General features: G+C 59.7%; 53 protein-coding genes (2 of these 53 only partly in view). 36 read left to right on the top strand and 17 right to left on the bottom strand.

What is annotated here, in order from left to right; translation table 11 throughout:
- From KW848_RS20425 to KW848_RS20400, 6 genes are all read left to right on the top strand, one after another.
- A protein-coding gene (locus KW848_RS20425) for a LysE family translocator (protein WP_192409490.1) crosses the window boundary here: on the top strand, positions 1-83 show its final stretch. Its footprint begins 538 nt before the window's first position; only the last 83 of its 621 coding nucleotides appear in the window; its start codon lies off the left edge, out of view; its stop codon occupies positions 81-83.
- A gap of 172 nt (positions 84-255) precedes the next feature.
- The gene (locus KW848_RS20420) at positions 256-1,296 is read left to right on the top strand and encodes a DMT family transporter (protein ID WP_218537882.1); all 1,041 of its coding nucleotides are present in this window, start codon (positions 256-258) and stop codon (positions 1,294-1,296) included.
- Between the two features lie 80 nt (positions 1,297-1,376).
- Entirely contained in the window at positions 1,377-2,459 is a 1,083-nt protein-coding gene (locus tag KW848_RS20415) for a bifunctional transcriptional activator/DNA repair enzyme AdaA (protein ID WP_218537881.1), read from the top strand.
- Positions 2,460-2,501: 42 nt separating this feature from the next.
- A complete protein-coding gene (locus KW848_RS20410) occupies positions 2,502-3,305 on the top strand; it encodes an isocitrate lyase/phosphoenolpyruvate mutase family protein (RefSeq protein WP_218537880.1) in 804 nt (267 codons plus the stop codon).
- A 4-nt stretch (positions 3,306-3,309) separates the two neighbouring features.
- On the top strand, positions 3,310-3,927 hold the full coding sequence (locus KW848_RS20405; RefSeq protein WP_218537879.1) for a DNA-3-methyladenine glycosylase: 618 nt from the start codon (positions 3,310-3,312) through the stop codon (positions 3,925-3,927).
- A 246-nt stretch (positions 3,928-4,173) separates the two neighbouring features.
- Positions 4,174-4,662, top strand: coding sequence for a GFA family protein (locus KW848_RS20400; RefSeq protein ID WP_192409498.1), 489 nt, complete (start codon positions 4,174-4,176; stop codon positions 4,660-4,662).
- A gap of 209 nt (positions 4,663-4,871) precedes the next feature.
- Here the strand turns inward: KW848_RS20400 and KW848_RS20395 are convergent, their stop codons facing one another.
- On the bottom strand, positions 4,872-5,480 hold the full coding sequence (locus KW848_RS20395; protein WP_046032069.1) for a tRNA-(ms[2]io[6]A)-hydroxylase: 609 nt from the start codon (positions 5,478-5,480) through the stop codon (positions 4,872-4,874).
- 160 nt (positions 5,481-5,640) lie between these two features.
- Here KW848_RS20395 and KW848_RS20390 point away from each other — a divergent pair, with 160 nt between their 5' ends.
- Positions 5,641-6,504: a universal stress protein gene (locus tag KW848_RS20390; RefSeq protein ID WP_192409499.1), complete on the top strand. Its 864-nt coding sequence runs from the start codon at positions 5,641-5,643 to the stop codon at positions 6,502-6,504.
- 112 nt (positions 6,505-6,616) lie between these two features.
- On the opposite strand, the gene KW848_RS20385 is transcribed toward KW848_RS20390, so the two are convergent.
- The gene (locus KW848_RS20385; RefSeq protein WP_008149863.1) at positions 6,617-7,087 is read right to left on the bottom strand and encodes a DUF1289 domain-containing protein; all 471 of its coding nucleotides are present in this window, start codon (positions 7,085-7,087) and stop codon (positions 6,617-6,619) included.
- A 408-nt stretch (positions 7,088-7,495) separates the two neighbouring features.
- Here KW848_RS20385 and acnB point away from each other — a divergent pair, with 408 nt between their 5' ends.
- The gene (gene acnB, locus KW848_RS20380) at positions 7,496-10,105 is read left to right on the top strand and encodes a bifunctional aconitate hydratase 2/2-methylisocitrate dehydratase (protein WP_218537910.1); all 2,610 of its coding nucleotides are present in this window, start codon (positions 7,496-7,498) and stop codon (positions 10,103-10,105) included.
- A gap of 180 nt (positions 10,106-10,285) precedes the next feature.
- On the opposite strand, the gene KW848_RS20375 is transcribed toward acnB, so the two are convergent.
- Both KW848_RS20375 and KW848_RS20370 read right to left on the bottom strand, forming a co-directional pair.
- Positions 10,286-11,947 carry a SulP family inorganic anion transporter gene (locus tag KW848_RS20375; RefSeq protein WP_218537878.1) on the bottom strand — a complete coding sequence of 554 codons (1,662 nt, stop codon included), beginning with the start codon at positions 11,945-11,947 and terminating at the stop codon, positions 10,286-10,288.
- A gap of 337 nt (positions 11,948-12,284) precedes the next feature.
- Positions 12,285-13,565 (bottom strand): serine/threonine transporter, encoded by a 1,281-nt coding sequence (locus KW848_RS20370; protein ID WP_218537877.1) that lies wholly within the window; start codon positions 13,563-13,565, stop codon positions 12,285-12,287.
- 270 nt (positions 13,566-13,835) lie between these two features.
- On the opposite strand from KW848_RS20370, the gene KW848_RS20365 reads away from it, so the two are divergent.
- The 3 genes from KW848_RS20365 (at position 13,836) to KW848_RS20355 (ending at position 16,026) form a co-directional block, all read left to right on the top strand.
- Positions 13,836-14,219, top strand: a complete 384-nt coding sequence (locus KW848_RS20365) for a tautomerase family protein (protein ID WP_111452275.1) — start codon at positions 13,836-13,838, stop codon at positions 14,217-14,219.
- Between the two features lie 31 nt (positions 14,220-14,250).
- Positions 14,251-14,868, top strand: a complete 618-nt coding sequence (locus tag KW848_RS20360) for a TetR/AcrR family transcriptional regulator (protein WP_218537876.1) — start codon at positions 14,251-14,253, stop codon at positions 14,866-14,868.
- Positions 14,869-15,057: 189 nt separating this feature from the next.
- Positions 15,058-16,026, top strand: a complete 969-nt coding sequence (locus KW848_RS20355; RefSeq protein ID WP_111452272.1) for a 2-hydroxyacid dehydrogenase — start codon at positions 15,058-15,060, stop codon at positions 16,024-16,026.
- On the opposite strand, the gene tssA is transcribed toward KW848_RS20355, so the two are convergent.
- The 5 genes from tssA to KW848_RS20330 are packed head-to-tail and all read right to left on the bottom strand — an operon-like array spanning position 16,027 to position 23,550.
- Complete coding sequence (gene tssA, locus KW848_RS20350; RefSeq protein ID WP_218537875.1) at positions 16,027-17,115, bottom strand: type VI secretion system protein TssA; 1,089 nt, start codon at positions 17,113-17,115, stop codon at positions 16,027-16,029.
- Positions 17,112-20,930: a type VI secretion protein IcmF/TssM N-terminal domain-containing protein gene (locus KW848_RS20345; RefSeq protein WP_218537874.1), complete on the bottom strand. Its 3,819-nt coding sequence runs from the start codon at positions 20,928-20,930 to the stop codon at positions 17,112-17,114. Before KW848_RS20345 ends, tssA begins: the two co-directional genes overlap by 4 nt.
- The gene (locus KW848_RS20340) at positions 20,927-21,694 is read right to left on the bottom strand and encodes a DotU family type IV/VI secretion system protein (protein WP_218537873.1); all 768 of its coding nucleotides are present in this window, start codon (positions 21,692-21,694) and stop codon (positions 20,927-20,929) included. Before KW848_RS20340 ends, KW848_RS20345 begins: the two co-directional genes overlap by 4 nt.
- Before the next feature lie 18 nt (positions 21,695-21,712).
- A complete protein-coding gene (gene tssK / locus KW848_RS20335; protein ID WP_218537872.1) occupies positions 21,713-23,044 on the bottom strand; it encodes a type VI secretion system baseplate subunit TssK in 1,332 nt (443 codons plus the stop codon).
- Positions 23,045-23,100: 56 nt separating this feature from the next.
- Entirely contained in the window at positions 23,101-23,550 is a 450-nt protein-coding gene (locus KW848_RS20330) for a type VI secretion protein (protein ID WP_218537871.1), read from the bottom strand.
- Between the two features lie 225 nt (positions 23,551-23,775).
- On the opposite strand from KW848_RS20330, the gene tssB reads away from it, so the two are divergent.
- The 13 genes from tssB (at position 23,776) to KW848_RS20265 (ending at position 37,202) form a co-directional block, all read left to right on the top strand.
- Positions 23,776-24,324, top strand: coding sequence for a type VI secretion system contractile sheath small subunit (tssB, locus tag KW848_RS20325; RefSeq protein ID WP_008149836.1), 549 nt, complete (start codon positions 23,776-23,778; stop codon positions 24,322-24,324).
- Positions 24,325-24,352: 28 nt separating this feature from the next.
- On the top strand, positions 24,353-25,834 hold the full coding sequence (gene tssC, locus KW848_RS20320; RefSeq protein WP_218537870.1) for a type VI secretion system contractile sheath large subunit: 1,482 nt from the start codon (positions 24,353-24,355) through the stop codon (positions 25,832-25,834).
- Between the two features lie 77 nt (positions 25,835-25,911).
- Positions 25,912-26,409: an Hcp family type VI secretion system effector gene (locus KW848_RS20315; RefSeq protein WP_111452265.1), complete on the top strand. Its 498-nt coding sequence runs from the start codon at positions 25,912-25,914 to the stop codon at positions 26,407-26,409.
- A 15-nt stretch (positions 26,410-26,424) separates the two neighbouring features.
- Positions 26,425-26,868 carry a type VI secretion system baseplate subunit TssE gene (gene tssE, locus KW848_RS20310; protein WP_192409507.1) on the top strand — a complete coding sequence of 148 codons (444 nt, stop codon included), beginning with the start codon at positions 26,425-26,427 and terminating at the stop codon, positions 26,866-26,868.
- The gene (tssF, locus tag KW848_RS20305) at positions 26,852-28,645 is read left to right on the top strand and encodes a type VI secretion system baseplate subunit TssF (RefSeq protein WP_218537869.1); all 1,794 of its coding nucleotides are present in this window, start codon (positions 26,852-26,854) and stop codon (positions 28,643-28,645) included. Before tssE ends, tssF begins: the two co-directional genes overlap by 17 nt.
- Complete coding sequence (tssG, locus tag KW848_RS20300; protein ID WP_218537868.1) at positions 28,609-29,634, top strand: type VI secretion system baseplate subunit TssG; 1,026 nt, start codon at positions 28,609-28,611, stop codon at positions 29,632-29,634. The genes tssF and tssG overlap by 37 nt, the downstream gene beginning before the upstream one ends.
- A gap of 2 nt (positions 29,635-29,636) precedes the next feature.
- A complete protein-coding gene (gene tssH / locus KW848_RS20295) occupies positions 29,637-32,180 on the top strand; it encodes a type VI secretion system ATPase TssH (protein WP_192409510.1) in 2,544 nt (847 codons plus the stop codon).
- A 41-nt stretch (positions 32,181-32,221) separates the two neighbouring features.
- Positions 32,222-32,653 carry a hypothetical protein gene (locus tag KW848_RS20290; protein WP_218537867.1) on the top strand — a complete coding sequence of 144 codons (432 nt, stop codon included), beginning with the start codon at positions 32,222-32,224 and terminating at the stop codon, positions 32,651-32,653.
- A 69-nt stretch (positions 32,654-32,722) separates the two neighbouring features.
- Positions 32,723-33,253, top strand: a complete 531-nt coding sequence (locus KW848_RS20285; RefSeq protein WP_111452259.1) for a hypothetical protein — start codon at positions 32,723-32,725, stop codon at positions 33,251-33,253.
- A gap of 49 nt (positions 33,254-33,302) precedes the next feature.
- A complete protein-coding gene (locus KW848_RS20280) occupies positions 33,303-33,920 on the top strand; it encodes a hypothetical protein (RefSeq protein ID WP_111452258.1) in 618 nt (205 codons plus the stop codon).
- Between the two features lie 102 nt (positions 33,921-34,022).
- On the top strand, positions 34,023-34,604 hold the full coding sequence (locus KW848_RS20275) for a hypothetical protein (RefSeq protein ID WP_111452257.1): 582 nt from the start codon (positions 34,023-34,025) through the stop codon (positions 34,602-34,604).
- Positions 34,605-34,637: 33 nt separating this feature from the next.
- Positions 34,638-36,647, top strand: a complete 2,010-nt coding sequence (gene tssI / locus KW848_RS20270) for a type VI secretion system tip protein VgrG (protein WP_218537866.1) — start codon at positions 34,638-34,640, stop codon at positions 36,645-36,647.
- Positions 36,648-36,659: 12 nt separating this feature from the next.
- On the top strand, positions 36,660-37,202 hold the full coding sequence (locus KW848_RS20265) for a toxin-antitoxin system YwqK family antitoxin (RefSeq protein ID WP_218537865.1): 543 nt from the start codon (positions 36,660-36,662) through the stop codon (positions 37,200-37,202).
- A gap of 198 nt (positions 37,203-37,400) precedes the next feature.
- On the opposite strand, the gene KW848_RS20260 is transcribed toward KW848_RS20265, so the two are convergent.
- On the bottom strand, positions 37,401-37,796 hold the full coding sequence (locus KW848_RS20260; protein WP_111452254.1) for a DUF4280 domain-containing protein: 396 nt from the start codon (positions 37,794-37,796) through the stop codon (positions 37,401-37,403).
- Between the two features lie 188 nt (positions 37,797-37,984).
- Here KW848_RS20260 and KW848_RS20255 point away from each other — a divergent pair, with 188 nt between their 5' ends.
- The 3 genes from KW848_RS20255 to KW848_RS20245 all read left to right on the top strand — a co-directional run bounded on the left by KW848_RS20255 (position 37,985) and on the right by KW848_RS20245 (position 41,150).
- Positions 37,985-39,052, top strand: coding sequence for a phosphotransferase family protein (locus KW848_RS20255; RefSeq protein ID WP_218537864.1), 1,068 nt, complete (start codon positions 37,985-37,987; stop codon positions 39,050-39,052).
- Between the two features lie 33 nt (positions 39,053-39,085).
- A complete protein-coding gene (locus KW848_RS20250; protein ID WP_008149805.1) occupies positions 39,086-39,853 on the top strand; it encodes an SDR family oxidoreductase in 768 nt (255 codons plus the stop codon).
- A 181-nt stretch (positions 39,854-40,034) separates the two neighbouring features.
- On the top strand, positions 40,035-41,150 hold the full coding sequence (locus KW848_RS20245; protein WP_218537863.1) for a Gfo/Idh/MocA family protein: 1,116 nt from the start codon (positions 40,035-40,037) through the stop codon (positions 41,148-41,150).
- 413 nt (positions 41,151-41,563) lie between these two features.
- Here KW848_RS20245 and KW848_RS20240 read toward each other — a convergent pair whose 3' ends face one another.
- Positions 41,564-41,812, bottom strand: a complete 249-nt coding sequence (locus KW848_RS20240) for a DUF1652 domain-containing protein (RefSeq protein ID WP_218537862.1) — start codon at positions 41,810-41,812, stop codon at positions 41,564-41,566.
- Between the two features lie 128 nt (positions 41,813-41,940).
- On the bottom strand, positions 41,941-43,437 hold the full coding sequence (locus tag KW848_RS20235; protein ID WP_111452250.1) for a helix-turn-helix transcriptional regulator: 1,497 nt from the start codon (positions 43,435-43,437) through the stop codon (positions 41,941-41,943).
- 302 nt (positions 43,438-43,739) lie between these two features.
- Here KW848_RS20235 and KW848_RS20230 point away from each other — a divergent pair, with 302 nt between their 5' ends.
- A complete protein-coding gene (locus KW848_RS20230; protein WP_111452249.1) occupies positions 43,740-44,198 on the top strand; it encodes a hemerythrin domain-containing protein in 459 nt (152 codons plus the stop codon).
- Between the two features lie 69 nt (positions 44,199-44,267).
- Here the strand turns inward: KW848_RS20230 and sigJ are convergent, their stop codons facing one another.
- Positions 44,268-45,161, bottom strand: a complete 894-nt coding sequence (gene sigJ, locus KW848_RS20225; protein ID WP_218537861.1) for an RNA polymerase sigma factor SigJ — start codon at positions 45,159-45,161, stop codon at positions 44,268-44,270.
- Positions 45,162-45,165: 4 nt separating this feature from the next.
- A complete protein-coding gene (locus KW848_RS20220) occupies positions 45,166-45,600 on the bottom strand; it encodes a carboxymuconolactone decarboxylase family protein (RefSeq protein ID WP_111452247.1) in 435 nt (144 codons plus the stop codon).
- A 172-nt stretch (positions 45,601-45,772) separates the two neighbouring features.
- Here KW848_RS20220 and KW848_RS20215 point away from each other — a divergent pair, with 172 nt between their 5' ends.
- Entirely contained in the window at positions 45,773-46,207 is a 435-nt protein-coding gene (locus KW848_RS20215; protein ID WP_111452246.1) for a YeeE/YedE family protein, read from the top strand.
- Positions 46,208-46,209: 2 nt separating this feature from the next.
- Positions 46,210-46,623 (top strand): DUF6691 family protein, encoded by a 414-nt coding sequence (locus KW848_RS20210; RefSeq protein WP_111452245.1) that lies wholly within the window; start codon positions 46,210-46,212, stop codon positions 46,621-46,623.
- 79 nt (positions 46,624-46,702) lie between these two features.
- Here the strand turns inward: KW848_RS20210 and KW848_RS20205 are convergent, their stop codons facing one another.
- Together KW848_RS20205 and KW848_RS20200 are read right to left on the bottom strand one after the other, a co-directional pair.
- Entirely contained in the window at positions 46,703-47,986 is a 1,284-nt protein-coding gene (locus KW848_RS20205) for a Zn-dependent hydrolase (RefSeq protein WP_111452244.1), read from the bottom strand.
- Positions 47,987-48,152: 166 nt separating this feature from the next.
- The gene (locus KW848_RS20200) at positions 48,153-49,637 is read right to left on the bottom strand and encodes an NCS1 family nucleobase:cation symporter-1 (protein ID WP_218537860.1); all 1,485 of its coding nucleotides are present in this window, start codon (positions 49,635-49,637) and stop codon (positions 48,153-48,155) included.
- A 552-nt stretch (positions 49,638-50,189) separates the two neighbouring features.
- On the opposite strand from KW848_RS20200, the gene hydA reads away from it, so the two are divergent.
- From hydA to preA, 3 genes are all read left to right on the top strand, one after another.
- Positions 50,190-51,629, top strand: coding sequence for a dihydropyrimidinase (gene hydA / locus KW848_RS20195; RefSeq protein WP_111452241.1), 1,440 nt, complete (start codon positions 50,190-50,192; stop codon positions 51,627-51,629).
- Positions 51,630-51,783: 154 nt separating this feature from the next.
- Positions 51,784-53,151 (top strand): NAD(P)-dependent oxidoreductase, encoded by a 1,368-nt coding sequence (locus tag KW848_RS20190; RefSeq protein ID WP_192409525.1) that lies wholly within the window; start codon positions 51,784-51,786, stop codon positions 53,149-53,151.
- Positions 53,152-54,426, top strand: a complete 1,275-nt coding sequence (preA, locus tag KW848_RS20185) for an NAD-dependent dihydropyrimidine dehydrogenase subunit PreA (RefSeq protein ID WP_218537859.1) — start codon at positions 53,152-53,154, stop codon at positions 54,424-54,426.
- Positions 54,427-54,525: 99 nt separating this feature from the next.
- On the opposite strand, the gene KW848_RS20180 is transcribed toward preA, so the two are convergent.
- Positions 54,526-55,146, bottom strand: a complete 621-nt coding sequence (locus KW848_RS20180) for a TetR/AcrR family transcriptional regulator (protein WP_008149783.1) — start codon at positions 55,144-55,146, stop codon at positions 54,526-54,528.
- 140 nt (positions 55,147-55,286) lie between these two features.
- On the opposite strand from KW848_RS20180, the gene copC reads away from it, so the two are divergent.
- From copC to KW848_RS20165, 3 genes are all read left to right on the top strand, one after another.
- Positions 55,287-55,652 (top strand): copper homeostasis periplasmic binding protein CopC, encoded by a 366-nt coding sequence (gene copC / locus KW848_RS20175; protein ID WP_111452237.1) that lies wholly within the window; start codon positions 55,287-55,289, stop codon positions 55,650-55,652.
- Positions 55,653-55,655: 3 nt separating this feature from the next.
- Positions 55,656-56,516 (top strand): copper homeostasis membrane protein CopD, encoded by an 861-nt coding sequence (gene copD / locus KW848_RS20170; RefSeq protein ID WP_218537858.1) that lies wholly within the window; start codon positions 55,656-55,658, stop codon positions 56,514-56,516.
- A gap of 248 nt (positions 56,517-56,764) precedes the next feature.
- Positions 56,765-57,671, top strand: partial view of an OprD family porin gene (locus KW848_RS20165; RefSeq protein WP_218537857.1) — the 5' portion only. The gene runs 392 nt beyond the window's last position; the window shows 907 of its 1,299 coding nt (coding positions 1-907); the start codon lies at positions 56,765-56,767; its stop codon lies off the right edge, out of view.

Genomic DNA, 57,671 nt, shown 5'->3' with positions numbered 1-57,671 from the left:
GGGGCAAGCGGATGTTCAATCGTTGCTGCGCGGGATTGTTGTCAGCGGCGGCTTCGGTGTTGCTGATGGCGCGCCGTGCCTGAACTCTATCTATAAACTGTGGGAGCGAGCCTGCTCGCGATAGCGGTCTGTCAGTCAACATCATTATTGAATGTAAAGCTGCTATCGCGAGCAGGCTCGCTCCCACAGTAGAATGCTGTTGGCCACGAAATTTGTGCAGTACTTGCCCACTCCCCAACTCACCACAGGCCCTCAATGAACCTGAACATCGTCTACGCCCTTGGCGCTGCCGCGCTTTTTGGCGCGAGTACGCCATTGGCCAAGTTGCTGGGCCTGAACCTTTCGCCGATCCTGCTGGCCGGCTTGTTGTACCTGGGCAGCGGCCTGGGCCTGACAATCGTCAGGCTTTTGCGTGACCGAGGCTGGCAGCCCAGCGGGTTGAAATCGTCGGAGTGGCCATGGCTGATCGGTGCCATCGCTTTTGGCGGCGTGCTCGGGCCGGTGGCGCTGATGTTCGGTTTGACCCTGACCTCCGGCGCCACGGCCTCGCTGATGCTCAACCTCGAATCGGTATTGACCGCCGTGCTGGCCTGGGTGGTATTCAAGGAGAACGCTGACCGACGCATCGTCGCCGGAATGCTGGCAATCGTCGCCGGTGGCTTGCTGCTGGCCTGGCCCCAGAACCCGGCGCAATCACAGGGCTGGATCGGACCGTTGGCGGTAGCGCTGGCCTGCGTGTGCTGGGCGATCGATAACAACCTGACGCGCAAGGTATCGGCTTCGGATGCGCTGTTTATTGCCGGCATCAAGGGGTTGGTCGCCGGGGTGGTGAACTGTTCTCTGGCGCTGCTGCTCGGCGCAAAACTGCCGCACATGACGGTGCTGGGGCCTACGTTGATCGTGGGTTTCCTGGGGTATGGCATCAGCCTGGTGTTGTTCGTTCTGGCACTCCGGGGCCTGGGCACTGCGCGCACTGGCGCCTACTTTTCCACGGCACCTTTCCTCGGCGCGGCAATCGCCATCCTGCTGCTGAACGAACCCGTCACGCTGACATTTTGGGCCGCTTCGCTGTTGATGGGCCTTGGGGTATGGATTCACCTCAAGGAAAGTCATGCCCATGAGCATCAACATGAGGCGCTCAAGCATGCTCATCGCCACGTGCATGACGAGCATCATCAACATGAACATTCATTCCAGTGGGACGGGACCGAACCCCACAGTCACGAACATCAACACACGCCGCTGCGCCACAGTCATCCACATTTTCCGGACATCCATCACCGACATAAGCATTAGGCAGCCCTCATGACGAATGGCCGGAATTCTCTGTCGATTTTCCGGTGGAGGCGCTGGGCGACGCGGCTTATGCTCGGCCCATGAACCTACAAAACGCTTTGCTTCCGCCCCACGCCGAGATGGTTCGCGCCATGCTCGAACGAGACACCGCCTACGAGGGGGTGTTCTTTACCGCGGTCAAAACCACCGGCATCTTCTGTCGCCCCAGTTGCACGGCGCGCAAGCCGAAACCGGAGAACGTCGAGTTCTTCGCCCATGCCGATGAGTGCATGTCCGCGGGCTATCGCGCCTGTCTGCGCTGCAAACCACTGGACGCGGCGGCCATCGCCCCAGACTGGGTGCAGCGGCTGCTCAAATCGGTGGATGCCGACCTCGAGCAGCGCTGGACCGATGCGCAGCTGCTGGCCGAAGGCATCGAACCGCTGAAACTGCGCCGCTGGTTCAAGCAGCATTTCGGCATGACCTTTCACGCCTGGCTGCGCACCCGACGCCTCGGCATGGCGTTGGGCGGGATCAAACAGGGCGACTCCATCGACAACGCGGCGTTCGACTCGGGCTACGAGTCCCTGAGCGGGTTTCGCGATGCGTTTCAAAAGTCCTTCAACATCACACCCGGCCGCGCCGCCAACAGCGAGCCGCTGCTGTTCACTCGCCTGACCACACCACTGGGGCCGATGATCGCCATGGCCGAACGACGCGGGCTGGTCCTGCTGGAGTTTCTTGATCGGCCAGCGCTGACCAAGGAAGTGGAAGCATTGCAGAATCGATACGGCTATGCCGTCGCGCCAGGACATAACGCGCATTTGCAGCAGATTGAAGCCGAACTGACGCAGTATTTCGCCGGCAAACTCACTGACTTCAAGGTTCCACTACACTTGCCTGGCAGCGATTTCGCCCGACAGGTCTGGGCCGAACTGGCGAAGATCCCGTACGGCCAGACCAGCACTTACGGCGCCATTGCGGCGCTATTGGGCAAACCCGGCGCCAGTCGCGCCGTGGGCCTGGCCAACGGACATAACCGTCTCTCGATTGTCGTGCCCTGTCACCGGGTGATCGGCACCGACGGCTCGTTGACCGGCTATGGTGGAGGACAACCGCGCAAGGCGTTCTTGCTCAGGTTGGAAAAAGCGGCGGTGCAGATCACGCAACCACTCGCATTCTGATCATTTGCAGGTTTCTCAAAAAGTCATAAGGAAGGACATTCGATGGACACGCCATTTCACCAACTGCACCACGACGGCTTGCTGATCCTCACCAATGTCGCCGATGCCGCCGGGGCGCGCATCGTGGAACAGTTGGGCTGTAAAGCCGTCGCCACCAGCAGCGCGGCAGTCGCCTGGGCTCACGGTTATCCGGACGGCAACGCCCTGCCCCTTGAGCGCCTGGTATCGACGGTCGAGTCCATCGCCCGGGTGATTTCGGTGCCGTTGACCGTGGATATCGAGGCCGGCTATTCCGATGACCTGACGCGGGTGGCCCAAGTGATTGATGCCGTCATCGCGGCCGGCGCGGTGGGGATCAACATCGAGGACGGTGCTTCCCCGCCCGAGCTGTTGGTGCGCAAGATCGAAGTCGCTCGTCAGGTGGCCGAACGTCGCGGCGTGAAGCTGTTTATCAATGCCCGCACCGATGTGTACCTCAAGAGTCTGGTGCCCGCCGAAGATCGCGTGGCCGAGACGCTCAAGCGCGCCGCGTTGTATCAGGCGGCCGGTGCCGATGGTTTGTTCGCGGCTGGCGTCACGGCTGAGTACGAGATCGCTGCGCTGTGCCAAGGCACTCCGTTGCCGTTGAACGTCCTCGGGCTCCCCGGCTTGCCATCGCCTGAAGAGCTGAAAGCCCTCGGCGTACGCCGTTTGAGTGCAGGCTCGCGCATTGCTGAGTTTCTGTATGGCGCCATGGGCGCACTGGCCAAGAGCTTTCTGGAAACAGGGACACTCGACAGCCGTGACCTGAAGGCCCTCACCTATGGTGAAGTGAACGCCCTGTTGGCGCCGTCCGGGAAAGCTTGAGCCCATGCCCGACGCCTATCTGCCCGCCACTGAGTTTCTATCGTCCATCGATGAGGACTGGCGTCGCCACATCGCCGCCGTCGGCCCTTGCCTGCATCAGCCCCATGCGGCTCGCGATCCTTATGAGTCGCTGGTGCGGGCGATTGCCTACCAGCAACTGCATGCGAAGGCCGGGGATGCGATTGTCGGTCGATTGATCGCGTTGTTTGGGACGGGTACGTTCCCGAGGCCTGAACAAGTTGTCGCGACCGGGTTCGATCAACTACGCAGTTGCGGGTTTTCCGCCAGCAAGATCGCGACCATTCAGGGCATTGCCCAAGCGGCGCTGGACGGTGTGGTGCCGGATTACGCCACAGCACTGGCCATGGAGGATGAGGCGCTGATCGAGCGGTTGATTACCTTGCGTGGGGTTGGGCGCTGGACGGTTGAGATGTTGCTGATCTACAGCCTGGAACGGCCGGATATTTTGCCCGCCGATGATTTTGGGGTGCGTGAGGGGTATCGGCGGCTCAAGGGGCTGGAGGTGCAGCCGACGCGCAAGCAGATGATTGAGATCGGGTTGGCGTGGAGTCCTTATCGGACGGTGGCTGCCTGGTATTTGTGGCGGATGACCGGCAAGTAGACCGCGTTATCGTTCTTCGCGAGCAAGCCCGCTCCCACAGGGGAATGCATTTCAAATGTGGGAGCGAGCCTGCTCGCGATGGGGCCTGCACAGCCACCGCATATCCGACGCCATCACACTCACTTATGGGCAATGACTTCCCCCAAACCCGACGCAGGTTACCCGGCGATGCGATTCTCGTACCGGTGGAGGGGCGCTGAAGGTCTAGGCTGTCTTGGGTAAGTTCCAGACCTGTCGGAGGTTCCCATGCAGCTCGAAGGTTCCTGCCATTGCGGCGCGGTGTCGTTCAGTTTGACCAGCGCCCACCCCTACCCGTATCAGCGTTGTTATTGTTCGATCTGTCGCAAGACTCAGGGCGGTGGCGGCTACGCGATCAACTTGGGTGGCGATGCCGACAGCCTTAAGGTACGCGGTCGCAAGCACATCGCGATTTATCACGCACGACTCAAGGACGAAGGTGATAAACGCGCCCACAGCAGCACCGCCGAGCGGCATTTCTGTTCGCTGTGCGGTTCAGGCTTGTGGCTGTTCAGCCCCGAATGGCCGGAGCTGATTCACCCGTTTGCCTCTGCCATCGACACCCCACTGCCGGTGCCACCGGAGCACACGCACTTGATGCTCGGTTCCAAGGCACCGTGGGTGGAAGTCGAGGCGCATCCTGGGGATCAGCAGTTCGACGTCTATCCCGAAGAATCCATCGCCGAGTGGCATGAGCGCCTGGGTTTGAGCCGCTAAGCCGGTTCACAGTCGTTGACATTTCGACGGTGCTGGCCGTGCAGTATCTGGCCAACAATGCGGCGGACAGCGGCGGATGAAGGCTTCACTGGCTGGGCAGGTGGTGTACACCTTTTGACGTTGCGGTATTGCTGATGGCCTCTTCGCGGGCAAGCCCACTCCCACAGGGGTTTGTGCCGGTCGCATAATTTGAGTACGACTCGAAAGCGTCAGGCGGCCGCTGGCACACCGCTGTGGAAACGAAACTCCACATCCGGTGACTCGATCAGCTCTTGCTCGGCGGCGCGGACCTTGTCGATCACCTGGGCGATGTCCTTGGCGTCACCGTACTGGTAGGCCAGTTTCAGGTAACCCTGGAAATGCCGGGCCTCGCTCTTCAGCAGGCCGAAATAGAACTTGCCCAGCTCTTCGTCCAGATGCGGCACCAGCGCTTCAAAACGCTCGCAGCTACGGGCTTCGATAAAGGCGCCGACCACCAGGGTGTCCACCAGTTTGACCGGCTCGTGGCTGCGCACCACTTTGCGCAGTCCCGAGGCGTAGCGCCCGGCGGACAGCTGACGCAGTTCGATCTTGCGCTTTTTCATCAGGCGCATGACCTGTTCGTGGTGCACCAGCTCTTCCCGGGCCAGACGCGACATCAGGTTGATCAGATCGACGTGAGAGTGGTACTTGGCGATCAGGCTCAACGCGGTACTGGCGGCCTTGAATTCACAGTTTTTGTGATCGATCAGCAGGGTTTCCTGATCAGCCAGCGCGGCCTGAACCCAGCCATCGGGGGTGCGGCAGCCGAGGAACTCGTGAATTTCGGGAAGGATCATGGGGCTCACGGATAAGAGGTTCAACATCGAAGGGCGCCGATTATACCGGCCTGCCGGCAGACCACCAGTCGCGACCGTTGATATACATCAAGTCCCGAATGGCCAGCCAGCAACTATAGTTGTCCAACGCAGTATTTTTTACTTCATGGAGATCCCGATCATGCAAGCCATTCGCAGCATTCTGGTGGTCCTCGAACCCGAACACTCGGAAAGCCTGGCGCTCAAACGGGCCAAGCTGATTGCCGGCGTGACCCAGGCTCATCTGCATCTGCTGGTCTGCGACCGCAAGCATGACCACAGCGGCATGTTGGGCGTGCTCAAGGCCGCGCTGATCGAGGACGGCTACAGCGTCACCACCGAGCAGGCCTGGAACGAAAGCCTGCACGAAACCATTGTCGATGTGCAGCAAGCTGAAGGCTGTGGACTGGTGATCAAGCAGCATTACCCCGACAGTCCGCTGAAAAAAGCCCTGCTGACCCCGGCGGACTGGAAACTGCTGCGTTACTGCCCGACGCCGGTGCTGCTGGTCAAAACCTCGAAACCGTGGACTGGCGGGGTCATACTGGCGGCAATCGATGTCGGTAATACCGATGCCGAACACCGCACCTTGCACGCTTGCATCGTCGATCACGGTTACGACATCGCCAGCCTGGCCAAGGCCCATTTGCATGTGGTCAGCGCCCATCCGTCACCGATGCTGTCGGCGGCCGACCCAACTCTGCAACTCAGCGAAACCATCGAGGCGCGCTATCGCGAACAGTGCAAATCGTTTCAGGCCGAGTTCGACATTGATGACGAGCACCTGCATATCGAGGAAGGTCCGGCGGATGTGTTGATTCCATTCATGGCCCACAAACTGCAGGCGGCGGTGACGGTAATCGGTACCGTGGCTCGGTCCGGGTTGTCAGGGGCGTTGATCGGGAACACGGCGGAGGTGGTGCTGGATGCGGTGGAAAGCGATGTGCTGGTGCTGAAGCCGGATACGATCATGGATCATCTGGAGGAGATCGTTACGCAACATTGAGATTTGCGGCGTCGGATAGATAGCCTTCGCGAGCAAGCCCGCTCCCACAGGGGGTTTTGTGAACGCCACAGATTTAATGTGGGAGCGGGCTTGCTCGCGAAGCTCTTAAGAATCAGCCGCCGAACGCGTCTTTGAGAAAACCCGGCGCAATGTAGCGCTGGTAATGCGCCTCGGAGAGCAAAAAGAACTCCCGATCAATGGCATCCCGCAGTTCCGGCAGGTTCCAGTCGCGAAACTCCGGCATCAGCACCATCCCGTAGGCTTCCAGGTTGTTGATGACCCGCGCGCCCCGGGCGATCAACTGGTACGCCCAGCAATATTCCGACTGATGCGGCACAAAGCGGATCTTGCGCTGCTCCAGCTGCAGGCGCAGGCGCTGGGGATCGAAAACTTCAAGCTTGCTGGCCATCACCTGGGACAGCAGCAGCTCAAGACGCAGCCACACCGCGCGTTTTTCCTCCTCGTTGTAACCATTCCAGTTGATCACTTCATGGTGGAAACGCTTGCAGCCACGGCACACCAAATCACCGTAAACAGTGGAGCAGAGGCCGACGCAGGGGGTCTTGATGGTCTGATTGGGCATAGGTTGGGAGAGCACGGGAAAGCAGAACAGGTCGGCATGTTAGCCCTTTGTCTAACATTGATCACCCCTCAAAATTCGAGGGCCAACTTACCTTTAAATTTTTTTTGCCGTAGAATCAGCCAGCCTTTTAAGGCGCCAATGTCCGTTAGAAGCTGTTTTCAAAGCGTCACGAGCACAGTCGTTCCTTCAGAGCGGTGTTGGCGAAGGGTTTTTCCAGCGGGGAAAAGCCCAACGCCAACCCTCATCAGCTCCCCGTTCTGCAGGCGTAAAACTTTGAAAGCAGCTTCTGTAAGGAATTGTCGGTAATTCTGGCTAAGCGGCCCACAACGCCACGCAGCGCATGAGTACGGCAATTTCGGGATGAGCGTCCCGGACACCCATTTGGGACCACTGATGAGGGTAATAACTGTGCTTGAAGCCTACCGCAAACATATCGAAGAGCGTGCAGCACTGGGTATCGTTCCCCAGCCGCTAAACGCCGAACAAACTGCAGGCCTGGTCGAGCTGCTGAAGAATCCCCCGGCTGGCGAAGAAGCTTTCCTCGTTGACCTGATCACCAATCGCATTCCGCCAGGTGTGGACGAAGCAGCCTATGTAAAGGCCGGTTTCCTGTCTGCCCTCGCCAAAGGCGAAGCAAAATCCCCTCTGATCGACAAGAAACGCGCGGTTGAACTGCTCGGCACCATGCAGGGCGGCTACAACATCGTGACGCTGGTCAATCTGCTGGACGACGCCGAACTGGCGCCAGTCGCTGCCGAAGAACTCAAGCACACCCTGCTGATGTTCGATGCTTTCCACGATGTCGCTGAAAAAGCCAAGAACGGCAACGTTCACGCTAAAGGCGTGCTGCAATCCTGGGCTGACGGCGAGTGGTTCAAAAACCGCCCTGTCCTGGCCGACAAGATCAGCCTGCGCGTGTTCAAGGTCACCGGCGAAACCAACACCGACGACCTGTCCCCTGCTCCAGACGCCTGGTCCCGCCCGGACATCCCGCTGCACGCCCTCGCCATGCTGAAAATGGCCCGTGAAGGCATCGTGCCTGACGCCCAGGGCGTCACCGGTCCGATGAAGCAGATCGAAGAAATGCGCGGTCAAGGCTTCCCGATCGCCTACGTCGGTGACGTGGTCGGTACCGGTTCTTCGCGTAAATCCGCCACCAACTCGGTGCTGTGGTTCTTCGGCGACGACGTTCCTTTCGTACCGAACAAGCGTGCCGGCGGTTTCTGCTTCGGCAGCAAAATCGCTCCGATCTTCTACAACACCATGGAAGATGCTGGCGCACTGCCAATCGAATTCGACGTCACCAACATGCACATGGGCGACGTGATCGACCTGTACCCGCATGCTGGCAAAGTCTGCAAGCACGGCACTGACGAAGTCCTGACCACCTTCGAAATGAAGACCCCGGTGCTGTTGGACGAAGTTCGTGCCGGCGGACGTATCCCGCTGATCATCGGTCGCGGCCTGACCGACAAGGCCCGTGCCGAATTGGGCCTGGGCCCTACCGACCTGTTCAAACTGCCTGAAGCACCTGTCGACACCGGCAAAGGCTTCACCCTGGCGCAGAAAATGGTCGGCAAGGCGTGCGGTCTGCCAGAAGGCAAAGGCGTTCGTCCTGGCACCTACTGCGAACCGAAAATGACCACCGTGGGTTCTCAGGACACCACCGGTCCGATGACCCGTGACGAACTGAAAGACCTGGCGTGCCTGGGCTTCTCGACCGATCTGGTGATGCAGTCCTTCTGCCACACCGCGGCTTACCCTAAGCCGATCGACGTGACCACCCACCACACCCTGCCAGACTTCATCATGACCCGCGGCGGCGTTTCCCTGCGTCCGGGCGACGGCATCATCCACAGCTGGCTGAACCGTATGCTGCTGCCGGACACCGTCGGTACTGGTGGTGACTCGCACACCCGTTTCCCGATGGGCATTTCGTTCCCGGCCGGTTCCGGTCTGGTAGCGTTTGCCGCAGCCACTGGCGTTATGCCGCTGGACATGCCGGAATCGATCCTGGTGCGCTTCAAAGGCAAAATGCAACCGGGCGTCACCCTGCGTGACCTGGTTCACGCCATTCCTTACTTCGCGATTCAGGCTGGCCTGCTGACTGTCGAGAAGAAAGGCAAGAAGAACGCCTTCTCCGGCCGCATCCTGGAAATCGAAGGCCTGGACAACCTGAGCATCGAGCAAGCGTTCGAGCTGTCCGACGCCTCGGCCGAACGTTCGGCTGCCGGTTGCACCATCAAGCTGTCGAAAGAGTCGATCACCGAGTACCTGAGCTCCAACGTCACCCTGCTGCGCTGGATGATCGGCGAAGGCTACGGCGATGCGCGCACCCTGGAACGTCGTGCTCAAGCGATGGAAGCCTGGATCGCCAACCCTGAGTTGATGGTTGCCGATGCTGACGCCGAATACGCTGAAATCATCGAAATCGACCTGGCCGACATCAAAGAGCCTGTGCTCTGCGCGCCGAACGATCCGGACGACGCCCGTCTGCTGTCCAGCGTTGCTGGCGAGAAGATCGACGAAGTGTTCATCGGTTCGTGCATGACCAACATCGGTCACTTCCGCGCTGCCGGCAAGTTGCTGGATCAGGTCAAAGGTCAGCTGCCAACCCGTCTGTGGCTGTCGCCGCCGACCAAAATGGACGCTCACCAGCTGACCGAAGAAGGCTACTACGGCATCTACGGCAAGGCCGGCGCGCGCATGGAAATGCCGGGCTGCTCGCTGTGCATGGGTAACCAGGCACGTGTAGAGCCGAACTCGACTGTGGTGTCGACGTCGACCCGTAACTTCCCGAACCGTCTGGGTGACGGCGCGAACGTCTACCTGGCTTCGGCCGAGCTGGCGTCTGTTGCTTCCATCCTGGGTCGCCTGCCGACCGTCGAGGAGTACATGGAATACGCTGGCAAGATCGACAGCATGGCGGCTGATGTTTACCGCTACCTGTCCTTCGACCAGATCGCCGAGTTCCGTGAAGCTGCTGCGAACGCCAACATCCCGGTCGTTCAAGCCTAACGCTGCAACGCAATAAAAAACGCCGCCCATCGTGAGATGAGCGGCGTTTTTTTATGCCTGCATGAAGACCAAATGTGGGAGCGGCGGTGCGACGATTCGACTTGCTCGCGAATACAGTGTGTCATTCGATGGTCATGTTGACTGACACACCGTATTCGCGAGCAAGCCCGCTCCCACAGGTTATGCGGATGACTTGAGTGCTTGTTGCACTGCAACGTCGACACTCAAATCACTGAAGATCACCTGTGCTCGCTCCTGCGCCGGCAACTTCGACAGTACGGCCTGAGCCTGATTCTTGAGCCGCGCCAAAATCAGCTGTTTGTCCTCAGCCCGTACCTGCAAAAAGAACGCCTCCAGCGCCTCGATGCTGGTGCCATCCAGGTCAGGCGTCTCTTCCAGACTGAGAATAATCGTATGAACCGGCGTTAACGCGTGGCGGGCCAGATGCAATGCACCGCCGAGAATGCGCTCCACGTTCGCGAAAAATAACGCTTCGCTCGGCCTGACGATCAGCACACCGGGGATCTCGCGGGCCTGAGGGTGGCGCTGCAGATCGACAAAATCATGACCGCTGCCTATCCGCCCCAGCACCTGAATATCCGCCGATGACATTTGTTTCAACATCAGCACCACACTGATCACCACCGCCACCAACAGACCGTCCAGTACCCCCAACACCAGCACCGCCGCCACGGCACAGATCACCAGCAGACGGTCACGGCGCCAAATGAAATAACGGCCCAAGGGCTGCAGGCTCAAGCCACGCCCCAATGCGTAAATGACAATGGCCGCCAGCACCGGCTCGGGGGTCAGGGCGATCCAGGGCAACACCGTCAAGACGATGAGCAACACCACCCCCGCCGCTACCGCACCCGCCAGACGCGAGCTGGCACCCGCCGCCTCATTGGCCGCGGTCGCCGAGTAACCGGCGCCAGCCGGCATGCCATGAAACAGGCCCGACAGCAGATTGGCCGCGCCGAGTGCCAGCAGATCGCGATTTGAGGACACACGGTCGCCGTGCTTTAGCGCGAACGAGGTGATCGATCCGTAAGACTCGGCATACAAAATCATCAACATGGCGAACGCCAATTCGCCCAGGCGCAGCCAGTCGGTAAACGGCAGCACGGGAAGACGAGGGACTTCCAGGCTCAGATCAATCACGCCGATCAGTTTCACCCCGTAGGCTGGCAAGTCCAGCCATTGGCCCGCCGCGATGCCGAGCGCCACCACCAGCAAACCTCCCGGCAAACGCCTGACCCGCGCGCACAGCCACAGCACCAGCAAGGACACCGCCGCCACGAGGGCGCCGACCCGGTTCCACTGCGGTAATTGCTCAAACAGCTGCGGCAGGAAACGGATCAGGTTGCCATTGCTAACGTGCACATCGACGATGCTCGCTACTTGCTTGAGGATGATCGTCACTGCCAGGCCGAAGGCAAAGCCTCGCAGCACCGGTTTGGCAATAAACGACGTCACGCTGCCGAGTTTGAACAACCCGGCCAGCAGGAAAAATCCGCCCGTCACCAGCACCAGACCGATCGCCAGGGTCATGCGCAGGCCCGAGTCACCATTGGCCAACGTGGCTGTGGCGGCGGCGAGTACCGCTGCCGAAGACGACGTAGCAGAAACGATGGCAAAGCGACTGGTACCGAACAGCCCGTAGCACAGCAGACCAGCAAATAACGCAATGACACCCGCCTGTGGCGGCAACGCGGCAATGCTTGAATAGGCGACCGCCTCGGGCAACAACAACCCGGCAATCGACAACCCGGCCACAACGTCCAGCCAGCGGTTTGGCCTGTCGGCACGGGGTTGCGCCGATGCGCCGTGAGCACCTGCCATAAAGCGTCTCCAGAGAAAGGGGCAATCCTGCGGCAACCGGTCTACGACGCGCTGATGCAGCCGCAAGCTTAGCCGCTAATCCCAGGGGACGTGTGCGCTGGATCAGGGGCGTGCGTTCTCCAACGCAAAAAAAACGCCGTCCATCGTGAGATGAGCGGCGTTTTTCATGCCTGCAAGATTTGCACTACCCCCCTGTGGGAGCGGGCTTGCTCGCGAAGGCGGTGTGTCAGCCAGCAGTTAGGTGACTGACACACCGCCTTCGCGAGCAAGTCGAATCGTCGCACCGCCGCTCCCACAGGGTTATTGCGTGTCAGCCAGTGGTTGGCTGGCCTGTGATTCAAGCACTCAGCGAATAGATCAACGCCGAAATTGCCACCAGGCCCACCGCCGTCACGAAGACGTTGGAAGCCTGACCGCGATAACGCGCCATGGCCGGAACCTTGCGGATCGCGTACATCGGCATCAGGAACAGGATCGCGGCGATGATCGGGCCACCGAGGGTTTCGATCATCCCCAGAATGCTCGGGTTCAGCGTAGCAACGATCCAGCAGACCACCAGCATGAAGGCGGCAGTCATGCGATCCAGGGTCTTCGGTGCCGGGCGCTTGCCACTCTTCACGATCAGACCTTTAAGACCTTCGCTAGCGCCGATGTAGTGGCCCAGGAACGACTTGGAAATGGCCACGAACGCAATCAACGGCGCCGCGAAGGCGATGGTCGGGTTGCTGAAGTGGTTGGCCAGGTACGACAGGATCGACAGGTTCTGCGCCTTGGCTTCCGCCAGTTGTGCGGGCGACAGAGTCAGCACGCAACTGAACACGAAGAACAACACCATCACCACCATCAAGAGATGGGCCCGGGACAGGATCTGCGAGCTGCGCTCTTCGGCGTGATCGCCGTAACGACGTTTCTGGTCCACCGCGAACGCCGAGATGATCGGCGAGTGGTTGAACGAGAACACCATCACCGGAATCGCCAGCCACAGCGTGTGCAGCAGTGCCGACGGTTCTGGCAGCGTCGATGCGGTGGCGAGGATGCCGCCGTTCCAGTGGGGAATCAGGAACACCGCGAGGAACAGCAGCGCAACAATGAACGGATAAACCATCAGGCTCATGGCCTTGACGATCGCCTGCTCGCCGCAACGTACCACCGCCAACAGGCCGAGGATCAGCACGAGCGACAGCACGGCGCGCGGTGGCGGCATGATATGCAGTTGATGCTCGAGGAAACTGCCCACGGTGTTGGTCAGGGCCACGCTATAGATCAGCAGGATCGGGAAGATCGCGAAGAAGTACAGCAAGGTGATCAGCGCGCCAGCCTTGATCCCGAAGTGCTCTTCCACCACTTCAGTGATGTCCGCGCCTTCGCGTCCGGACAACACAAAACGGGTCAGGCCACGGTGTGCGTAAAACGTCATGGGGAACGCCAACACCGCCAGGACCAGCAACGGCCAGAAGCCGCCCAGACCCGCGTTGATCGGCAAAAACAGCGTGCCAGCCCCGATGGCCGTGCCAAACAGGCCCAGCATCCAGGTGGTGTCATGGCGATTCCAGCTCTCAAGCGTCGCTGGTGTCGCCGATACATAGCGTTCGTCGACGCTATTGGCCTGATCATTCATCCGGTGGGATCTCCGCATTCCGGTCAGTTGCTACCCGGTCAGGACGAGTCGGAAAAATCCGACAGGCAGCGCCCTGGCCGAAACAGGGGCGCGATTGTCCGGGATTAATGAGCAGAAGCAAAGACTTAGCTGAGGAGTGGTTGTGCGGATCAGATCCATTGGCACACTTTATTAAATAGATGTTTTAAAAAATCTATTCAATAAAAGATTGCCGTCATGTAATTTCGATGCTCACTGCTGACCGTCAGCCCTTACTTGCGGAGCCCTCTCATGCCACTCGTTCGCGTCGACATCAAGAAGCATCAAGACCCGACTTACGCCAAACGTGTCGGGCAATTGATCTACGCCGCCATGCACAGCGCCATTGGCGTGCCGCAGAACGATAACTTCCAGATTCTTGCCGAGCACGACGAACAGCATTTCATTTTTGATCCCGGCTACCTGGGCATCAATCGCACCGACAATCTGGTGGTGATTCAGATCACCTTGAGTGAAGGCCGCACCATCGAGCAAAAGAAACTCCTCTACAAAACCATCGCCGAGAGCCTTAACGCGGAACTGGCGGTGCGCCTGGAAGATGTATTCATCAATCTGGTGGAGGTAAAGAAAGAGAACTGGTCGTTTGGCAATGGCATAGCCCAGTACGCCAGCTGATTTCTACCTTTTATATAGCTGTGAGCCGCCAATGCCCCGAGTCTCCCGCAAACAAGCCGAACTCAACCGCGAGATCATCGTCGAGGCCGCCACCCGTCTGTTTCGCGAACGCGGCCTGCACGGGATCAGTGTCGTCGATGTGATGGCCGCGGCCGGCCTCACCCATGGCGGGTTCTATGGCCACTTCGAATCCAGGGAAGCGCTGGCAAAAGAAGCGTGCAGCCGGGCGTTCACCCAATCGATGGAACGCTGGAAGCAGAAAATAGAAGACAACGACGACAGCCTCTCGGCCCGCGAGAGCATCATCGCGCCCTACCTGTCCGCGGCCAATCGCGATAATCCGGGCGAAAGCTGCCCGGTGACCGCGTTTGCCGGCGACATGTGCCATGAAACCGCTGAAAGCGGATTGCACCAGACCTACACCCAAGGACTGGAGGCATTGTTGCAGATGCTGACACCGCTGATGGGCGCGGATCAGCCCGACACCAATCGGCAAAAAGCGTTGGTGGACTATTCGCTGATGGTCGGCGCCCTGACCCTGGCCCGCGCCACCCGGGGTGACGCCTTGTCCGATGAAATTCTCGACGCAGCCCGGACATTTCTCACCTCGGACACGGCCGTTGACACAGCCGCGACGCCGCAACGCTGAACGGTGCCTTCGCAAAGGTGTTGAACACCGTGGATATGTAAGCGCTGCGGAAACGCTCCTACACTGAGGTCGAAGGCCATAAGCCTGCTATCGTTGGTAGATGCCAAACCGTCGCGGAATCAGCCATTTGAAGCAACGTTTTCAAGCCACTTTCGAGCCCCGACTTTCCGATGTCCACAGGAGCCCAGCATGCCTGCAACCGTTCTGGTACTGGTTGAAACCATCAATGAGTACCTGCCGATTCTCGAACATCAGGGGTTTCACCTGATTCTGGCTCCGACACCCGCCGAGCGCGCCGACGCCATCACACGGCATGGCGCCCGGATCGATGCGGTGCTGACCCGCGGCCCATTGGGCCTGTATGCCGACGAAATCACCGCCCTGCCCAATCTCAAGATCATCTGCGTGATCGGCGCGGGCTACGAACACGTCGACCTGCAAGCTGCCGCCAACCGGGGCATTACCGTCACCAATGGCGCCGGCGTCAATGCCTCTTCAGTCGCCGACCATGCCATGGCGATGCTGCTGTCGCTGGTGCGTGACATTCCCCGTTGCGATGCCGCCGTGCGCCGGGGTGAGTGGCCGAAAATCATGCGCCCTTCCCTCGCCGGCAAACACCTGGGTGTCCTGGGGCTCGGTGCGGTCGGCATGGCCATCGCCAAACGCGCCGCCCACGGCTTCGACATGACGATCAGTTACCACAACCGCCAGCATCGCAGCGATGTGCCGTACAGCTTCCGCTCGACGCCCACCGAACTGGCACGGGAATCAGACTTTTTGGTTGTCGCCACCCCCGGCGGGCTGGGCACCAAACACCTGATCAACCGACAGGTACTTGACGCTTTGGGTCCCCAGGGCTTCATCGTCAACATCGCCCGAGCCAGCGTGATCGTCACCGCCGACCTGATCAGCTCGCTTGAGCAGCGACGCATTGCCGGCGCCGCACTGGATGTGTTCGATGCCGAACCTCATGTGCCAGACGCACTCAAGGCGTTGACCAACGTGATCCTGACGCCCCATGTCGCGGGGCTGTCCCCGGAGGCAACGCAAGGGACTGTTGAACTGGTCGGGAAAAACCTGGTGGCGTTCTTTTCCGGTCAGCAGGTGTTGACGCCCATTGCCTTGCCCACACCGATCATGGCCATGCCAATTCGCTGATCAAAGGACGCCCAACAGCGTCCACAGGCGCCGGGATTCGGCATCGGCCGAGATCAGTTCGCCCAACAGTTCGCTTAGAGGTTTGTTGCCCCACTCCACCCCGCGCTTGATCAAGTACGGGACAGGGCTGTGGGGTTCGGTGCGCGCCAGGTACTCGGCAATCAATAGCAATTGTCGATACGCCTCGTCGCGACTCGCCGGCTCGCGAAACACCTGAGGCGCCGATGTCGCTTGCGGCAAATCGACAGGTCCGGACGCCGCCACGGGTGGCGCCCCGACAGGTACCTCGGTTGACTGTCGTGGGTGCATGGCAATGAACTCCTGGACCAGCGTCAATAGCGCCTCGATCACGTCCTGCAAGGCTTTGAAGCCCGGGGCCTGAGTGCCGAGATAGGCATCACTCCAGCCTTCCAGCCGTTGCAGATGTTGCAGGCTCATCAGCAGACAGCCCTGGCTGTGCAACCAGAATGACAGGGGCGTTGCACGAATCTGTTCGGTAAGTTTTTTCTGTTCGCTGCGCGCAGTTTCCGCCGAGGCTTTCGCCGCCTTGCTGTCATTGACCAGCACCTGTTGCACCTGCAAACGCCGCCAGGCATCCAGACACAAGCCATCGAATTCGCTGTTACGCGGATCGAGCAACGGCACTCGGGTCAGTAACACTTCACTGTAGCGCCGGGACAGCCATTCAAGCGGTATTACCCGCCATGACTGATCACCGTCCTCAGCCTGAGGATGAAGATGCTCGGGATAGCGTTCGCATAACCCGGCAACCAGCGCGAGACTGCCCGGTAACCCTTCCAGCCCGTCCTGATGCAACCAGGCCTCGCCGAGCCAGGCGCTGAGCATCAGGTCCTTGCTGCGTTCCAGCAGCAAGGTCGTGGTCAGTTTTTCCAGTTCCGGCCATTGCGCCCGTTTGATCGACGACTGCCAGACGCCCGTCGGCAGGCTCGTGTCGTCCTCGCGGCGCAGTTCACGCGCCTGGTCGAATTCACGTTCATAGCGCAAATCCTGACCGCAAGGTGCCTCCTCGCTGATCGGCTCTAGCAACCGGACAATCAGTTCCGGTAACGGTTTTGAAGGCAGGCTCACAGTCCCTCCTCATTGTTCACCAGATTCGCGGTCGCCCCTGTCACCATGAACGGCGAACGCGGCGCTCGGGTGGGCAGCGGCTGAATGGATAGCGGCAGCTTCGAGCCCTGGGTCATCAGCGACAGGCGAACAAACATCAGGGTCTGCTCAGCAGTGGCGGTCTGCGCCGTTACCGGCAAGCGCAACGTCAGCGGAAAATCGGTGTAATCCATATTCGGCTGGCGCTGCACCGACTGGTGCGAACGGATCAATCGCAGCAATGACCACGGACCGCCGTACTCCCAACCGGCTTCAAGATCGCGCACGACCAGGCTTGGCTGCAACGGATCGTTGGCCGGGCGCTGGTAGCCGTTTCTGGCCCAGCGCAAGGTCAGCCGGACGGGTTGGCCGACCATCCAGCGCAGGTTCGGCTGGGCCTCGCCGGGGTAGCTGATCTGTTGATTGCCGGCATCCAGCCCCCAGGCAATCACTTGATCGGCACCGCGCTCCTCCTCTCGATCGGTGCGCCAGCGCACGTCCATTTCAACGCCGAGGATGCCGCTCTTGTCCCGCACAAATAGCGGGCTCAGCCAGGTACTGGCCTGCTTCAAACGGTTGAGAAAATCCTCGGCGGCCAGGCGCTCCGGCGTCTGACTGAGCTGCAATCCGGCCTGGGCCACGGGCAAACGCTTGTCGATCAGTTCGAGGAAATGCTGAACCCGCGCAGGGTCCGCGTCGGAAGCCTGAATACCCTTGGCAAACGGAAAGCGCTCGGCCAGGTACTGGTTGAAATAGTTGGCCACATCGTTCCACGCCGCCGATGCCTGCCGCTGTTGCAGGTACTGACAGCGTTGCATGGCGCTTTGCTGCAGTTCCAGGGCGCGCATGGCCAACGTCCCGCGCCCGCCGGACAGGCTGACGGTTTGCAGCACCTGGACGCAGGACGTGGCATCCATTTCGATGAAGTCGCGGCTCACCAACTGCTCGATCTGGGCCGGCGAACTGGCGGGGTTCTGGTCCTTGTACTTGAGCAGTTCATCGTTGAGCGCGCTGAATTGTGTCACCCGCTCGTAATCCAGCGCCGAGAGATTCTGCTGCTGGGTTTTCAACCACTCCAGCGCCGAGGTGCGCCGTTCGGTGATGCCCAGCATGGTATTGAATTGCTGTTTGAGACTCAGCTTCAAATCCTGCACATCGCTGGCGCCATACAGTTGCAGACCGAGGTTTTTAGAGCCGTCCCACTGGCTGATTTCAGTGCGCTCGCTGAAGAGTGGCTGGGCGACGATTTCACCCAGGCCGTCGACCACCTGGTTCAGTGCGCGTCGGTTCAAGGCGCTTTGCAAACGCGTCGCCAGGTCGCTGCGGCGTAACTCGACAAAGGCTTTCTGCAAGGCCACCGCCTGAGGCGCCTGTACATTGAACACCCCGTCGGCAGGAGACTGGTCATTGTGCTCCTTGAGGCTCAACCACATGGCCTTGGCCGCCGCGCCTTCGGCGGCTTGCAACAATGCACCGCGATAATCCGGCGGGATACGCGGGAGTTCTTCGGCGGCGTAACGCTTGTAACTGGCGAAATAGTTCAGCGCGCCGTTGAGGTCATCGCCATCGACATTCTGGCCCTGCATGTCGCTGGCATCCGACTGATCCGCACGCAAGGCAATGGCCACGAAGTCGCGTTTGAACAGGGCCTGCACCGCGTTGTTCAACTGGCTGACATGCTCTTGTAACGTCAGTTGTCCGCTACCTTGTTGCACCAGCAAGTTGCCTCTGGTCCCTGCCTGAGCGATCCACTGATCGCGAAAACTCTGCTGCAACTTCGACGCTTGCTGATCCAGTTGTTGTTCGACCTGCGGACCGAGCAAGATGCTCTGGCGCACCTTGTCCATCATCTCGCGATAGCCAGGTACCAGATCCTGGCCTTTGCCGCGGCTCCATGCCGAGTTGGTCAGGCCGATCAGCGCTTGCAGGTCGTCGATCAGCGCCCGCAGGTCCTCAAGCTCAGTCAGGGAATTGCCACTGCCGACCTCGAGCCGCTCCAGGTGCAACTTGAGATAACCGGCCTGGCGCACGAAGTTGTCCGCGAGAAAGTACTGGTCAAGCCAGCGTTCCATGAGCCCGGAAAAGTTTTCCTCTATCGTCGCGCGCTCCATGGCCAGGTCCAGCGGTTTGAAGTCGCCGCCATCGGTATCGAGCAACACCCGGTTGTAAAAACCGGCATGGCGCAACGTGCCGACATTGAGGTTCAGGGACAACGCGTTGTTGCTCAACAATGCCAGGTCTTCAAGCGGCGCCTTGGGGTTGTTCAGCGCCTGATTGAACCATTGATTCTGTTGCTCAAGACGTACCGCGCGCGCCACCAGATCTTTGGCCTTGGCATAGTTCTGCCATTGGGCCGGGTCTTCGCTTTCGACGTTGCCACGTCGCTCCGTATTGCGGATGGCCTTGAGTTGCACCAGTTCCGCGTTCAGCAGGCTGTGCAACGGCTGCAACAAATGGCTCTGGGCGGTCAAGCGCAGTTGATTCTCCAGTTGCATGTCCAGGGATGAGAACCAGGAGGTGGGAAACACCACGCGAGTAAAACTCCACTGCGGGGCCTTCTCCAGAACTCGCCAGAAACCCTGGACGTTGCGCCGGGTCGACTCCAGTCGATGAGACTCATCCGTAACCGCCACGTAATTCTTCTGCGCGCCTTGCAGCAGGCGCGACAGTTCATGAGCCTCCTTGACCGAGTCCTGCCAGACCCACAGCATGCTCACGGCCCAGACCACACCGACCACCAGCGCCACCGCACCGGTCAATCGCTGCCAACGCTGACGCAGGCGCAACAGTCGGGGCACGACCTGGGCCACCCCCCGTTCGGCGACCACACGCCGTTGCCACAATTGCCGGGCAAACGTACTTTGCTGCAACCCGGTGTCGTAGGCCGAAAATCCGTTGAGTGTGTCCTGCGCCGGCTGGTTGGCGGTGAAATAAACCCCTCGAAAACGCGGCGCCTCACCTTGGGCATTGCCCTGAAAAACCGGTTCCAGCAGGGTTTGCAGGTTGCGCCTCAAGGCTTCAAGACGTTCCGGCAAACCAAATAGCTCGCCACTCAAATGGCCGGACAAGGCACCGATTTCGATGATTGACTCCGATAAGGCGCGGTTAACCTGATCCAGCGCCTGATCACTCCATTGCGCTTGCCAGGTCGCATCGGGGCCATGGGGTGAGGACCAGCCCAACACCTGCTCGCGGGTTTCGACCGGCAGTGCTGTGATCAACTCTTGAAAAACCGGCAGCTCTTCCATGCCGGTAATGACCACGTACACCGGCAGGCTCAGGCCGAACCGTTGCAATAGATCGATGAACCGTCGGCGAGCCGCCAGGCCCAGGGTCGCGGCCTGTTCGGTATTGCCCAGGCGACTGACCGGCACGGTCCAGATCACCCCGTCCAGTGGCCGTCTGCTACGCAAGCGCAAGATCAACCCCAGCAAGCGCCACCAGCCGCCCCGTTGCAGGTTCATGCCTTCATCCGGCAAAAACAGCGCCTGTGGCACCACCAATACCGCGCCTTCGGAGTCCGACCACCAGCGCCCGAACCAGGCCGGTTTGTCCGTCGGTTGCAGGTGCCACTGACTGCATAACTGTGTGCCTTGGGTTTCGTTGCCGAGCATCAGCAACCATGGAATCTGGTAGCGGTCCTGAGCGCCCTGCTCCTGCTCCATGTGCCGCACCGAGGCATAAAAACTGCGGATCGCCGCTCCGCTCTGGGTGCGCAACCACCAGACCGCCACCCCGATAATGCTCAGCACCAATAGCACGGCGATGACCAGGCCGATAATCTCCAGGGTGCTCATGAGTCTTGCTCCGAGGTGGCAACCGAATCGGTCATCTGCAAAACCGGTTCGAGCTCCTGGCGAATATCCCGCCAGAACAACTGGCCGAGTCCGGTCAGCAACAGGATCATGGCGAGTATCCCCAGGCCCAGGCGAAAGCCATCGGGCAACGACTGACGCACGGGCAACTGCACCGGCGGCACGGCCGAAGGTTGCGCGAGCCTGGCGCTGACATCGACATAATCCGCTTCGTGCTGCCAGGCAAAGGTGAACAGCGCCAGGCGTAATTTTTCATGTTGAGCCTGACTCTGCTCGCCCCGCAGCCGCCCCTCAAACCCTAATACCAGGCACTGCAAATAGACATTGGCGAGGTCGCGGGTGGTGGGAATCTGCTCGTCCAGCAACGTCTTGATGGCCAACGGCAGCCTCTCACCGGCCTGCCGGCTGGCGTACATCCTCGACTCCAGGGGTTTTTCCTGCCAGGCGGACTGGCCCGGCCACGGGGTAAACAACAGGGTTTCATCGATCAGCGCGACAAAGGCATAGACCAGCGCCTTGACCTGTTCGGTCGCGGCATCGCCGACCCGAGCGAATGCCGTTCGCCACAGCCGCTGGGAAATTTGCGTAGACAGTTCGACCACGGCCTCCACCAGCGCCTCGTCGTCATTGTCCTTGGGTAACTGGTTCCATTCCTCGGACCATTGCAGCCAGGCCTCGCGAAAGGCACTGCTCAGCGGTGCTTCGTGGAGGCCCCGTGTACCCGTCCCGGCATTCCCCTCAGACATATGACGCCCCTTCCTTGATCAAGCACTTTCGCTCGCCTGGGTCACAAACAACACCACTTGCCATGGGCTGCTCGCCGGTTTTGAGGCCGGCGCGACAATCAGCAACGGCAACTGCCCGTCGAACCATTGGCCTTCGGCCGTCACCACAAACAACCGCGTATCGTCGCCGACGCTGTAGGCCACTTGCTCGTTACGGTTCATGGCCTGATGGGACAAGCCGCTCATGCGCTGGCGGCTGAGCAACGGGATGTGCGGCTGCGACGCGATGATCGCGCCGCTCAGCCATTCGCTGGCGGCTTGCTCGCCCACACCGTTGGGCATGCGCAAACCGATAACCAGGCGCTGGCTTGGCTGATCGTCGGGCAGTTGAATCGAGAAGCTCTGTTCACTGCGCGAAAACGGCAGGCTGCGATAGCCGGCGCGAATCAATTCGAGGGTTTTCTCCAGCCAGTCGAGGACCGCTTCATAGCCGCGTTGCAGCTCCAGAAAATCCAGCGGTGCAAACGGCGGCACTCCGGCCAACGGGTCCAATGCAGACCAGGCGCCAGCCAGTCCGAGCAACAGGCCATACAGGGTTTGCGGGTTGGCTTGACGGCTGCTCAACGCGCCTTCGACTTCCGGCAGCCGGGCCCAGAGTGCGGTCAACTGGCGACGAATTTCCATCGCGTCGTCCTGATTGCCGGCCTGCTGCGCCTGACGCAAACGCCCGGCGAGGAACATGCATTTCTCCCGCGCCCGGGCACACAAACCGGCCACCCGACGGCCGATGACGGACTCCGGCAACAGGCTGGGGGTGGGTGGTGTGTAAGGCAACGGGATAAAACCGCCACCCTCCTTGCGGATTTTCAGCAGCGGCAGGCAGATGGAGTCGGCCTTGTTCAACTGCGTGCACAACCGCGGATTCGGACGCCACACGGTGATCGATTCGGGGGACTCGCCGCTGGTTAAATCCGGCAACGCATCGCCGACCACTGATTGCAGTCGGCCCTTGAGCGGCAGCAACTGCCCGGCACGCCACAACGGACTGACCGCCAGAAAAACCGTCACCGTGGCGTCGTCGGTGGCGTTGATGGTTTCGCTGACGTCGAGCTCCAGTGTCGGCCCCACACCGGCTTGCAGATTGACCGGCAAACCGTCGGGCATTGTCCCTTGCAGATGGAGCAACCGCACCAGCCCGGCACTCAGTGCGCCGGGGTCGATTTCGACCCGACTCACGCCCCAGAACCATGGATTACACGCCTGGGCAAAATGCGCCACCAGCGCCTCGGCCCGTAACCCTTGTAACTGAAAATGCTGGGGCAATAACTGCATGCCCTCGTGCCAGCAAACTGCGTCAGGTAACAGGCTCATACGATTCCTTTCGACGTCGAAGTGTCGCCGCGCACATGGGCGTTTTTGCGATGCATTCAGTTCGGGCTGTCGCCAGCCAACGTCATCTCGCGACTGTCGAACTTGAGCCAGACATTGCTCTGGTCATCCAGCCGCAACCGGTGTGCTCCGGGAGTGTTATAGCTGGCGAAGACCAAAAGTCCAGCCGCCCGCTTGCCCCCCAGCGGGAAGGGTTGTTTATCGATGAATTGACCGGGGACCAGCTCAAGCCCCCAGACCGTCATCAGCTGCCGGTAGTCGCGTTGATACTGCTCACGCTCGGAGAACCACTGCCGCGCGGTGATGCCCGACAGTTGTTTGAGCAAATCCTTGTCGTTCACCGCAATAAAATCCACGGCAATCGGGGTGTCGTCGTTGGCCTTCGGAGCAACGTCGAGGGTCAGGTTGTCGAGGTCCACACGAGGTCCGAACAACGAACAGCTGGTGAGGGTCAGGAACAAGACCAAAGCAAAAAAACGTGCAGGCAAAATGAATGTTCCTTTTCTCGAGACAGTCCAAAAATGTTTTCGCTTGCTTTTTTATAGACCTGTTCTAGCTTCTTGGGTAGTTCGGCCCACACGGCGAACGTGGAAGGTTTGTCAAAGGAACGACAGGTCCATCTGCCACCCTTTCTAACCTACGGTCCAGCAAGGGAAAGCGATGAACGGGCCTCCCGATGCATTGCGCCCGCTCATGCATCGGAGTCAGCCAACATGGCAGAAAGTACTCAGCACAAGCTCGACAGGGTCCGCCCGCCCAGGGTGCAAATCACTTACGACGTCGAAATCGGCAACGCCATCGAGAAAAAAGAGCTGCCGTTGGTCGTCGGCATTCTCGCCGACCTTTCCGGCAAGCCCCTCGAGCCACTCGCGAAACTGAATGAACGGCGCTTCACCGAAATCGACCGCGACAACTTCAACGAAGTGCTCGCCTCGATCGCGCCCCGCGCCACCTTGCAGGTCACCAACACCCTCAGCGGCGACGACAGCAAGCTCAACATCGAGCTCAACTTCAAACACATCGACGACTTCGACCCGGTCAAGGTGGTCGAGCAAGTGACCCCGCTACGGCGCCTGTTCGAAGCCCGCCAGCGTCTGCGTGACCTGCTGACCAAGCTCGATGGCAACGATGACCTGGACAAGCTGTTGCGCGATGTCATCGCCAATACCGAGGGCCTGCAAGAGATCAAATCTGCGCGTCCGGAAACCGCTGCCGCTGCTCCCGCAGGCGACACCGAAGCCCCGGCAGAACCGCAAGCCTGATCACTCATTCACTTAGGGAGATGTCGCCATGCCCGCTTCAGCCGCCGCCAAAACCAGTGAAAGCACCACAGAAAGTCTGTCCCTGCTGGACCGCATCATCGCCGAAGGCCGCATGGCCCATGACGACAGCCAACAGGATTACGCCCGCGACATGCTCGCGGAATTCGCCACCCAGGTTCTCGACGAAGGCATGGCCATCGACAAGGACACCGTGGCGATGATCAACGACCGTATCAGCCAGATCGACGAGCTGATCAGCGCCCAGCTCAACGAGGTGTTGCACCATCCAGACCTGCAAAAACTCGAGGCCTCCTGGCGTGGCCTGCACCTGCTGGTGCAGAACACCGAAACCAGTTCCCGGCTGAAGCTGCGCCTGCTCAACGTGACTCAGAAAGAGCTGCAAAACGATCTGGAAAAAGCCGTCGAGTTCGATCAGAGCGCGCTGTTCAAAAAAATCTACGAAGAAGAATATGGCACCTTCGGTGGCCACCCGTTCAGCTTGCTGGTGGGTGATTACACCTTTGGCCGGCACCCGCAGGACATCGGCCTGCTGGAAAAACTGTCGAACGTCGCCGCTGCCGCCCATGCGCCGTTCATTGCTGCCGCCAGCCCGAGGTTGTTCGACATGAACAGCTTCACCGAGCTGGCCGTGCCACGCGATCTGTCGAAAGTCTTCGAGAGTCAGGAGCTGATCAAATGGCGCTCCTTCCGCGAAAGCGAAGATTCGCGCTACGTCTCGCTGGTGCTGCCGCATTTCCTGCTGCGCCTGCCTTACGGCCCGGAAACCTCGCCGGTGGAAGGCATCAATTACGTCGAAGACGTCAACGGCAGCGACCACGGCAAGTACCTGTGGGGTAACGCCGCCTGGGCCTTGTCGCAACGCATCACCGAGGCCTTCGCCAAGTACGGCTGGTGCGCGGCAATTCGCGGTGCCGAAGGCGGTGGCGCGGTCGAAGGCCTGCCGGCCCATACCTTCCGCACCAGTTCAGGTGACTTGTCACTCAAATGCCCGACCGAAGTGGCGATCACCGACCGCCGGGAAAAAGAGCTCAACGACCTCGGCTTCATCGCCCTGTGCCACAAGAAAAACAGCGACGTGGCGGTGTTCTTCGGTGGCCAGACCACCAACAAGTCCAAGCTTTACAACACCAACGAGGCCAACGCCAACGCACGGATTTCGGCGATGTTGCCGTACGTGCTCGCCGCCTCGCGTTTCGCGCACTACTTGAAGGTGATCATGCGCGACAAGGTCGGCAGCTTCATGACCCGCGACAACGTGCAGACCTACCTCAACAACTGGATCGCCGACTACGTGCTGATCAACGACAACGCGCCGCAAGAGATCAAGGCGCAGTACCCGTTGCGTGAAGCCCGGGTAGATGTGACCGAGGTTGCCGGAAAACCGGGCGCCTACAGGGCCACGGTGTTCCTGCGGCCGCACTTCCAGCTCGAAGAGCTGACTGCGTCGATCCGCCTGGTCGCCACCCTGCCGCCACCGGTAGCCGCCTGACCTGCCTCTCTCCCGCCGGCCAACCCGGCGGGAGTTCTCCGTTTATCTAGCGCGATAACCTTCAGGAGTTTCATGCGATGGATGCAATCATTCTCGACCTCGGCGGCGACATCAAAGGCGACAGTCTGCTCGAGGGCTACGCGGACAAAATCGAAGTCATGTCCTACAGCCACAACGTGGCCATGCAGGTAACCAACGACGTCAGCAACTCGGAACGGACCTCCGGCAAGCCACACATCGGCGAGTTCACCCTGACCAAATTCGTCGACAGCTCCACCCCATCCCTCAACGAGTATTGCTGCGCCGGCAAACCGATCCCTGAAGCCAAGATCACCATCGGCCGCAACGCCGCCGAAGGCAGTGGGAAGCTGATGCCGTTCATCATTTACACCCTGACTAATGTCGTGCTGTCGAACGTCAGTGTCAGCGGCGGTACGGGTGGTAAACCGGTGGAAACCCTTTCCCTGAACTTCACCAAGATCAAATGGGAACTCACTGCCCAGAAAGACGACGGTACCAAGGAAGGTACGGCCGCCTCGACCTGGGACATGGCTGCCAACAAGCTCGTCAAGTAAGCGGACGCGTCGGCCATGGCAGGCACCGGCATGCTCCCTCCGTTGTTCGAGCGACTCGCCTCAAGCGAGGTCGACACTGTGCAGGTGTTCGACCGCCAGGGGTTGCTCGACTCGGTCCGCACGGAGTTGCTGCGCTTGTTCAACACCCGGCGCGGCCGACGCCCGCTGACCTCCCCTCCGAGCATTCTCGACTACGGCATCGCTGACTGGACTGCATTGCAACAGCAGCGCAGCGATGACCGCCGTCAGTTGGCGCGGGAAGTGCGCGAGGCCATCAACCATTTCGAACCGCGCCTGCGCCTGGGCGAGGTTCAGGTCGATCCGGTGCCCGGTCATCCGCAGCAACTGTGCATTCGCCTGGTCGGTGAGTTGCGCAGTGGCCAGCAGCACTGGCCCGTGGCATTTGTCATCGAGAGGGCCAGCGATGGCCTTGAGGTGCGTCATGAGCGACTCGATTGACCCGCAACTGCTCGACTACTACCAACGCGAACTGACCTGGCTGCGCCACGCCGCAAGCATTTTCGCCGAGCGTTATCCCAAGGTCGCCCGGCGCCTGGAACTGTCACCCGGCGAATGCCCCGACCCGCATGTCGAACGGCTGCTGGAAGGTTTTGCGCTGCTGGCGGCGCGCCTGCAACGACGGCTCGATGACGACTACGCCGAATTCAGCGACGCCTTGCTGGAACAACTTTACCCCTTGGCCATGCGCCCGCTGCCGTCCTGCGCGATCGTGCAGTTCGAACCGGACCCGAGCAAAGGCAATCTGGCTGGCGGCTATCCATTGCCACGGGACACACCGTTATTTGTCACCACCAGCAAGGGCGAAAGCATCCACTTTCGCACCAGTGCAGCCGTTCGATTGTGGCCAGTGGAAATCAACGAAGCGTTGCTGCTTGGCAGCGACGAAGCTCAAGCCCTGACCGGTGTGCCTCAGGCCCGTTCGGCGTTGCGCCTGAGTCTGCGTTGCCTGGGTGAAAGCCAATGGTCGGAGCTGAGCATCCAGCATCTGCGCATCCACCTGGCCGCGTCCCCGGTGATTAATGCCTGCCTGTATGACCTGCTCGGCGCCCACGCCGTGAAGGTGTTGGCCGGGCCGGCGGGAAGCGTGCCGTCGGTGTTGACAGGGCTGCCTGAGATCGTCGGATTTGCCAGCGGCGAAGTCCTCCTGCCAGACGAGGACGGTGTGCATCCCGGCATGCGCCTGCTCGCCGAGTACTTTGCCTTCCCGGACAAATTCAACTTCTTTGACCTGCCACTGGCCGGCGCCAGCAGCGACACCCAGACGCTGTTTCTGTACATCGTCTTCGACCGCCCGCCGACCAGTCGCATGCACCTTCAGGCCAGCGACATCGCCCTCGGTTGCGCGCCGGTGATCAACCTGTTCCCGCGCACCTCCGAACCCCTGCGTCCAGATGGCACCCGCAGCGAGTACCGCCTGGTGGCCGACAGTCACCGGGAGAACAGCGTCGAGATCCATAGCATCCGCGCGGTGCGCGCCACCACCCGCCAAGGCGTGCAAAGGGTGCCGGCCTATTACGGCAGCCAGCATGTTGGCGGCGATAAACAGTGCTACTGGCATGCACGACGGGTCAGCGGCATGACCCCGAATCGGCTGGGCACCGATGTGTTGATGAGTCTGGTGGACACCCGGCTCGACCCTCTTTCCGAGGCCGTCGAATACAGCCTCACCGCCGAGTTGCTGTGCACCAATCGACACTTGGCCCAGAGCCTCGCGGCAGGTACGCCGTTGGGTTTTGAGCGACCGGGGCCGGTGGCCTGGGCACGCCTGCGCAACCCGCCGAGTCCGCAAAGTTTGCCGCGACTGGAAGGTGAATCGCGCTGGCGGCTGGTGTCGCAACTGACCCTCAATCATTTGTCGCTGGTCGAAGGACCGCAGGCGCTGGATGCGCTCAAGGAAATTCTCCAGCTGCACAACCTGCGTGACGAGGCCAGCGCCTTGCGGCAGATCGAGGGTTTGCTGGGCCTTGGCTGCGAGCGAGTGATCGGCCATGTCGGCGAAGACGCCTGGCGCGGTTGGCGCAATGGGTTGGAAGTGAGTTTGCAACTTGATTCGCAGCATTTTGTCGGCAGCAGCGCGGTGTTGTTTTCGGGCGTGCTGGCGCAATTCTTTTCACTGTATGCCACGGCCAATCGGTTCGTGCGCACGGTCCTGGTTCAGTCAGACAAGGAGGTGAAAACATGGCAACCCCAAGCCGGCATGCCGCTCTCCCTCTAAACCTGAGTGAAAAACTACGACGCGATCCGCAAGCGTTTGAACTGTTGCAGGCGCTCCTGCTGCTGGAGCGTGAACATCCGCAAGCCGAATCCCTCGGTAGCGGCACCTCACCCCAGGCGGAAGCCATTCGCCTGCGCGGGCCGTTGACGCCGTTGTTTGCCGCCAGCGAAATCGAAAGCCTGACCCAGCAACCCGGCGAGCCTCCGATTCTCTGCACACCGGTGTTCGGCCTCGGTGGCCCTGACGGTCCCCTGCCCTACGCCTATCAGGAATGGCTGCAACAACGGGCTCGAGCCAAGGATCATGCACCGGCCGAGTTCCTCGACCTGTTCCAGCATCGCTTGCTGAGCCTGTTGTACAAGGTAATGCGCAAACACCGGATTGCCGTAGGGTTCACCGTCCCCGGCGCCTCGGCGGTTCAGGCTCAGTTGAGGGCGCTGACCGGGTTGTTGCCCAAATCCTTGCAAGAACGCCAAGCCGTGCCCGACTCTGCCGTGCTAGCGTGTAGCGCGCTGTTCGCCGACGGCCGCCGCTCCCTCGCGGGTTTCGCTGCCATTGTGCGCGAACACTTCGAACTGCCGGTGGAACTCAGCGCCTACGAAGGCGCCTGGCGCGAGATCCCGCCCGCCAGCCGCAGCCGCATGATCCCGGGCGGGCGCAACCTGCAACTGGGCCGCACAGCCGTGGCCGGCACTCGGGTCTGGGATGAGCATGCCGGCTACCGCCTGACCCTTGGCCCGTTGACCTCGGCCCAGGCTGCACGGTTTTTACCGGATGGCGAATCGCACCCGGCGCTGGCCAGCCTCAGCGCGCTGTATTTCGGCCCGGATCTGGATTGCACTCTGGTGTTGCTGGTGCGCGGCGCTGGCCCGATGAAACTCGGTCGCGAGGCGCCGCCGCTGCTCAGCTGGAACGGCGGTTTGCAACGTCAGACCAGCCTTGCCGTGCAACGCATCGAAACCCGTCTTCGTCAGCTGGAGATTACCTGAACATGGAACTGGCCAGTCTGATCGGACGCCTCAACCCGGACAACCGCCGCGCCCTGGAACGGGCAGCGCAACGCTGTCTGCAACGGGGTCATCACTATGTCGAAATCGAGCATTTGTTGCTGGAGTTGCTGGACATCGAGGGCGGTGACTTTGCCTATCTGCTGCCACGCTTCGGCCTGGAGCGCGACGCCCTGACCGCAGAAATCAACAAGGCCCTGGAGTTGTTCAAATCCGGCAGCACCCGCACTCCGGCGCTGTCGACGCACACCACCGGTCTGCTGGAAGATGCGGTGGTCCAGGCCAGCGTACTGGGGCTGGACAGCATTCGCTCGGGCTTGTTGCTACTCGCTTTGATCGACCGCGATGAACGCCGCAGCCTGCTGCTCAACAGTGCTTCATCGCTGTTGAAGATTCCCCGGGAGGCGTTGCGCAGCAACCTGCTGGAATGGACCGAAAGCTCTCGTGAGCACGTCGGCGGCACGCGTCCTGTCGTGGCTGGCCATTCAGCGCCAAAACAGGATTCAGTACTCGATCAGTACACTCAGGACCTGACTGCCGATGCCCACGCCGGGCGTATCGACCCTATCGTCGGGCGTGATGGCGAGATCCGTCAATGCATCGACATCTTGCTGCGGCGTCGGCAGAACAACCCGATCCTGGTGGGTGCTCCGGGTGTCGGTAAAACCGCCGTGGTCGAAGGCCTGGCCTTGCGCATCGCCGCCGCAGACGTGCCGCCGTCGTTGCAGGAAGTCAGCCTGCGGGTACTCGACCTCGGGCTGTTGCAGGCCGGTGCCGGGGTCAAGGGAGAGTTCGAACAGCGACTCAAAGGCGTGATCGACGCCGTGCGCAGCGCGGAAAAACCGATCATTTTGTTTATCGACGAAGCCCACACCCTGATCGGCGCCGGTGGCGCAGAAGGTGGCAGCGACGCGGCCAACCTGCTGAAACCGGCTCTGGCCCGCGGCGAGTTGCGCACTCTGGCCGCCACCACGTGGCTGGAGTACAAAAAATACTTCGAGAAAGACCCGGCCCTCGCCCGGCGTTTTCAGCTGGTGCAAGTCGAGGAACCGGATGAAATCACCGCCGTGGAAATGCTCCGTGGCGTTGCCGCCAAACTGGAGCAGCATCACGGTGTGCAAGTGCTGGACGCCGCGATTCATGAAGCGGTGAAACTGTCCCATCGCTACATTTCCGGACGCCAATTGCCAGACAAGGCCATCAGCGTGCTCGACACCGCGTGCGCCCGGGTTGCCCTCGGCCAGCACGACGTGCCGCCGCCGTTGGAAAGCCTGCGTCATCGCCAGAACAGCCTCAAGGATGAAGTCGAACGCCTGCGTCGCGAACAGGCCACCGGGCTCGATCACCGTGAACGCATCACCCTGCTGGAAACCGAATCCGTCGCCAATGTGCAGGCCATTCGCGAACTGGAAGTGCGCTGGAATGAAGAACGGGTCGCCGTGCGCGAACTGCTGGAAACCCGCCGCGAGTTGCTCGCCTTGAGCGAACGCGCCGACAGCGACAAACCGGACGAAGGCACCGACAGCCGCATCGATCACCTGGCCGCTGAACTGGTGCGGCTGGAAGCCGGACTCGACGCGATTCGCCAGGACGACCCACTGGTGCCGGAACAGGTCGACACCAAAACCGTTGCCGCCGTGATCGCCGGCTGGACCGGCATCCCGGTGGGCAAAATGCTCGCCGACGAAGCTCACGCCGTGCGCACTCTCGGTCAGCGTATGGGCCAACGGGTGATGGGCCAAAGCATCGCCCTGGGCACCATCGCCCAGCGTTTGCAAGCCTACCGCGCCGGCCTCACCGACCCGCAGAAACCGGTCGGCGTGTTCCTGCTGGTCGGTCCAACGGGCGTCGGCAAAACCGAAACCGCTTACGCCTTGGCCGATGCGTTATATGGCGGCGAACGCAACCTGATCAGCATCAACCTTTCCGAGTACCAGGAAGCCCACACCGTCAGCCAACTCAAAGGCGCCCCACCCGGCTACGTCGGTTATGGCAGCGGTGGCGTTCTGACCGAAGCGGTGCGGCGCAAACCCTATTCGGTGGTGCTGCTCGACGAAATCGAAAAGGCCCACCCGGATGTACTCGAAGCCTTCTATAACGTCTTCGACAAAGGCGTCATGGAAGACGGAACCGGGTTAGTGGTGGATTTCAAAAACACCGTGATGCTCGCCACCAGTAACGTTGGGGCTGAGTTGTTGCTTGATACGCCGGTGGCGCAACTGGGTACCGATGCGTTTAACGAAGCGCTGCATAAAGTGCTGCTGCAAGCGTTTCGACCGGCGTTTCTCGCTCGCATGACGGTGGTGGCGTATCGACCGCTGGATGAGGCGACGCTGGAAGGAATTGTGTTGGCGAAGCTGGAGAAATTGCGTGGCCGGTATAAAGCGGCGACGGGCAAACAGTTCGAGTTTGATGCCGGGATTGTGCAGGCGGTGTTGGCCAAGTGCAGTGCCGCGGGTGCACGGGATGTCGAGAATGTGTTGATGACCCAGGTGACGGGGAAGTTGGCGGAGTGGGTGTTGGAATAACGTCCCCCTCTGTTCAAACGCTGAATTTCGAGAGAGCAGACATGACAGTTCAAGTCGTACTTCATACGTTAACGGCGGTAAAAAAAACGCCACCCACCTGGAAACAGGACAAAAAAACCTATGAAACAGGGAATAAAAGAAACCCCTGCGAACACGCTGAAATGCTGGCCTTCAATGCAAGAGGCGGCGCCAACATCATCTACCTGGCGCAAAACGCATTTCCCTGTCAGACCTGTCACGACTTCCTGATCGCCAATAGCGCGACGTGCAAAGTCATTATCAACATTCAGGCCGATGAAGGTTCGTACAGCCTGGATCACAAGAAAAAACTGGGTGTAGCCACAGTGACAGTGCCCTATACCTTCTACTACCCAGGCACCACTGCCGGAACAGCAAAGATGGTCGCGGGCAGCAATGTTGCGGACGCACCCGCCGGATTTCCGGCGATTCCGGCCTTTACCGCCTATTGGTAAGTGCGGCAAAGGGGACAGGTTTATTTGTACCGAGCCCCCCTTTTTAATGAAAGACATGGAGCCTTGGTTATGACTTACGACATTTACCAAGTAAAACAGGAACATTACGTCGAGGCCGCGAAAGCTTTCATCCTCCAGGTAAATGCTTTAATCAAAAGCAAAACGGTGATTGACCAGCGAGCCATCCAGGCAAACGACGCACTCAACATTGCAGAATCATATTTGACCGACGGCGACGGGGTATTCAAATTTATTGCGCTGACCAAAGCAGGCGGAAGTGTTGCAGGACTGATGACACTAAAGGTCCAGGACACCGACGTTAAGGTGGAAGATCTTTGCGCCAGTCCAACCCTGCCAGGAACGGGGACTGAACTGATAGAACGTGCCGTTCAGTTTTCCGAGCGCAGAGGAAAAAATGGCTGCTTGACCTTAACCGACATGAGCAAACCAAAAGTGGAAGGTGGCAAGACATTTTATGGCGCGTTGGGTTTCATCGGGCCACCTGGCGACCTTAAAAGAACACTGAACCCCAATGCCAATCCGGGAATATGGACCCCACTCCAAAAACAGAGCGGCAAATCATGGATCAAGAAAAAATGACATTTGTCGCCTGAAAAAGAGACGGATTTAATTTTCAAGGAGTTCCCTCATGCGCCCAGTATTGCAACTACGCACCCAAAACGCCTACAACTGTGGTGCCTTCTCCATCTGGATGGCTTTGGAATCGATATATGGCATCGATAATAACCTCATTACCGCCATAGAAAAAAAAGCAAAAGTCTTTTCAAACAGCGCGGGAGGATTGTTTCGATATTACGAAATAATGAAAGTTATCTTATCACTCGACTACAACGCCGAGGCTGTCAGTTTCCACGACCGCATATCCTTTATAAATGGTCTCAACGCTCACGCTAACGACGCTATTCTGATCGCGTACTCGTTTTATGGATTGGATGGAAGAGTTCAGTCAGAACATGTAGCTGCCGCCAGTGCTCACTGGAGCGTGGCGGACCGCTGCGAGGGCGGTTACATACGGCTTGCCAACCCTCATGGAAACTGGAAATGGATCAGTGTCGACACCATTGTCAGAGCCAACCTGGACTTGGGAAATGGGAATTTCCACTGGGCCGAATTTGTTGACGAATACGAAAATACCGCCACGTTCAATCAAGAAACTACTCTGTACACAACCAGTGCTGCTGATTTACAAAATCGAGTTCACGAGCAGACCGATCTCAGCGGCTATTTCATTGCCATCAAAGGTTAAAAAAGAAACCGAGGAAGAGAAAAAGAAGAGAAAAAGGGGACGACATAGATGGCAGGCAAATTGACGGAGTGAAGTGACTGGAGTTTTCAACAGGAGATGGGCATGACAGAAATACACAAGGTCGGTCGTTACTCAGGCGGCAATGTGGCAATGACAGGGGCAAATCCCCTGTACGCCACCTGGCTGGCGGCCAACCAGGCCACGAATGGCGGGACCATTCCCGACCTGGCCAGTATTTGCCATGAGTCCTCTTCAAACCGCCGCGCCCTGGCGGGGTCGGGGGCGTCTCATGGGACCTGTTTCGCCCTGGTCGAACATTTCGATGCCGCACGGGGCGTGCTGATGTACAAATTCGGTGACAGCGCATTGAAGCTGGATCTTCTCGGCAACTACACCACCACGACCAAGAAAGTCGTAACGACCCTGCGCGGGCATGCGGAAATCAGTGCATTGGTCCAGGCGATCAATAGCGTCGCCCTTCCGGACGGTGATTACAGCAACTTCGTCACCCGTATCTATATCGAACTGAGCCCTTGTCAGCTGTGTGGACCGCAACTCGCTCCCTATGTCGCAAATTCGGTATTGATGTACAGCTACGACTATGGACAAGACCGCGACATGGATGCGTGGGTCAGTGATAACCAGGCTTCAATCCATGAAAGAGGTGGCACGTTCAAGTGGTAAGCCTTCCCCTTGTCCACCCCCTGAGGCCATTCAATGCCCCGTACCACCGACAGCAATACCAGCCTCTCCCTCACCGCCGCTTCGCTGTCGGCGCTTTACCCTGAGTCATTGTCCGGCGAAGAAACCCTCAACGCGCTGGGCACACAAACCCTCAACGGCCTCAACGACGGCGCCTCCCTCGCCCTGACCACCGCCGTCGCCACCCACGTCACCACCACCCTGCACAATGACGCTCTGCTCCGCCCGTTCGATGCATTGGTCGCGGAAATCCGCCAACTCCCCGCCGATGCCACCGCCGAACGTTATCAACTGGTGTTAAGACCATGGCTCTGGTGGCTGACCCTGGCCAGCAACAACCGTGTGTTTCAGAACCTTGCGACCTCGGACATCGTCACCACGATTTTCAAGGCCCATGGTTTTACCGATTTCAAACTGTCCCTGACCGGCAGCTACACCCCGCGCGAGTATTGCGTGCAGTACGGCGAGACCGATTTCGCCTTCGTTTCGCGGTTACTGGAAGAGGAAGGAATTTTCTGGTTTTTCACCCACGAGCATGGCAAGCACACGCTGGTGCTCGGGGACAGCAACGACGCTTTCCCGCAGATTCCCAACGGGCCGAAGGTCACCTATCTCGGTCAGCAACTGGGCGAGCGCGAACTGCACGGCATCCGCTCCGGCCAGGTGTGCATGCAAGCCGTCGCCGGGGTGTATCGGGCGACGGATTATGAGTTCACCACGCCGACCACGTCGCTCTATGGCCAGGCTGAAGCGGTGGCCGGACCGCTTTCGATGTACGAGCATCCGGGTGGCTATAACGCCAAGGCTCGCGGCGATGCGCTGACCAAGCAGCGGGTCGATGGGTTGCGCAGTCAGGAGAAGCGTTTTGTCGGTGAAAGCGACTGCCGTTGGCTGGTGCCGGGGCACTGGTTCACCCTTGCTGGGCATGACGACGCGACGTTGAACATCGATTGGGTGGTGACAGCAGTTACCCACGAAGCCAGTCACGAGGATTATCGCAATCGCTTCGAAGCCATACCCAAAGCCACGCCGTTTCGCCCGGCGCGAACCACGCCCAAACCACGGATGCATACTCAAACCGCTATCGTCGTCGGCAAGTCCGGCGAAGAAATCTGGACCGACGAATACGGCCGCATCAAGTTGCAGTTCCCTTGGGACCGCGATGGCAAGAACGATGAAACCAGTTCCTGCTGGGTCCGGGTGGTGCTGCCCTGGAGCGGCAAGGGCTTCGGCATGCAGTTCGTGCCGCGCATCGGCCAGGAAGTGATCGTGACCTTTATCGATGGCGACCCGGACCGGCCGCTGGTGACCGGTTGCGTCTACAACGGTGACAACGCCCTGCCCTATGCGTTGCCGGCGAACCAGACCCAGTCCGGGATCAAGACCCAATCGTCCAAGGGTGGCGGTGGATTCAACGAATTGCGCTTCGAGGACAAGAAGGACGCCGAAGAGGTTTTTCTCCAGGCGCAGAAGGATTTCAAGATCAACGTACTCAACGACACCACCGCCACCGTCGGCCACGACGAAACCCTGACGGTGCAGAACGCCCGCACCCGCACGGTGAAAGAAGGCGACGAGACCGTGACCCTGGAGAAAGGCAAACGCAGCGTGACCATCCAGACGGGGAGCGACAATCTGGATGTGAAGGACAGTCGCACAGTGACCGTCGGCGCTGACCAGACCCACAGCACCGGTGGTAATTACACGCACAAGGTCACTGGCGATTACAGCCTGACCGTGGACGGCAATCTGACGATCAAGGTGACCGGTACCCTCACGTTGCAAAGTGGCGGCAGTTTTTCAATCAAGAGCGGTGCGGATCTGGCGGCCGAGGCCAGCACCTCGATCAGCCAGAAAGCCGGCACCTCCGTGAGCAATCAGGCCGGTACTTCATTGGAAAACAAGGCTGGCACGACAATGACCAATGATGCAGGGATCAGCCTGACCAACAAGGGCGCCGCTTCGCAGACCGTGGATGGCGGCGGCATGCTGACGATCAAGGGTGGTCTGGTGCAGGTCAACTGACAAGGAGAATCCATGGCCATCACGCCGCTGGACTTGCAGCAGAACGATAAACAGCTCAAAGGTCGCTTGCTCGATGGCAGGCTCGACGGTGCGTTGCACATCAAGGATGACGGGCGCGCGCAGGCTGATTTGCACTACAGCCAGGGCGAGCTGCAAGGCACTACCCTGCTCTATCACCCCAACGGCAAGGTCTCGGCGCAACTGCCGTTTGTTCGTGACAAGCTGCAGGGGATCGCCAGTTTCTATGCGCCGCAGGGCTGGCTACAGCGCAAGGCGACTTACCGCCGAGGGCTGCTGCATGGAGAGGCGTTCAATTACTTTCCCCATGGGCAACTGGCCGAGTCGGAGTTCTACCGCGATGGCGTGCGCGAGGGGCGGTATCAGCGCTTTCATCCCAACGGTCAACCGGCCGTGGAGGCCCGTTATCTCAACGGTCAACTGCTGGAGCCGGAACAGGGTTTTGCTGCTGATGGGCGACCGCTGGACGCCGAGGGCAAGCCGATTTCCAGGGTTCGCTGGTGGTTCAGACGCTGGAGTGATCCGGCCGAGGCCTGACCCTTGTATTGGCTGAGATGCCCCCATCGCGGGCAAGCCCGCTCCCACAGTGATCACTGTTGTTCACAAATACTGCATTAACAGAAGATCCCCTGTGGGAGCGGGCTTGCTCGCGATGAGGCCCTCACATTCAACATCAATGTCGCCTGACACGCCGCCTTCGCGAGCAAGCCCGCTCCCACAGTTTGATCGTGTGAGTCAGGGAATCAGCATTTGCATCTGCCCCGGCATCACAATCTTGATCACCCCGGCCCAGTTGCACATCAGCGTGCTGTTGGCATCGATGGCCGGCATGCCGCCCAGCAGCAGGGTCGGCGCGCCACCGGGAATCCAGGGGGTGGCGGTGGCCGGGATGCAGGGCATCGGCGTCAATACGCCAAGCGCTGCGGCGGTGGCGGCCGCGACCATCGGGTTGGCCATGCTCATGCACGTGCCGAACGGCATGACGTTGACCAGCGGGATGTGATCCATGATGTTCGCCGCCGGCATGCCTGCGGTCAGCATGCGATTCACCGGCAGTACGTTGAGCACGGCTGGCGCCGCGCCGAAGCTGCACTGCAGGGTTGCGGTGGCACAGACTTGCGGACAACCCATTTCAAACCTCCTTCCTGGAAGTACCCTCCCCTGAACCATAGTCCGCCGAGGCTGCTTTCGCACATCAGGAACGTTGATTATCCAGCAACACGCTAACCTATAAGACCGTGCCACGCTTGTGGCTCCCCCGGCGCACCATTAGATTAGTCAATGATGTCTGGCCTCCAAAATAAGCAGAAGGGATAAGCATGGCGCTTACTGACCAGTCCACCCGTATCCGCACCGGCGAAGAGCTCGATGCCAGCCTGATCGATCCGTACCTCAAGGCCCACATTCCGGGCCTGAGTGGTTTGCCGCAGATCAGCCAGTTCCCGGGCGGTGCGTCGAACCTCACCTACTTGCTCGAATACCCCGAACAGGAGTTTGTCCTGCGTCGCCCGCCGTTTGGCCACAAGGCCAAGTCCGCCCACGACATGGGCCGCGAATTTCGCATCCTCAATCAGCTCCGGGACGGCTTTCCGTACTGCCCGAAAGCCTACGTGCATTGCACCGATGAATCGGTGATCGGCGCCGAGTTCTATGTGATGGAGCGGGTCAAGGGGATCATCCTGCGCTCCGAACTGCCCCCGGAACTGGGTCTGGATTCGGCGAAAACCGAAACGCTGTGCAAGAGTTTCATCGACAAGTTCGTCGAACTGCACCGGGTCGACTACAACGCCTATGGCTTGGGAGACCTCGGCAAACCCGAAGGTTATGTCGCGCGGCAGATCAAAGGCTGGAGCGATCGCTACGAGAAAGCCCTGACCCCGGACGCGCCAAAATGGGAAACGGTCAAAGCCTGGCTCAACGACAAGATGCCGGCCGATCACCCGACCTCCAGCATCGTCCACAACGACTACCGCTTCGACAACGTGATCCTCGACCCGAACAACCCGATGGACATCATCGGCGTGCTCGACTGGGAACTGACCACCCTCGGCGACCCGCTGATGGACCTGGGCAACACCCTCGCCTACTGGATCGAAGCCGACGACCCGGCACCGGTGCAATTGATGCGCCGCCAACCGAGCCACGCCCCGGGGATGCTGACCCGCCGTGAGTTCGTCGATTACTACGCCGAGCGTTCAGGCATCCAGATCGACAACTTCGACTTCTACTACACCTACGGCCTGTTCCGCCTGGCCGGCATCGTGCAGCAGATCTACTACCGCTTCTTCCATGGTCAGACCCAGGACAAACGCTTCGCACAGTTCATTCACATGAACAAACTGCTGGAGCAGATGAGCCTGCAAGTCATTTCAAAATCCAGCCTCTGATCACGCCACTGGCCCCAATAACAAGGAAAAACCATGTCCAAGACTCAGTTGTTCGACCTCGACGGCAAAATCGCATTCGTGTCTGGCGCCAGCCGTGGTATCGGTGAAGCCATCGCCAAACTGCTGGCCCAGCAAGGCGCCCACGTCATCGTCTCGAGCCGCAAACTCGACGGCTGCCAGCACGTGGCCGACGCGATCATCGCCGCTGGCGGCAAAGCCACTGCGGTGGCTTGCCACATTGGTGAAATGGAACAGATCAGCCAAGTCTTCGCCGGCATCCGCGAACAGTTCGGGCGCCTGGACATCCTGGTCAACAACGCGGCGACCAACCCACAGTTCTGCAACGTACTGGACACCGACCTCAGCGCGTTCCAGAAAACCGTCGACGTGAATATCCGCGGCTACTTCTTCATGTCGGTGGAAGCCGGCAAGCTGATGCGCGAAAACGGCGGCGGCAGCATCATCAACGTCGCCTCGATCAACGGCATCTCGCCGGGAATCTTCCAGGGCATCTACTCGGTGACCAAAGCGGCGGTCATCAACATGACCAAAGTGTTCGCCAAGGAATGCGCGCAGTTCGGCATCCGCTGCAACGCCCTGCTGCCGGGCCTGACCGACACCAAATTTGCTTCGGCACTGGTGAAAAACGAGGCTATTTTGAACACCGCACTGCAACAGATTCCACTCAAGCGTGTGGCGGACCCGAGTGAGATGGCGGGAGCAGTGTTGTATCTGGCCAGTGATGCGTCGAGTTACACCACTGGGGTGTCGTTGAATGTGGATGGTGGGTTCTTGTCCTAATCCGATTTACCGGATGAACAAAAGGCAGCCTTCGGGCTGCCTTCTTTTTTTGCGCGAATGATCGTTCACAGAGCGTGGGAACGAACACGCGAAAGAATATTAATTCCACCATTTGCAAACAAGGAATATTTATTCCATAAATAGCCCCTCCTGAAAACAAAATCCCAAAAGGACCCCGGCTATGCGCGAACTCGGTATCGGACTCATCGGCACAGGTTTCATGGGCCGCGCCCATGCCTTGGCGTTTCGCAACGTCAGTGCGGTTTTCGAACTGCCCCTCAAGCTCAAACTCGCCGCCCTGGCCGACGCCGATCCGCAGCGTGCCCGCCACTGCGCCGACGCCTGGGGTTTCGACACCGCTCATAGCGACTGGCAGCAACTGATCGATGACCCCAAGGTCAATCTAATCGCCATCACCACACCCAACCACCTGCATTACCCCATGGCCATGGCCGCCCTCGCCGCCGGCAAACCGGTGTATTGCGAAAAGCCGTTGGCGGTGAATCTGCAACAGGCCGACGCCATGCGCCTGGCGGCCAAAGCGGCAGGCGTGGTGACGCGGGTGGGTTACAACTATCAGCACAACCCGATGATCGGGCTGGCCCGGGAGCTGATTGAAAATGGCGACCTGGGTCAGATCATCAGTTTCCAGGGTGAATTCAGCGAAGACTTCATGGCCGATCCCGCGTCGCCCTGGTCGTGGCGTTGCGATGCCAATCATGCCGGTGGCGCACTGGCCGATCTGGGCAGTCACTTGTTGGCCATGGCCCGCTATCTGGTGGGCGATGTCGAGGCAGTGAGCGCCGACACCCAGACCGTGCACCGGCAACGTCCCGCCACAGCGGGCAGCCCGGAACAACGCAGTATCGCGGTCGACGATCAGGTCCACGCCTTGTTGCGATTTGCCAACGGCGCCCGTGGCACGTTCAGCAGCAGTTGGCTCAAGCACGGCTACAAGAATCACCTGAGTTTTGAAATCAGCGGCACCCGAGGGACGCTGGTGTTCGATCAGGAGCGCCTGAATGAACTGCGTCTGTTTCGTGCCGGCCAGAACGGTTTCCAACGCTTGCTGGCAGGGCCGAATCTGCCGGGTTATGCGGCGTTCAGTCCGGCGGCAGGGCATCAGTTGGGTTACAACGAACTCAAGACGCTGGAAGTCCATGATCTGGTGATGGCGCTGGCAGGCTTGTCTCAGGGTGGAACGGATTTCGAACAGGCGTGGGAAGTCGAACGCCTGGCGACGGCGATCCGGTTGGCAGCGCGGGAGTCGCGTTGGGTCAGGATCGAGGAAGTCTGAGCGAAACGCGCGGACACCCGCCAGCAGCACAGTGCCGCTGGCGGTTCAGCGTGAGCCGATGGAGGCTTATTGAGTGACGCAACGAGTGAACGTCGTTTCCCGGGTCACCTGCCCCTCAGCCCTCACATCGCCTTGTACATCAGTATTTTCAGTGGTTTGGCAGGTGCGCACAGGGGGTGGAGGCGGTGCAGCGGGAGGTGGCGGTGGCGGACTCGCACAACCACCCAGAATCGCCATGCAGAGTGCGAACGACAGTGTTGTAAAAGTGCGTTTCCCAAGACTTTTCATAGATTGACCCGCGGTAAGTGATCGACATATTCCGCGACCCAACGTTCTCACCGCGTATCCGCGGACCGGTCACAGAAAAATACTCTCGTATTCCTTGTACGACCGTCGGCAAAACCTGACAGTTCCTAAGATGTCTCGCGACAATGCAATGTGTTGCTCTCAAGTTCATAACGCAGCTCTTCGATCAACGCTGCCACCGCCTCCGGCGTTCTGAGGTTGGCCACGCTCAACCCACTGACCACCAGATCCACCTGCCCCGACACCGGATGATAGAGCTTCACCGTCAGTGAATGTTCACCCGTAACCTTGCACTCACAGGCCAATGGCGAAAAGCTCCGCTCCAGTTGCATACGCAATTGCGTCACATAAATCATCTGGCAGTTCCTGTCGCTGTTTTGAAAGGACGCGATACCCGAAGACCTGTATCGCACCCTTACAGCCTAAGAACTGCCGCCCCCGTCCAGAACATCAATTTGCACCCCGTCGAGTAGTGCATTTGCACCTAACGCTGAGCCTTGGGCCGCCACTCGCTGGAGAACAAACCGCGCTCACGAGCCCAGACAATCGCCTCGCTACGACTGTGAACATCGAGCTTGGAATACACCGTCGAGACATGGTTGCGCACCGTGTTCGGTGCAAGTTTGAGCCGTGCAGCGATTTCCTTGTCGGCCAGGCCTTCGCAAATCAGGCCAAGCACATCACGCTCACGGGCAGTCAGGTCGGTGAAAGACACACTAGGCAACAGCGGCGAGTTGACGTTTTTCACATTAGCCAGTTTCTCGATGAGCGTGCGGCTGAACCAAGAGGCGTCTTTCATGACCTCTTCGATCGCCGACACCAACTCCAGCTCTGTGCGTTTACGTTCGGTGATGTCCATAAACACCAGCAGGTAGCAGGGCCGGTCCTGAATGTTCACGGTGTCGGCCGATACCGCGCAATCGATCAGCCCGGCGCCTTTCTTGCGTACCCGGACATCGACACGATCCACGCTTCCGTTTTTTTCCAGCGCCGTAAACAGTCGCGCGCGGGCACCTGTGTCATCAATAAAATCGATCTGCGTTACCGATTTACCAAGCACTTCCTCACTGGAATACGCGAGCGTATCGAGGAAGGCTTCATTGACGTCCATCACCACCTGATCGACGGCGTTGCACACCAGGATCGGCACAGGGGTCAGTCGAAAAGCCTTGGCAAAACGTTCCTCGCTCTGGCGCAGGGCGACTTCGGCTTTATGCCGAGGCTCGATGTCGACGAAGGAAAACAGCATGCAGGCTTCGTCGTTCAGTTCAAGGGGCTGGCCAGCGACAATCACCTGTTTGCTGCCACCTTCGGCTAACTGCAACTGCGCCTGCATTTGCGGAATGGTCACCCCTTCGCGCAACCGCTGCTTGGCCAGGTCTCTGTTTTCAGCGCCCTCCAACACGTCCAGTTCATAGGTCGAACGGCCGATCACCTGATCACGGGTGTAGCCGGTCATCTCCAGGAAGCCCGGGTTGACCTTGATGTAGCGTAAATCGCTGAGGCGACAGATCACCGCCGGGGCCGGGTTGGCATTGAAGGTTTTTTCGAAACGCTGTTCGGCGCTGGCCCACTCCGTGACATCGTTCATGATCAGCACCAGCGACTCCGGCTTGCCAGCGCTGTCGGCCAACACCATGCTGCGCACGCTGTGAACCCAGGTGCGCTCTTCGTCGTCGGCAGGCGTCACCTCAACCAACACATCACTGAAGGACTCGCCTCGGGCGACGCGGCTGATCGGATAATTGTCGGTCTGAACCGGGTGATTATTGCGATAACGCAAGGCGAAGCGCTTGGCGTACTCCCTGGCATCCGCCCCCAGCTCGCTGAGTTGCCCGACGCCGTGCATGGCCAACGCGGCGTCATTGGCCCAGAGAAGGGTCTGGTCGAGCTCCAGCAGAATCACCCCATCGGACAGGCCGGCGATGATCTGCTGCAACTGACGGCGATTGGTTTCGGTGGTCAGGACGTCCTGGCTCATTGGATCTCCACGCGTACGGCGGCGCATTCATGCGCCGCCCTGTGAAGATTACGACCGCGAGGGGGTGGGATAGTGCAAATGGCTCACCTGCGGGATCTTGCGAACGCGATCCCTGTGACGAGGACGGCAAATTTCCGGAGGTGAGATCTTTGTGCTCGCCTATACTCAAAAGGGTAAATAGTTCTGCTGGGCGCGATTGGAAAGCTATTGATAAATATGGAAATTTAAAGGCGTGAGTATCGTTGGAGATTGCTGGTTAAAGAATATTTCTCTGTGATGATTAGGTGTCGTGAGGATTTGATATGAACGTCTTGTTGAAAGAACTTCAGGCCTATCATCATGAGGTGGCTATAAAAATCACTCGGATCAAAGAGTTGCTGAGAAAGATGAAGCATGAACCCGATGGTGCTGATGACTGCAAGCTGTTGTTCAAGATGCTGGAAACCTTGCATGGTGATGCAGAGCGACACCACCACGAAAATGAAGAACTTATTCGGCTGGCCTTGCTAGCGACTGAGGCACCGATCCACCAACGGGTCAAGGATATCGAGCGAGATCACCAAGCATTTGGACGCATTGCCGGACAGTTGAAGACATTGGAGGACACAACTCTGGAAACGAGAGTAATTGCTGACACTGTCGAGGATTTCATCAAAAAATATTTCGATCATATGGACTCGGAGGAAAATATTTTCTTTCCGGTGGCAGATAAGTGGCTGTCAGACGATCAGTGGCAGGAAATAACGCGTCAATGGCATTAATTGGAGCTCACCGTATACCGTCAATATTGCAAATCCCTTCGCTCTGGGGCACAACGCCGCTGCACTGCGTCACTGCACATCCAACAAATCCTGCAACCCCGCCAACTTCTCCGGGTTACGCATGATGAAAATCCGGCTCACCCGCCCCCCTTCATCAAAACCAAAGGTCATCGACGCAGTGATGACCCCGTCCGTCTTGATGATCACGCCTTGAGCACCATTGATTTCGCTGGGCAGCCATTCGCAAGTCTGCCAATAGACGTGCAACGACTGGCCAATGAAATCCAGCACGCTGGACATGCCAGACAACGTTTCGCGGATCGCCGAGGCCTTGCCGCCGCTGTCGGCGCAGAGTTCGACGTCTTCGCTCAGCATCGCCATCAGAGCGTTGGTCGAGCCGCTGGCGATGGCGCTATGGAAGGCGTTGAGCAACTGGTCCTGACGCGCCGGTTCCGGCTGAAAGCGCGTGTGCCCGCTGCCGAGGCTGGCCTTGGCCCGGGACACCAGTTTGCGGCAGGCAGCCTCTTGAACCCCGACCGCATTCGCGACTTGCGCGTAATCCATGTCGAAGATTTCGTAGAGCAGGTACGCCGCACGCTCCTTGGGGGTTAAACGCTCCAACAGCAACAGGAACGCGGTGGACAGCGACGAGGCCAGTTCATGCCGGTGTTCGGGTGAATCGTGATGGGTGGTGTGAATCGGTTCCGGCAGCCAGGTGCCGATGTAATCAACCCGCGACGTGTGAGCAGAGCGCAGCAAATCGATGCAGTGCCGGGTGCACGCCGTGGTCAGCCAGGCGGCCGGCGTGGCAATGGCGGCGCGGTCGGCCTCCAGCCATTTGATGAACAGCTCTTGCACGACATCCTCGGCTTCGGCGCGGGAGCCGAGGATGCGATACGCCAGACCGAGCAAAAAGGGCCGGCGCTGCTCGAACACAGCGGCGGCGTTTTCAGCGGAGTTCATCAAATCAGTGCCTCGACACCTGCAAACGGTTCCACAGGTTGATCATGCCGATCTCGGCCGTCAAGGCACCGATTTGCGCGTCATTGAAGTGGTCGCGCAAGTCACCGCGCAGGCTGGCGTAGTCGGTCTTTTCATCGAGGACGGTCAGGGCTTCGGTCCAGGCCAGGGCGGCGCGTTCGGCGGCGCTGAAATCACTGACGTGGCGCCAGACGATCAGGCGGTCCAGCCGCTCGTTGGTTTCATTGGCGTCACGGGCCTCGCGGGTGTGCATCTTCACGCAGAAACCGCATTGGTTGATCTGCGAGGCACGCAGGTGCAGCAAGTGTTTGAGGGTTGGGTCCAGATCGTGGCTGTCGAGGGTGACATGGACCTGGGTCAGGCTTTCGAACACCTGAGGAATCGATTGCAGCAGGTTGACCGGTTGGGTATTGGACGACATCGTGTTGCTCCACTGTTTGGGGGATTCAACGAGATGACGATCCAGCGTTATGGTTTGTGACGCGCCGATAAAAACTTTGATCTTTTGGTCGTAGCGCCTTCTCGCGGCGGCTGCCCTAAGCTCAGGTAAAAGAGTGATTTAATGTTGTCCCTTACCTGCCTGGAGAGTTGCCATGATGCTGGATACGCTGCATTTCACACCTTGGTCCGCGTTGGCAGGCGGAGCGTTGATCGGCGTGGCGGCCAGCGTGATGGTCATGGCCAATGGACGGGTCGCCGGGATTAGTGGATTGCTCGGCAGTCTGCTATCGCCAGGTGATTCGGGACGGGGCGAAAAAGCCTTGTTCATCCTCGGACTACTGGCGGCGCCCCTATTGTGGGCGCTGTTTCAGGTGTGGCCGACCATTGAATTCAAGTCCGGCATCGTCGGGTTGATCATCGCCGGACTGTGCGTCGGCATCGGCACCCGTTATGGCTCTGGTTGCACCAGTGGCCACGGGGTGTGCGGTATCTCGCGGCTGTCACCACGCTCCATCGTCGCAACGTTGAGCTTCATGTTCGCGGGCTTTGTGACCGTGTTTGTGCTGCGCCATCTACTGGGGTTTTGAACATGAAAAAACTCACGGCTTTCCTCGCCGGCCTGTTGTTCGGCATCGGCCTGCTGTTGGCCGGCATGGCCAATCCGGCCAAAGTACTGGGGTTTCTCGATATCGCCGGTCTGTGGGATCCCTCCCTGGCGCTGGTGATGATCGGGGCGATTGCCGTGGCCTGGGTGCCGTTTCACTGGGCCATGAAACAATCCAAGTCATTGCTGGGGGAGCCTATGCAGTTGCCGGTCAGTCGTGAACTGGATCGACGCTTGATCGGTGGCAGTTTGCTGTTCGGGGTCGGTTGGGGCATTGCGGGCATCTGCCCCGGGCCGGCGCTGGTGCTGTTGCCGACGGGGCATTGGCAGGCGTGGGTGTTTGCGATTGCCATGCTGGCGGGGATGTTGCTATTCAGCCTGTTGCAAGCGCGTCGTTAAATCGCCTCGCCAGGTTTACCTCTAGAAGTCGTAGCCTTCGGCGGCGCACTCATTGCCGAAGGCTACGGTTTTTTGCGTTTCAGGCCGCCAATTCTCCGCTGGCAATCGCCGCCGACGCCGCCAGCATCGCCCGCAACAACACCGCACACCCGGCCGCCAGGTCATCCGGCGCGGCGTTTTCGATTTCGTTGTGGCTGATGCCGCCTTCGCACGGTACGAAGATCATCCCGGCCGGGCCGAGTTCGGCGAGGAAGATTGCGTCGTGCCCTGCTCCGCTGACGATGTCCATGTGCGACAGGCCCAACCCTTGAGCGGCACCGCGTACCGCTTCGACGCAACCCTTGTCGAAGTACAGCGGCGGGAAGTCCGCAGTGGGTGTGAGTTCGAAGGTCAGGCCGTGTTCCTCGCAGGTGGTTTCGATGACTTCGCGGACTTCGGCGATCATCGAGTCCAGCCGCGCCGGTTCCAGATGCCGGAAGTCCAGGGTCATGCGCACTTCGCCGGGGATGACGTTGCGCGAGCCGGGATAGGCTTGCAGACAGCCGACGGTGCCGCAGGCGTGGGGTTGATGGCCGAGGGCTGCGCGGTTGACTGCACCGACGATCACCGCGGCGCCGACCAGGGCGTCCTTGCGCAGGTGCATCGGTGTCGGGCCGGCGTGGGCTTCGACGCCGCGCAGTTTCAGGTCGAACCATTTCTGCCCGAGGGCGCCCATCACCACACCGATGGTTTTGTGTTCGTCTTCAAGGATCGGGCCTTGTTCGATATGGGCCTCAAAATAGGCGCCGACCGCATGCCCGCTGACTTTGCGCTCGCCAGCATAGCCAATGGCATTCAAGGCTTCACCAACGGTGACGCCCTCGGCATCGACCTTGGCCAGGGTTTCTTCGAGGGTGAATTTTTCTGCAAATACACCGGAGCCCATCATGCACGGAGCGAAGCGTGAGCCTTCCTCGTTGGTCCAGACCACGACTTCCAGCGGCGCTTCGGTTTCCACGCCGAGGTCATTGAGGGTGCGCAGCACTTCGACGCCGGCCAGTACGCCGAAGCAGCCGTCAAACTTGCCGCCGGTGGGTTGGGTGTCGATGTGGCTGCCGGTCATCACTGGTGGCAGGTTTGGGTTGCGGCCGGGGCGGCGGGCGAAGATGTTGCCGACGGCGTCGATGCTGACGGTGCAGCCGGCCTCCTCGCACCAGTTGACGAAAATGTCCCGGGCCTGGCGGTCGAGGTCGGTCAGGGCCAGGCGACAGACGCCGCCCTTGACCGTGGCGCCGAGCTTGGCCAGGTCCATGAGCGACTGCCACAAGCGGTCGCGGTTGATGTGCTGATGGGTGGACTGCAGAACGTCTACGGCAGCGTTCATGATGATCTCCTCAGGCAGTTGTTATAGGTTTCTTCAGGCATTTCTTGGGTGTATTCGAGGCCGTCTTCGCGGGCAAGCCCGCTCCCACAGTGAATCGGGTGTACACAGCATTTGTGTACGACCTCAATCCCTGTGGGAGCGGGCTTGCCCGCGAAGAGGCCCGTATTCACACCGGAGATTTCGCAACAGACGGGCTGGGCCGCATCGAGCACAACCCGTAATAAATCAGCCCACCCAGCACCGAGCCGGTGAACCAGCCATAGTCGTAGAACCAACTGAATGCATTGCTGCCGAGCGACAGCAGCGTCAGCGCCACCGGCACACCGAACGCGATAAACCCTAACCAGTTCCACGCAGGGTAAACGTCATCGCGATAGAGGCCGGCCAGGTCCAGTTGCTGTTTCTTGATCAGGAAATAGTCCACCACCATGATCCCGGCGATCGGGCCCAACAGGCTCGAATAACCCAGCAACCAGTTGGAATACACCGTCTCCAGGCTTAAATCCGAGACGATCAAACCGAGCTTCTTCAACAGCTCATGGGCCATCAGCGCCAAGCCGACTAGGCCGGTGAGCATCACCGCTGTGGTGCGGTTGATGAGCTTGGGGGCGACGTTCTGGAAATCGTTGGTCGGCGAAACAATGTTGGCCGCCGTGTTGGTCGACAGCGTGGCGATGATGATCAGCGCCATGGCCAGTGCGACCCAGACCGGGCTCTGGATATGACCGATCAGGGTGACCGGATCGGAGACGGTGACGCCCACCAGTTTTACCGAGGCGGCGGTCATCACCACGCCGAGGGAGGCGAACAGAAACATGGTCAGGGGCAAGCCGATAATCTGCCCGACGATCTGATCCTTCTGGCTTTTCGCATAGCGGCTGAAATCCGGAATGTTCAGGGACAAGGTGGCCCAGAACCCGACCATGGCGGTCAGCCCGGCGGCAAAGTAACTGACCACGCTCGCGCCTTCCGGACGTTTGGCCGGGATCGCCAGCAACTCAGTCATCGACACGTTCGGCATCGCCCATACCAACAGGCCCACACCCACCAATATCAACAACGGCGCCGAGAGGGTTTCCAGCCATTTGATCGAGTCCGCACCGCGTATCACCACCCACAGGTTCAAGGCCCAGAACATCATGAACCCGATCACTTCACCGGTACCGCCAAGGGATTTCCAACCGTCGAACACCGAGCCGAGAAACAGGTGAATGGCCAGCCCGCCGAACATCGTCTGAATGCCGAACCAGCCACACGCCACCAGCGCCCGGATCAGGCATGGAATGTTGGAGCCGAGGATGCCGAAGGACGAACGCAACAACACCGGAAACGGGATGCCGTATTTGGTGCCGGGAAAGGCGTTCAGGGTCAACGGGATCAGGACGATGATGTTGGCGAACAGAATCGCCAGCAGCGCTTCGCCGACGCTCAGGCCAAAATACGCGGTGAGCACGCCGCCGAGGGTGTAGGTCGGCACGCAGACCGCCATGCCAATCCATAGCGCGGTGATGTGCCATTTGTTCCAGGTGCGTTCGCGCACCTTGGTCGGTGCCATGTCGTGGTTGAAACGGGGGCTGTCGAGGACATCACTGCCGGCTTCGAGCTCAAACAAGCCGTCGCGCTCGGTCACTTGCGATCTGATCTGTTGCATGGCCGCTCCACTGTTCTTTGAATTATTTTTTGCTCATCAGGGGCTGGCGGCATCAATTAACGTGCCGGTTACCCCGTTTGCGCATCGGGCAGTTCCATAAAAACTTTGTAACCAACTGATGTTTATCAGTTTTATTTAAATAGCCGATGAGTCATCGGTTACTTGCTTGTTCACTCAGGCCAAATGCCAGGCAAGTTGTCCGAACAGTCAGGACTCAATCTGGTGCACACCACTTTTTTTCAACGTCGCGCATCAACCATAGACCATCCTCAAGCGGCTGATTTCACATAAGAAATCTCGCCTATTTTTACAACCTGTCAAGTGCGTCAAAATGGTGAGAGGCCTCACCATTTTGGTGATCAAAGTATTTAATTGTTAATTATCAGTCACTTAAAACAGATATAAGCTTATAAAAAATATTCTTGCTCAATCCTCAAACTCAGACTAGCGTTTATTCCTGACAGCGCTGACAGGAATACACCTGTTTGCGCAGGCTTCATATAAAACATTTAGAACCGGCACCAGTCGGTCATTGCCTGCGAGGAACTCGGAATGTCTCTGTTGATCCGTGGCGCCACCGTTATTACCCATGATGAAAGTTATCGCGCCGACGTCTATTGCGCCGACGGCGTGATCAAAGCCATCGGCGAAAACCTTGATGTTCCGGCGGGTGCCGAAGTGCTCGACGGCAGCGGCCAATACTTGATGCCCGGCGGCATCGATCCGCACACGCACATGCAACTGCCCTTCATGGGCACGGTGGCCAGTGAAGACTTCTTCAGTGGCACCGCGGCAGGACTTGCCGGTGGCACGACGTCGATCATCGACTTTGTGATTCCCAATCCGCAGCAATCCTTGATGGAAGCCTTTCACCAGTGGCGCGGCTGGGCCGAGAAGTCGGCGTCGGATTACGGTTTCCACGTCGCGATCACCTGGTGGAGCGAACAGGTGCGCGAGGAAATGGCCGAGCTGGTCAGCCAACACGGGGTCAACAGCTTCAAGCATTTCATGGCCTACAAGAACGCGATCATGGCCGCCGACGACACTTTGGTTGCGAGTTTCGAGCGCTGCCTGGAATTGGGCGCCGTGCCGACCGTGCATGCGGAAAACGGTGAGCTGGTCTATCACCTGCAACGCAAATTGATGGCCCAAGGCATGACCGGCCCGGAGGCGCATCCGTTGTCGCGCCCTTCGCAGGTGGAAGGTGAAGCGGCCAGTCGGGCGATCCGCATCGCCGAAACCCTGGGCACGCCGCTGTACCTGGTGCACGTCTCGACCAAGGAAGCCCTGGACGAAATCACCTACGCCCGCAGCAAGGGCCAACAAGTCTACGGCGAAGTCCTGGCCGGGCATTTGCTGCTGGACGACAGCGTCTATCAACACCCGGACTGGCAGACCGCCGCCGGTTACGTGATGAGCCCGCCCTTTCGTCCGCGCGGACATCAAGAGGCGCTTTGGCACGGTTTGCAATCGGGCAACCTGCACACCACCGCCACCGACCACTGCTGCTTCTGTGCCGAGCAAAAAGCGGCTGGCCGCGACGACTTCAGCAAGATCCCCAATGGCACGGCCGGTATCGAAGACCGCATGGCAGTGCTCTGGGATGAAGGGGTGAACACCGGGCGTTTGTCGATGCAGCACTTCGTGGCGCTCACCTCCACCAACACCGCGAAAATCTTCAACCTCTACCCGCGCAAAGGCGCGATTCGCGTGGGTGCGGACGCGGACCTGGTGCTGTGGGATCCGGAAGGTACGCGGACGATTTCAGCACAGACTCACCATCAGCAAGTGGACTTCAACATCTTCGAAGGCAAGACCGTGCGCGGTGTGCCGAGCCACACCGTCAGCCAGGGTCGGGTGGTGTGGGCCGATGGTGATTTGCGCGCCGAGCGCGGTGCCGGGCGGTATGTCGAGCGGCCGGCGTATCCGGCGGTGTTTGATTTGCTGAGCAAGCGGGCTGAGTTGAACAGGCCGACAGCGGTGAAACGCTGAAATCGAGGCCTTCGGCCTTCGCGAGCAAGCCCGCTCCCACAGGGGAATGCATTTCAAATGTGGGAGCGGGCTTGCTCGCGAAGGCGGCAGCCCTGACGACGAAAAACTCAATGCCCATCAGAGGCAGTACCTCAATAACCGTGAGGCCAACACTGTGATCAAGACCCTGAACCACCTCCCGCATCCGCACGAGAATGCGGCCGCCCTCGCCGGCCATTTCACCGATCTGGCGCCACCGCTCAACGACCGCCAGGCCCATCTGGAAGCCTCGCGCTGTCTGTATTGCTACGACGCGCCGTGCGTGAATGCCTGTCCAAGCGAGATCGACATTCCGTCGTTCATCCGCAATATCCATCAGGAAAACGTTCAGGGCGCCGCGCAGAAAATCCTCTCGGCAAACATCCTCGGCGGCAGTTGCGCCCGGGTGTGCCCGACGGAAGTGCTTTGCCAGCAAGCCTGCGTGCGCAACAACGACCATGAATGCGCCCCCGTGCTGATCGGCCTGTTGCAGCGTTACGCCGTCGACAACGCACACTTCAGCGAACACCCCTTCACACGTGCTGCCTCAACCGGAAAGCGCATCGCCGTGGTCGGCGCCGGTCCGGCCGGGTTGTCCTGCGCTCACCGCAGTGCCATGCACGGTCATGACGTGGTGATTTTCGAGGCGCGGGAAAAGGCTGGCGGCCTCAACGAATATGGGATCGCCAAGTACAAACTGGTTGACGATTACGCGCAGAAGGAACTTGAATTTCTATTGGAAATCGGCGGAATCGAAATCCGCCACGGGCAGAAACTTGGAGAGAACCTGACCCTCAGCGATCTGCATCAGCAGTTCGATGCGGTGTTCCTTGGGCTGGGCCTGGCCGCCAGCAAACAGCTGGGGCTAGCCCATGAAGATGCACCGGGCCTGCTCGCCGCTACTGACTACATCCGCGAACTGCGTCAGGCCGATGACCTGACCCAACTCCCCCTCGCTGACCGTTGTATCGTTTTGGGCGCCGGCAACACCGCCATCGACATGGCCGTGCAAATGGCTCGCCTCGGAGCACGCGACGTCAATCTGGTGTACCGCCGCGGTGTCGATGAAATGGGCGCCACCGGCCACGAACAGGACATCGCCAAGGCCAATCAGGTGCGCCTGTTGACGTGGGCTCAACCTGAAGAAGTGCTACTCGATGATCAAGGCCAAGTACGCGGCATGCGCTTCGCCCGTACAGGGTTAGTCGAAGGTCGCCTGCAAACCACCGGCGAAACCTTCGAACTGGCCGCAGACGCCATCTTCAAAGCCATTGGCCAGGCCTTCGACGCCAGCGCCCTCGCCGACCCACTGGCCCGGGAGCTCAAGCGTCAAGGCGAGCGGATTCAAGTGGACGAAAACCTGCGCACCAGCATCCCCGGCGTGTACGCCGGCGGCGACTGCACCAGTCTCGATCAGGACCTCACCGTGCAGGCCGTGCAGCACGGCAAACGGGCCGCCGAGGCGATCAACGCCCAACTCATGCTCAACGTGGAGGCTGCGTAAATGGCCGATCTCTCGATTGTCTTCGCCGGCATCAAAGCCCCCAATCCGTTCTGGCTGGCCTCCGCGCCACCGACCGACAAAGCCTACAACGTGGTTCGCGCCTTCGAGGCCGGCTGGGGTGGCGTGGTCTGGAAAACCCTGGGTGAAGACCCGGCGGCGGTCAACGTGTCGTCGCGTTACTCGGCGCACTTCGGTGCCAACCGCGAAGTGGTGGGTTTCAACAACATCGAGCTGATCACCGATCGCTCGCTGGAGATCAACCTGCGGGAAATCACTCAGGTCAAAAAGGACTGGCCGGACCGCGCGCTGATCGTGTCGCTGATGGTGCCCTGCGTCGAAGAATCCTGGAAAAGCATCCTGCCTCTGGTGGAAGCCACCGGCGCCGATGGCATCGAACTGAACTTCGGTTGCCCGCACGGTATGCCGGAGCGCGGCATGGGCGCGGCGGTCGGCCAGGTGCCGGAGTATGTCGAGCAGGTCACCCGTTGGTGCAAGACATATTGCTCGCTGCCGGTGATCGTCAAGCTCACGCCGAACATCACCGACATTCGCGTCGCCGCCCGCGCCGCCCATCGCGGTGGTGCGGATGCGGTGTCGTTGATCAACACGATCAACTCGATCACCAGCGTCAACCTGGAGCGCATGGTCGCCAATCCCGCCGTGGGCAGTCAAAGCACCCACGGCGGTTATTGCGGTTCGGCGGTGAAGCCGATTGCGCTGAACATGGTCGCCGAAATCGCCCGCGATCCACAGACCCAAGGCCTGCCGATCTCCGGCATTGGCGGCATCAGCAGCTGGCGCGACGCGGCGGAATTCATCGCGCTGGGCAGCGGCTCGGTGCAGGTGTGCACGGCGGCGATGCTGCATGGCTTCCGGATTGTCGAGGAGATGAAGGACGGGTTGTCACGCTGGATGGACAGTCAGGGCTATGCCAGCGTGTCCGATTTTTCCGGGCGTGCGGTGGGCAACACCACGGACTGGAAGTACCTGGACATTAACTATCAGGTGATTGCCAAAATTGACCAGGAGGCCTGCATTGGTTGCGGTCGTTGCCACATTGCTTGCGAAGACACTTCGCACCAGGCGGTTGCGAGCCTGAAGCAGGCGGACGGGACGCACAAATATGAAGTGATTGATGATGAGTGCGTGGGGTGCAATCTGTGCCAGATCACGTGCCCGGTGCAGGATTGTATCGAGATGGTGCCGATGGAGAACGGGAAGCCGTTTCTGGATTGGAATCATGATCCGCGCAATCCTTACCACGTGGCAGTCTGAACGGACGCCATCGCGAGCAGGCTCACTCCCACATTGGAATGCATTTCAAATGTGGGAGCGAGCCTGCTCGCGATGAGGGCGGCAGCTGCTCCGCAAGCTTCAAGGTTCTAATCCAATCCCCCGCAAGATCACACTCGTCACCGTCTGCACCGCCCGCTCGAACTGCATGTCCGACAACGGTTGATGGTCATTCAGAATATTCACCTGATGATCAAAGTCGGCGTAGTGCTGGGTCGACGCCCAGATCATGTACAGCAGGCTCGAAGGTTCCACCGGCAGGATGCGTTTGTCATCCACCCACTGGCGAATTTTCGCTTCTTTCATCTTGGCCCAGTCGTACAGACTGACGTCCAGTTTCTCGCCCAGGGTCGGCGCGCCGTGGATGATTTCGTTGGCCCAGACTTTGGAGCCGTAAGGCCGGCTGCGGGAGTGGTTCATCTTGGCGCGGATGTAGCTGCTGAGCACCACGCGCGGGTCGTCGAACATCTCGAAGCACAGCGCGTCCTGTTTCCACACTTCCAGCAAACCCAACAGCACGGCGCTGTACAGCTCACTCTTGGTACTGAAGTAGTAATGGAGGTTGGAGCGCGGCAGTTGCACTTCGGCGGCGATGTCGGCCATGGCGGTGCCACCGAAACCTTTTTCGGCGAAAACCTTTTCGGCTCCCAACAGAATTTTTTCGACGTTACTGCGACGAATCTCGATCTTGTGATTGCCCATGAGGGCTCCCTGACAACAGCGTTGCTCAAGACTAGCATCCGCTCTACCTCGCGGCGACAAGGGAAAACGAAACTTCGTACAGCCAGCTTCTCGCAGGTAGACTGAGCGCCTTTTCGAACCCGCCTCAGAGGTGTTCCACGATGCTGCTCAAGAAAACCCTGACCACCGTCGCCCTGCTCGGCTCGCTGTTCGTCGCTTCATCGGTATTTGCTCACGCCCATCTGAAAGCCCAGACCCCGGCCGCCGACAGCACGGTGGGCGCACCGTCGGAACTGCGCCTGGTGTTTTCCGAAGGCGTTGAAGCAACCTTTTCCAAAGTTACGATCAGCAAGGACGGCAGTAACGTGCCGGTGAAGAGCCTCGCCACCGAAGGCAGCGACAAGAAAACCCTGGTCGTCACCCCGGCCGCACCATTGGCAGCGGGTGCCTACAAAGTCGAATGGCACGCGGTGTCGGTCGATACCCACAAAAGCGAAGGCGCCTATAGCTTCAAGGTTGGCCAGTAATTCATGACGAGCGCGCTGGTGCTGTGCCGCTTTGTGCATTTCACCGTCGTGCTGATGCTGTTCGGTGCGTGGGTGTTCAGGCCTCTGCTGGTCAATGGCGACGCTGGACATCTGGATCAGCGACTGACGAAAACAACCCGCTGGCTGGCGGCGGTGGCGTTGGTCACTGGCGTTAGCTGGTTGCTGCTGATCACCGCCAGCATGGCCGGTTCGTGGGAAGCGGCATTCGATCCGACGACCCTGCGACTGGTGCTGGGCAATACATTTTTCGGCCAGGTCTGGCGCTGGCACTTGCTGCTCAATGCGTTGTTGGTCGCGCTATTGATGACACCCTTGCGTGCAAACCTGCCCCTGCGAATCGGCCTCGCCAGCCTGCTGCTGGCCACCCTCGCCCCGGTCGGCCACGGGGCCATGCTCGATGGCCTCAACGGCCAATTGTTGATCCTCAATCAAATCATTCACCTGACCTGCGTCGGCGCCTGGCTCGGCGGTTTGATGGTGTTGGTGATGATCCTGCGGCAGCCGACAGTGCATTCCATCAAGGCGACCTTGCAACGCTTCAGCGGCATGGGTTACGTCTTGGTGGCGGGGTTGGTGATGACCGGTTTGATCAACGTGCGGGTACTCACCGGGCAGTTCTGGCCGACGCCGTTGCTGTCCGGGTTTGCGCTGATACTGTTGATCAAGGTTGTGCTGGTCGCCGCGATGCTGGGATTGGCGTTGTTCAATCGGCTGCGGATCAACGATTGCGAGCAGCGTCCGACTGCTCTGAAAAGCAGCGTCATCTTCGAATGGTTGCTTGGGATGGGAGCGGTGGCAGCGGTTTCACTTCTGGGCACCATGCCCCCGATGATCGTGAGCTAAACACAATCCAATGTGGGAGCGGGCTTGCTCGCGAAGGCGGCGTCACATTCAACACATTGGCTGACTGACATACCGCTTTCGCGAGCAAGCCCGCTCCCACAGGGTTGTTCGATATACGCCTGACCGAGCCATGTCATCGTACAACTTCTGATTGACATTCCCCGTAACACTTGCAAATAATCCGCCCCGATGTTGTACGACGACGTATAACGAAAAATAAAAACAACAAGAAACACGGGAGCGTCACTGTGAGCAAGCTCGTCCGCAATTCCTCCGTCTGCACCCCTCGCCCAACCTTCGCACGCCGTCACACCCTGAGCCTGATCGGTTGCAGCAGCCTGGCCCTCGCCCTGCCCATGACCAGCCATGCCGAAGGTTTCGTCGATGACGCCAAAGCCACGCTGAACCTGCGCAACTTCTACATCAACCGCAACTTCACGAACCCGGCCTACCCGCAGGGCAAGGCTGAAGAGTGGACCCAAAGCTTCATCCTCGATGCCAAATCCGGATTCACCCAGGGTCCCGTCGGTTTCGGTATGGATGTGCTGGGCCTGTACTCGGAAAAACTCGACGGTGGCAAAGGCACGCGCGGCACCTCGTTGCTGCCGATTCATGACGATGGCCGCCCTGCCGACAACTTCGGGCGCCTGGGTGTGGCGCTGAAAGGTAAAGTTTCGAAAACCGAATTGAAGGTCGGCGAATGGATGCCAGTGTTGCCGATCCTGCGCTCCGACGACGGCCGCTCCCTGCCGCAAACCTTTCGCGGTGGACAGGTGACGTCCACCGAGATCAGTGGCCTGACGCTCTACGGCGGCCAGTTCCGCGCCAACAGCCCGCGCAACGATGCGAGCATGGAAGACATGTTCATGAACGGCAAATCGGCGGCCTTCACCTCGGACCGTTTCAACTTTGGCGGCGGTGAATATGCGTTCAACGAGAAGCGCACCCAGGTCGGCGTCTGGTACGCGCAACTCAGCGACATTTATCAGCAGCAGTATTTCAACCTGAGCCACAGCCAGCCCCTCGGCGACTGGACCCTCGGCGCCAACCTTGGTTACTTCATCGGCAAGGAAGACGGCAGCGCCCTGGCCGGCGACCTCGACAACAAAACCGCGTTCGCCATGCTCTCGGCCAAATATGGCGGCAACACCTTCT

It is taken from the genome of Pseudomonas sp. PDM25, assembly GCF_019219045.1.
In the GTDB taxonomy this organism is placed as follows: Bacteria; Pseudomonadota; Gammaproteobacteria; order Pseudomonadales; family Pseudomonadaceae; genus Aquipseudomonas.
Note: the sequence above shows the minus strand (reverse complement) of the source record. Positions and strands in the feature narration are given on the sequence as shown.

Excerpts from the sequence above, each read along its gene's own strand:
- KW848_RS20340 (WP_218537873.1), bottom strand. The coding sequence starts at position 21,694 with ATGTCTGAGGGGAATGCCGGGACGGGTACACGGGGCCTCCACGAAGCA.
- KW848_RS20410 (WP_218537880.1), top strand. The coding sequence starts at position 2,502 with ATGGACACGCCATTTCACCAACTGCACCACGACGGCTTGCTGATCCTC.
- KW848_RS20420 (WP_218537882.1), top strand. The coding sequence starts at position 256 with ATGAACCTGAACATCGTCTACGCCCTTGGCGCTGCCGCGCTTTTTGGC.
- tssH (WP_192409510.1), top strand. The coding sequence starts at position 29,637 with ATGGAACTGGCCAGTCTGATCGGACGCCTCAACCCGGACAACCGCCGC.
- KW848_RS20275 (WP_111452257.1), top strand. The coding sequence starts at position 34,023 with ATGACAGAAATACACAAGGTCGGTCGTTACTCAGGCGGCAATGTGGCA.
- KW848_RS20260 (WP_111452254.1), bottom strand. The coding sequence starts at position 37,796 with ATGGGTTGTCCGCAAGTCTGTGCCACCGCAACCCTGCAGTGCAGCTTC.
- tssB (WP_008149836.1), top strand. The coding sequence starts at position 23,776 with ATGGCAGAAAGTACTCAGCACAAGCTCGACAGGGTCCGCCCGCCCAGG.
- KW848_RS20355 (WP_111452272.1), top strand. The coding sequence starts at position 15,058 with ATGCCTGCAACCGTTCTGGTACTGGTTGAAACCATCAATGAGTACCTG.
- KW848_RS20360 (WP_218537876.1), top strand. The coding sequence starts at position 14,251 with ATGCCCCGAGTCTCCCGCAAACAAGCCGAACTCAACCGCGAGATCATC.
- KW848_RS20280 (WP_111452258.1), top strand. The coding sequence starts at position 33,303 with ATGCGCCCAGTATTGCAACTACGCACCCAAAACGCCTACAACTGTGGT.
- KW848_RS20240 (WP_218537862.1), bottom strand. The coding sequence starts at position 41,812 with ATGATTTATGTGACGCAATTGCGTATGCAACTGGAGCGGAGCTTTTCG.
- tssG (WP_218537868.1), top strand. The coding sequence starts at position 28,609 with ATGGCAACCCCAAGCCGGCATGCCGCTCTCCCTCTAAACCTGAGTGAA.
- tssK (WP_218537872.1), bottom strand. The coding sequence starts at position 23,044 with ATGAGCCTGTTACCTGACGCAGTTTGCTGGCACGAGGGCATGCAGTTA.
- KW848_RS20390 (WP_192409499.1), top strand. The coding sequence starts at position 5,641 with ATGCAAGCCATTCGCAGCATTCTGGTGGTCCTCGAACCCGAACACTCG.
- KW848_RS20220 (WP_111452247.1), bottom strand. The coding sequence starts at position 45,600 with ATGTCGTCCAATACCCAACCGGTCAACCTGCTGCAATCGATTCCTCAG.
- sigJ (WP_218537861.1), bottom strand. The coding sequence starts at position 45,161 with ATGAACTCCGCTGAAAACGCCGCCGCTGTGTTCGAGCAGCGCCGGCCC.
- KW848_RS20215 (WP_111452246.1), top strand. The coding sequence starts at position 45,773 with ATGATGCTGGATACGCTGCATTTCACACCTTGGTCCGCGTTGGCAGGC.
- KW848_RS20265 (WP_218537865.1), top strand. The coding sequence starts at position 36,660 with ATGGCCATCACGCCGCTGGACTTGCAGCAGAACGATAAACAGCTCAAA.
- KW848_RS20395 (WP_046032069.1), bottom strand. The coding sequence starts at position 5,480 with ATGATCCTTCCCGAAATTCACGAGTTCCTCGGCTGCCGCACCCCCGAT.
- KW848_RS20375 (WP_218537878.1), bottom strand. The coding sequence starts at position 11,947 with ATGGCAGGTGCTCACGGCGCATCGGCGCAACCCCGTGCCGACAGGCCA.
- KW848_RS20315 (WP_111452265.1), top strand. The coding sequence starts at position 25,912 with ATGGATGCAATCATTCTCGACCTCGGCGGCGACATCAAAGGCGACAGT.
- KW848_RS20200 (WP_218537860.1), bottom strand. The coding sequence starts at position 49,637 with ATGCAACAGATCAGATCGCAAGTGACCGAGCGCGACGGCTTGTTTGAG.
- KW848_RS20345 (WP_218537874.1), bottom strand. The coding sequence starts at position 20,930 with ATGAGCACCCTGGAGATTATCGGCCTGGTCATCGCCGTGCTATTGGTG.
- tssE (WP_192409507.1), top strand. The coding sequence starts at position 26,425 with ATGGCAGGCACCGGCATGCTCCCTCCGTTGTTCGAGCGACTCGCCTCA.
- hydA (WP_111452241.1), top strand. The coding sequence starts at position 50,190 with ATGTCTCTGTTGATCCGTGGCGCCACCGTTATTACCCATGATGAAAGT.
- KW848_RS20385 (WP_008149863.1), bottom strand. The coding sequence starts at position 7,087 with ATGCCCAATCAGACCATCAAGACCCCCTGCGTCGGCCTCTGCTCCACT.
- KW848_RS20255 (WP_218537864.1), top strand. The coding sequence starts at position 37,985 with ATGGCGCTTACTGACCAGTCCACCCGTATCCGCACCGGCGAAGAGCTC.
- KW848_RS20415 (WP_218537881.1), top strand. The coding sequence starts at position 1,377 with ATGAACCTACAAAACGCTTTGCTTCCGCCCCACGCCGAGATGGTTCGC.
- preA (WP_218537859.1), top strand. The coding sequence starts at position 53,152 with ATGGCCGATCTCTCGATTGTCTTCGCCGGCATCAAAGCCCCCAATCCG.
- tssC (WP_218537870.1), top strand. The coding sequence starts at position 24,353 with ATGCCCGCTTCAGCCGCCGCCAAAACCAGTGAAAGCACCACAGAAAGT.
- KW848_RS20400 (WP_192409498.1), top strand. The coding sequence starts at position 4,174 with ATGCAGCTCGAAGGTTCCTGCCATTGCGGCGCGGTGTCGTTCAGTTTG.
- KW848_RS20250 (WP_008149805.1), top strand. The coding sequence starts at position 39,086 with ATGTCCAAGACTCAGTTGTTCGACCTCGACGGCAAAATCGCATTCGTG.
- KW848_RS20210 (WP_111452245.1), top strand. The coding sequence starts at position 46,210 with ATGAAAAAACTCACGGCTTTCCTCGCCGGCCTGTTGTTCGGCATCGGC.
- tssI (WP_218537866.1), top strand. The coding sequence starts at position 34,638 with ATGCCCCGTACCACCGACAGCAATACCAGCCTCTCCCTCACCGCCGCT.
- KW848_RS20205 (WP_111452244.1), bottom strand. The coding sequence starts at position 47,986 with ATGAACGCTGCCGTAGACGTTCTGCAGTCCACCCATCAGCACATCAAC.
- KW848_RS20405 (WP_218537879.1), top strand. The coding sequence starts at position 3,310 with ATGCCCGACGCCTATCTGCCCGCCACTGAGTTTCTATCGTCCATCGAT.
- KW848_RS20235 (WP_111452250.1), bottom strand. The coding sequence starts at position 43,437 with ATGAGCCAGGACGTCCTGACCACCGAAACCAATCGCCGTCAGTTGCAG.
- KW848_RS20180 (WP_008149783.1), bottom strand. The coding sequence starts at position 55,146 with ATGGGCAATCACAAGATCGAGATTCGTCGCAGTAACGTCGAAAAAATT.
- KW848_RS20370 (WP_218537877.1), bottom strand. The coding sequence starts at position 13,565 with ATGAATGATCAGGCCAATAGCGTCGACGAACGCTATGTATCGGCGACA.
- KW848_RS20245 (WP_218537863.1), top strand. The coding sequence starts at position 40,035 with ATGCGCGAACTCGGTATCGGACTCATCGGCACAGGTTTCATGGGCCGC.
- KW848_RS20230 (WP_111452249.1), top strand. The coding sequence starts at position 43,740 with ATGAACGTCTTGTTGAAAGAACTTCAGGCCTATCATCATGAGGTGGCT.
- KW848_RS20365 (WP_111452275.1), top strand. The coding sequence starts at position 13,836 with ATGCCACTCGTTCGCGTCGACATCAAGAAGCATCAAGACCCGACTTAC.
- tssF (WP_218537869.1), top strand. The coding sequence starts at position 26,852 with ATGAGCGACTCGATTGACCCGCAACTGCTCGACTACTACCAACGCGAA.
- KW848_RS20290 (WP_218537867.1), top strand. The coding sequence starts at position 32,222 with ATGACAGTTCAAGTCGTACTTCATACGTTAACGGCGGTAAAAAAAACG.
- copC (WP_111452237.1), top strand. The coding sequence starts at position 55,287 with ATGCTGCTCAAGAAAACCCTGACCACCGTCGCCCTGCTCGGCTCGCTG.
- copD (WP_218537858.1), top strand. The coding sequence starts at position 55,656 with ATGACGAGCGCGCTGGTGCTGTGCCGCTTTGTGCATTTCACCGTCGTG.
- KW848_RS20285 (WP_111452259.1), top strand. The coding sequence starts at position 32,723 with ATGACTTACGACATTTACCAAGTAAAACAGGAACATTACGTCGAGGCC.